This is a genomic window from Amycolatopsis sp. NPDC047767, from assembly GCF_040704195.1.
GTDB lineage: Bacteria > Actinomycetota > Actinomycetes > Mycobacteriales > Pseudonocardiaceae > Amycolatopsis.
In genome coordinates this window covers 1-57447 of the sequence record NZ_JBEYSJ010000017.1, presented here as the reverse complement: position 1 = coordinate 57447, position 57447 = coordinate 1, and the positions used below count along the sequence as shown (strand labels likewise).

The window sequence follows — 57447 nt, the reverse complement described above, 5'->3', positions numbered from 1 at the left end:
GGGTGATCGCCTCGCGCTCGATGAGCGACGCGATGATCAGCGTCTCGTACGGCGTCTGCTTGGGCCCGGTGCTCTGCGTGGTGAGGCCGGCGGCCTGGATCGCCGAGGCGGACTGTTTCACGAGGTTCGTGATCAGCTCCGCCGCGGTCCAGCCCGGTTTGACGTCGTAGAGCCCCGGGGCGATCAGGCCTTCGATGCGCTTGTCCTTGCTCAGGGCCTTCTGCGCGGGGTCGACCGCCCAGTCGGGCACGCCGAGCGTCTTGAGGTCGGCGTCCGCGACGGTCTTGCGCAGCGCGTCGGTGGAGACGCAGGTGCTCTTGCCGTCGAGCTCGGCGCACGAGGCCTTGGAGATCAGCGAGTAGACGCCCGGCGCGACGGTGTTGTTGGGCTGTTTCACGTCGTCGAGCTGCATGTACGGGCGGATCTCCAGCCGGCCGACGTGGGCGGCCGGCGAGGTGATCATCGACACCGCGCTCTCGCCGGACATGTGCTGCTTGAGCAGGTAGTAGCCCTGCTGGATCCGGCTCAGCGCGGTGTTCTGCGCGCCGGCCTTCACGAACGCCGTGGTGCTCGCGACGACGCCCGCGTCCACCAGCTTGCCGCCGATCGCCGACGTGGTGTCGCCGTCCTCGACCTGGATGAGCGCGCTGCCTTCGCCGGTGCCGTCGTAGTCGTTGTAGCCGAAGATCTTCTGGTAGCCGTAGTACGCACCACCGGCAAAGACCACGAGGACCAGCAGCGCCGCGACCCAGCCCAGCGCACGTTTGCTGCGCTTGCGCTTCTTCTTTTTCTTGGCGGGTGTGGCTTCTTCGGTGTATTCCTCGTCTTCGTAGTCGGCGTCTTCGTACTCGCCGTACTCCTCGTCGTCGTACGCCTGGTCGTACTCGCCGTCTTCGCGGTACTCGTCTTCGTAGTCGTCGTCGCCGAACAGGTCGTCGAGCTGCTCACGCTCCTGCGGCGCCGAGTCCGGCACGGTCGGGATCACGTCGGTCGGGTGCTCGACCGGCTGCGGCCGGCGCCGCGGCGCCGGGCCCGGCCGGCCGAGCCGCGGGTCTGGCGGCATCGAACCGTCGGCGGGACCGCTGAAGCGCGGGTCGGGCGGCATGGAGCCGTCGACCGGACCGGCGAACCGGGGGTCCGACGGCATCGAGCCGTCAGCGGGGCCGTTGAAACGCGGATCCGGCGGCATCGAGCCGTCGACCGGACCGTTGAAACGCGGGTCGCGAGGCATGGAGCCGTCGGGCGGACCGGCGAACCGGGGGTCCGGCGGCATGGAACCATCGACGGGACCGTTGAACCGCGGGTCCGGAGGCATCGAACCATCGGCGGGGCCACCGAAACGGGGGTCCGGAGGCATCGAACCATCAACCGGACCGGCAAAGCGCGGGTCGGGCGACATCGAGCCGTCCGGCGGGCCGGCGGGGCGGCGGACCGGACGTGAGGGGCCGGGGTCGCCGGGCAGCGGCAGGTCGCCGGTGTCCGCGCGCGGGCGGCGGCGCGGGGGTGCCGGAGGCACCTCGCCCGGCTCGGCGCGGCGACGACGGCGCGGCGCGGCGGGCGGCGGGCCCGGCGGAGGAGGCGGCATCTCGCCGGCACCGCGCGGGTCCCCGGGAGGCAGCGGGAGATCGGCACCACGCGGACCCGAAGGCGGCTGGAGATCGGCTCCCCGCGGGTCGCCGGGAGGCTGAGGCAGATCCGCGCCCCGCCCACGCGACGGTTGCGGCAGGTCACCATGCCGAGGGTCACCCGACGGCTGCGGGAGGTCGCGAGGAGGCACGTCGGCGGGCTCACGACGGCGGCGACGGCCGGTGGCCGGCGGAGATGCAGGAGGTGCAGGAGGTCCGGGAGGACCCGGTGGAGCCGGTGGAGGCGGCACCTCGTCCGCGGCCTCGCGACGGCGGCGTCGGCCGCCGCTGGGGGGAGGGGGCGGCGGGGCGTCGTCGTACGGGTCAGAGGCCGCGTGGTGGCCGCCGGACGGCGGTGGTGTGCGCCGGGCGCGCCGGGGTCCGCCCGGCGGCGTGGTGCCGGGGTCGCGCAGTCGTCGGCGGCCGCCCTCGTTCTCGGGACCGCGGGGCTCGGTCATGACTCGCCTTTCCGGGCGCGCTGCGCGGCGGCGGCGTCGAGCCAGGCCTGCAGGATCTCGACGGCGGCGGCCTGGTCGACCACCGCCCGCTGCTTGCGTCCCTTGACCCCCCGCTGGGAAAGCATTCGGGACGCCGTGACCGTCGTCAACCGTTCGTCGGCGAGGCGCACCGGCACGTCGCCGACCCGCGTGGCCAGCTTGTCGGCGTACTCCACCGCGATCTGCGCGGCGGGTCCGGCTCGGTTCGCCAGTGTCTTCGGCAAGCCCACGATCACCTCGACCACCTCGTGTTCGGTGACGAGTTCGGCAAGCTTGTCCAGATCGCTGTCGTCCTTCGCATCACGGGAGAGGGTAACGAGCGGGCTCGCGAGGATGGGGGCGGGATCGCTGAGCGCCACCCCCACCCGGACAGACCCGACATCGACCCCGAGCCGCCTGCCGCGGCCCGGATCGGACTCACCGGGCCGATCCGGGTCCCGCCGGGAGCTAGCGGCCAATGCCCGCGACCGCTGCGCGCAGCGCCTCGACGGCCTGCTGCGCGCCGGCCGGGTTGCTGCCGCCACCCTGCGCCATGTCGGGCTTGCCGCCGCCGCGACCACCGATGGCCTCGGCGAACGACGGCACGAGCTTGCCCGCCGCGATGCCCCGGTCGCGCGCCGCCGACGTGGTCGCTACGACGAACGCCACCTTGTCACCGGACGGCGAGAACAGCGCCACCACGCCGGGCCGGTCGCCCAGGCGGCCGCGGACGTCGGACGCGAGCGCCCGCAGCCCGTTGCCGTCGACGTCGGGCACGACCTCCGCGACCACCGACACGCCACCGATGTCCTGCGCCTTGTCGGTGAGCGCGCCCGCCGAGCCGAGCACCTGCTGCGTGCGCAGCTGCTCGATCTCCTTCTCCGCGCTCTTCAGCCGCGAGAGCACGTCCTCGATGCGACCCGGCAGCTCGTCGGTCGGCACCTTGAACGTGTTCGCCAGCTGCGACACGAGCAGCTGCTCCTTGCGCACGTGCTTCAGCGCGTCCGGGCCCACCAGCGCCTCGACGCGGTGCACGCCCGACCCGATCGACGAGTCGCCCACGAGCTTCACCAGGCCCAGCTGGCCGATGCGGTCCACGTGCGTGCCACCGCACAGCTCGCGCGAGTAGTCGCCCATGTCGACCACGCGCACATCGTTGCCGTACTTCTCGCCGAACAGCGCGACCGCGCCCAGCTCGAGCGCCTTGTCCTTCGTGGTGATGTAGCTCTGCACCTCGACGTCGGTCTGCAGGTAGTCGTTCACCTCTTCCTCGACCTCGGTGAGGATGTCGGTCGACACCGAGGCGGGCGTGGTGAAGTCGAACCGCATCCGGCCCGGCGAGTTGAGCGAGCCGGCCTGCGCCGCGCGCTTGCCGTACGCGCCGCGCACGGCCGCGTGAACCAGGTGCGTCGCCGAGTGCGACCGCTCGATCGACAGGCGCCGCGCGGCGTCGACCGAGCCGGTGAGCTCGGTGCCGATGCCGACCTCGCCGTCGGTGACCTCCACGCGGTGCACGAACAGGCCCGGCACGATCTTCTGCACGTCGAGCACGTTCAGCTTCACGCCGTCGCCGAGCAGCACGCCGATGTCGGCGACCTGGCCGCCGCTTTCGGCGTAGAACGGGGTGCGGTCGAGCACCAGTTCCGCCTTGTGGCCCGCCGAGACGCTGCGCACCGGCTGCCCGTCCTCGAGCAGGCCGACGACCTTCGCGGACGCCTGCAGCTCGGTGTAGCCGAGGAACTCGGTCTCGCCGTTCTGCTCCAGCAGCTTGCGGTACTCGGACAGGTCGCCGTGGCCGTGCTTGCGCTGCGCCGCGTCGGCCTTCGCCCGGGTGCGCTGCTGCTCCATGAGCGTGCGGAACCCGTCCTCGTCGACGCTCAGGCCCTGCTCGGCCGCCATCTCCAGCGTGAGGTCGATCGGGAAGCCGTAGGTGTCGTGCAGCTGGAACGCCTTGTCGCCCGCGAGCACGTCGCCGCCGGAGTTCTTCGTCTCGGCCGCCGCCAGGTCGAAGATGCGCGAACCGCTGGTGAGGGTGGCGAGGAACGCCTCCTCCTCCACGCGCACGACCTCGGAGATGCGGTCGAAGTCCGTGACCAGGTTCGCGTACGTCGGGCCCATGGTGTCGCGCACGACCTCGGCGAACGCCTGCAGCACCGGCTCGTGCACGCCCAGCAGGCGCGTGGAGCGGACGATGCGGCGCAGCAGCCGGCGCAGCACGTAGCCGCGGCCGTCGTTGCCCGGCGTGACGCCGTCGCCGATCAGCAGCACACCGGTGCGCGCGTGGTCGGCGATCACGCGGAAGCGGACGTCGTCGACGTGGTTGGCGCCGTAGCGGCGGCCCGAGAACTCCTCGGCGCGGCCGATCACCGGGCGGACGAGGTCGGTCTCGTAGACGTTCTCGACGCCCTGCAGGATCGTCGCCACGCGCTCGACACCCATGCCGGTGTCGATGTTCTTGGCCGGCAGGTCACCGAGGATCGGGAAGTTCTTCTTGCCCGCGCCCTCGCCCCGGATGTTCTGCATGAACACCAGGTTCCAGATCTCGATGTAGCGGTCCTCGTCCGCGACGGGCCCGCCTTCACGGCCGTAGTCGGGGCCGCGGTCGTAGTAGATCTCGGAGCTCGGTCCGCACGGGCCGGGGATGCCCATGGACCAGAAGTTGTCCTCCATGCCGCGCTGCTGGATGCGCTCGGACGGCAGGCCGGTGAGCTTGCGCCACAGCCCCGCCGCTTCGGCGTCGTCCTCGAACACGGTCGCCCAGATCCGGTCGGGGTCGAGCCCGTAGCCGCCCTCGGACTGCGGCCCGGTGATCAGCTCCCAGGCCGACTCGATCGCGCCTTCCTTGAAGTAGTCGCCGAACGAGAAGTTGCCGGCCATCTGGAAGAACGTGTTGTGCCGCGTGGTCTTGCCGACCTCGTCGATGTCGGGCGTGCGCACGCACTTCTGCACGGAGGTCGCGCGCGAGTACGGCGGCGGCACCTCACCGAGGAAGTACGGCTTGAACTGCACCATGCCGGCGTTCACGAACAGCAGGTTCGGGTCGTCGAGGATCAGCGAGGCGCTGGGCACGCGGGTGTGCCCCTTCGCCTCGTAGTGGCGCAGGAATCGTTCGGTGATCTCGTGTGTGTCCACGGGTGTGTCCTCGGGCTGGGGTCCGCGCACCGCTCGGCGCGAAGATCGGACCGGGAAAAAAGGGGGAGGCGGCGACGGCGGAAGGACGCTGCTCGCGGGCGCGAGAAGCTCAGCCTTCCGCCCGGCGAGCTCGCCGGACGGGGCGCGCGGCAGCGTGCCGGCCCGCGCCGTGGGGCGCGGGGTACGCGGTCCGTTCCTCGACCATGTCGTGCAGCTCCTGTTCCCGTTCGCTCATCCCGGCGCGCACCTCGGCGCCGAACGAACCGACGGCGCCGGCCAGCTCGCGCACGGCCTCGCCCAGGTTCGATGCTAACCCCGAGGGAGTGGCCTGACGAGCCGTTTCCCCGGCCTTGCGGGTGAGCGCGACGCCGGCGATGACGCCGACGCCGAGCCAGAACAGACGCTTCACTTCTTCCTCCGGCGAGCGGGCCGCTGGGCCTTCGCTTCCTGCTTCTTGCGGCGCGCGCGGATCGCCTTGCTGATCCCGTAGGACAGCGCGGCGGTCTTCACGAGCGGGCCGCCGAGGGTCGCGGTGAACACCGAGGACAGCGCCGAGACGTTGCCCGTGACGGCCTGCGCGTTGGCGGTGATCCCGTCGACGCGCTCGAGCTGGGTGTTCACGTGGGTGATCGTCTCGTTGGCGCCCAGCAGGATCGGGTCGCTGTTCTCGTGGGCCTTGCGGATCGCGATCGTCGCCTCGTCGAGCGTGCGGCCGAGCTTGAGCAGCGGGATCGCCAGCAGCAAGACCAGCACGACGAATGCTCCTGCGGCGATCAGCGCGGCGATCTGCCCTGCCGACACGGGCCCTCCTCGGGGTTGCACGGGTCTTCGGTGCCAGTGAGGTTACCGCCTGGCCAGCCGTTCGGCGGTGTCGCCCCGCCGCTCGGTCACTCAGCGCATCCGAACCGCTTCCGACCAGCGGTTGTGCCCCGTGCCGAACCCTCCACCGGGCGAGCCGGCGGAGGGTTCGGGTGGTGATCAGTCGTCCTGTTTGGCCACGGCCCGGTACAGCACCGCCATGTCCTCCTCGCCGTGGCCGGCGTCGACGGCGGCCTGCAGGTGGGCCAGCGTCGCCGCGGCCCCGGCGACGTCGACGGTGTCTCCCGCGGCCTCCACCACGAGCCGCGCGTCCTTGGCGGCCAGCGCGGCGGGGAAGCTCGCCGGGTAGTCGCCCGAGAGCATGAGCGGGCCCTTCATGCGCGCGTAGCCGACGTCGAAGCCGGTCCCCTCCATCACGTCGAAGAACAGCTGCGGGTCGATGCCGAGGGCACGGGCGAGCGCGAGGCTCTCGGCCGTGCCGTTGGTCAGCGCCAGCACCCAGGCGTTCATCACCAGCTTGAGCCGCGTGGCGGTGCCGGGCTCGGTGCCCAGCCAGCGCGTGCGCGAGCCGACGGCGTCGAAGACCGGCGCAGCGGCCTCGTGCGCGTCGTCCGGGCCGGCGGCCAGGACCTGCAGCTGCGCCTGCTCGGCGGGGACCTTCGTGCCCATCACCGGGCAGTCGACGAACACGACGCCCGCCTTCTCCGCGGCCTCGGCCAGCGTGGCGATCCACTCCGTGCCGACGGTGCTCATCTGCAAGCCAGACCGTGCCGGCCTTGACGTCCGCAGCGGCGAAGACGTCGGCGACCGTGGGCCCGTCGGACAGCATCGTGACGAGCACGTCGGCGCCCGCCGCGGCTTCGGCGGGGGTGTCGACGACCGTGGCGCCGTCGGCGGCCAGCGGCTCGGCCTTGCTGCGGGTGCGGTTCCACACGCGCAGCGAGACGCCGGCGCGGACGAGGTTGGCGGCCATCGGGTGGCCCATGATTCCGGTGCCCAGGAAAGCGACAGTGGTCATGGCTCCATCGTGCCTGCCGGCGCCCCGGCGCGCAGGCAGGCCCGAAGCGTCGGTGGTGTCAGTGGCGTCGGTGGCGTCAGTGGCTCAGCGCGGGCCAGGTCGACGCGCGGCCGGCCACCAGCTCGTCGAAACCGGGGAAGTCGCCGGCGCGCAATGGTTCGGCCCACGGCGTCGCCGAGCCCGAAGCCGGGTGGCGCACGCGGATGGTCACGTGGCCGGGGTTCGAGCCGCCGTCGTGCCAGTGGCGGGTGTGCGCCGGGATGCCGAGCAGGTCGCCGGGCTCGCACAGCACGGCGTGGACCTGGCGGCCCGCGTGCAGGTACCAGACGGCGGAGCCGGTCACGAAGAACCGGTCCTCGTCGCGCGGCAGGCTGCGTTCGGCCGCGCCGAAGTCGCCCGCGAGCACGTCGACGGCGTGGTAGCCCACGGCCGTGGTGCGCGAGTCGATGCGGTCCCGGAACCGGGCGAGCACCTCGGACTCACTGGCGCCGGGCAGCGGCCCGTCCACCGGCCAGCGGCCGAACTCGACCCCGATGCGGGCCAGCTCGGCCGTGATCGTCCCCGGGTCCTCGGTCCGCAGCAGCACGTGCCCGGGCTGGTCGTCGGGCCACACCGTCAGCAGCGTCATCGCCACCCCCTCCGTCGCCGGGAATCAACCGGCCCGACGGCCGGACATTCCCGCTTCCGCCGTTATACGGAAGAAAGTGGCGACGTTCACGGGAGTTTCAGCGAGCGGGATCGAAGGGGGAACCAACACTGCCCTGGCGGCACAGTTGATCACTCCAGGTGCGTGACGTGCGCAAACTCAGCTATACACCTCGAGTATACCTGCCATGTATAGTCGCAGTCATGTCGATCAGTCACGCTCTGCTCGGGCTGCTGGAGGCCGGCCCGCGACACGGCTACGACCTCAAGCGGACCTACGACGAACGGTTCGGCCAGGACCGCCCGCTGCGCTACGGGCAGGTCTACTCGACGTTGTCGCGGCTGTTGAAAAACGGGCTCGTCGAAGTCGCGGGTGTCGAGGCCGGCGGCGGGCCGGACCGCAAGCGCTACACGATCACCGACGCGGGGATCACCGACGTCGAGACGTGGCTGCGCACGCCGGAAGAACCGGTCGCGCACCTGCAGAACATCCTCTACACCAAGGTCGTGCTCGCGCTGCTGTCCGGCCGCGACGCCGCCGACGTGCTCGACGTCCAGCGAGCCGAGCACCTGCGCGTGATGCGCGAGCTGACCCGGCGCAAACGCGCGGGCGACCTCGTCGACGCGCTGATCGGCGACTACGCCCTGTTCCACCTGGAAGCCGACCTGCGCTGGCTGGAGCTGGCCGCGGCCCGCCTCGACCGGCTCGCCGGGAAGCTCGCCGCCGCGCCCGGATCGTCCGAAGGAGAGCACGCATGAACGCGAGCGCAGACCCGCAGGTGCTGCTGCGCGGGACCGGGCTGACCAAGTCGTTCGGCTCGACGCCCGCGCTGGCGGACGCGAGCCTCGCCGTCCACGCGGGGGAAGTGGTCGCGGTGATGGGCCCGTCGGGTTCGGGCAAGTCGACGCTGCTGCACTGCCTCGCCGGGATCGTCGCGCCGGACGACGGCGCCGTGCACTACGCCGGCACCGACGTGGCGACCATGTCGGACGCGCACCGGAGTGCGTTGCGGCGCAGGGATTTCGGCTTCGTCTTCCAGTTCGGCCAGTTGGTGCCGGAGCTGAGCTGCCTGGAGAACGCCTGCCTGCCGCTGCGGCTCGCGGGCCTGCGCCGGCGCGCGGCCGAGGCCACCGCGCGGGAATGGCTGGACCGGCTGGAAGTCGGTGCCGTCGCGGCCCAGCGGCCGGGTGACGTGTCCGGCGGGCAGGGCCAGCGGGTCGCGGTGGCCCGGGCGCTCGTGACGGGGCCGCGGGTGATCTTCGCGGACGAGCCGACGGGGGCGCTCGACTCGCTCAACGGCGAGCGCGTGATGGGCCTGCTGATGTCCGCCGTCGAGGAGACCGGGGCGGCGGTTGTGCTGGTGACGCACGAAGCGCGCGTTGCCGCGTATTCCGACCGCGAGGTCGTGGTCCGCGACGGCCGCATCCGGGAACTGGAGCCGACCCGGTGACGGCGCTGCTCGACCTGCCGGTGCGCACCAGCTGGCCGCGCGATTTCGCCCTCGGGGTGCGGCTGGCGGTCGGCGGTGGCCGGACGTAGTGGATCCGCGTGACGCTCGGGACGATCGGGATCGGGCTCGCCGTCGCGGTGCTGCTGCTGTTCGCGTCGGTCGGGCACGTGCTGGGCAACCAGGACACGCGGGTGAGCGCGGGGCTGCCCGACATTTCGGTGATCGCCGGCGTGAGCCCGACCGTGGTGGTCCACGACGACAGCGAGTACCGCGGCCGCGTCATCGGCGGCGCGTACCTGCACGGGACCGGGGCGAACTCGCCCGTGCCGCCGGGGATCGCGCGGCTGCCCGAGGAGGGCGAGATCGTGGTCTCCCCCGCGTTGGCCGGGCTGATGGCGTCGGATCCGGGGCTGCGGTCGCGGTTTCCGCAGCAGGTTGCCGGCACGATCAGTGACGCGGGGTTGCGGGGGCCGGCCGATCTGGCGTTCTACGGCGGTACCGGGCCGTTGCCGCCGGTTTCCTCGATCGGGCCGCGCGCGATGGACGTGTATGCGTTCGGCAGCGGCACCCCGCAGGTCTCGACGGATCCGACGCTGGTGATCGTGGCGATCGTCGGCGGGGTGGCGTTGCTCGTGCCGATGCTGATCTTCGTGTCGGTGAGCAGCCGCATCGCCGGCGCGCAACGCGATCGCCGGCTGGCGGCGCTGCGGCTGGCCGGCGTGGGCGGCTGGCAGGTCCGGCGGGTCGCGGCGGCCGAGACGCTGGTCAGCGTCGCCGGCGGGCTCGCGCTGGGGACGCTCGCGTTCCTCGGCCTGCGGCAGCTGGCGCCGCGCGTCGACCTGTTGGGGTGGAGCGTGTTCACCCGTGACGTCGTGCCGTCGTTTTGGCTGACGGTGCTGATCGTGGTGCTGATGCCGGCGCTGGCCGTCGGGACGGTGCTGTTTTCGATGCGCCGCACGATCATCGAGCCGCTGGGCGTGGTCCGCGACAGCAAGCCCGTGCGGCGGCGGGTGTGGTGGCGGGTCGTGCCGATCGTGGTGGGGGTCGGGGTGCTGTTCGCTGTTCCGCCGGGCGGTGAGCCGAGCACGGCGTCGTGGATCGCGCTCGTCGCTTCCGGTTCGGCGGCGTTGCTGGCCGGGGTGCCCGCGATCCTGCCGTGGCTGCTGGAGCGCGCGGTCAGGCGGCTGCGCGGAGGCACGCCGTCGTGGCAGCTGGCGGTCCGTCGGCTGCAGCTCGACAGCGGCACCCCGGCTCGGGTGGTGAGCGGGGTCGCCGTGGTGCTGGCCGGGTCGATCACGCTGCAGCTGGTGCTGCTGTCGACGGCGGGGCCGTACACCACTCCGGCGGCCGACGACTGGGTCACCGTCGACACCACGGTCGCGGGCGCCGACCGGGTCGCGGCCGATCTGGCCGGGGTGCCGGCGGCCGCGCAGGTGGGCCTGACGAAACAGGTGAGCACGATCGGCGCGGACCCGACGCGTCCGCTGGACCGCGCCACGATCACCGTCGCGTCGTGCGCGACGATCCAGCGGGTCCTCGAAGTGCCCCGGTGCGCGGACGGCGACGGCTTCCTGGCGGGTCGAATCCAGCCCGGCACGGTGCTGACGCTGGTCGGCGCCCACGACTACGGCGCGCACCCGCGTTCACAGGGCACCTACACCGTTCCGGCCGGTCTTTTGCCTGCGACACCACGGGTTCCGCTCAGCGCGGGCGACGTCGTGCTCACGCCGGCCGCCGGCCTGAGGGCGCCCGCGGACGTCCGCGCCGCAGCCTGGGTGCGGCTCGCCCCCGGCCATCCCGAGGCGACCGAGCAGATCGCCGACGCCGTCGGCAACCTGACCTGGCAGGCCTTCGTGTCCGACAGCACCGGCGACCTGCTCACGGCCGGCCAGGAGTCGTTCGCGACCGTCCACGGAGGACTCGACGCGGCCTCGCTCTTCACGCTGCTGCCGGCGGGGGTGAGCATGCTGGTGCTCGCGCTGGAACAGGTCCGCGAACGCCGCCGCCCACTGGCCCTGCTCGCCGCGGCGGGCGTGCCGACGTCCGTGCTGGCCAAGTCGTTGCTGTGGCAGACGGCCGTCCCGCTCGTCCTGGCCGTCCTCGCCGCGACCGGCACGGGCATCGGCCTCGCCGCCCTGGTGACCCGCCTGCTGGGCACACCGGTCACCGTCGACTGGACCACCCTCGCCACGCTCGCCGGCACCTGCGTCGCCCTGGTCTTCCTCGTAACCGCTCTCGCACTGCCCGCCCTGCGCACCGCCATGCGTCCCGACTCCATCCGGACGGAGTGAGGGCTACTGCTCCTGCTACTGCCGCTCGTCGCGGATGGTGCGGCGTACGCGTTCGACGAGCGGGCGCTCACCGCCCTGGCGACCCGACGGCTCGACACACCGACAGCACTCGGCCCAACCACCGCGGCTTCGCTCGCCGGAGCCGGCGCGGCCCGTCCTGACCGCACCCGCGCTCACCGTCACCCGGACGGAGTGACCGCTACTGCTACTGCCGCTCGTCGCGGATGGTGCGGCGGAGGCGGGGCACGCGTTCGGCGAGGGGGCGTTCGCCGCCGCGTTGGGTGGGTTCGTAGTAGTCGCGGCCGATGAGTTCGTCGGGTGGGTACTGCTGGGCCAGGACGCCTTCCGGGACGTTGTGGGGGTAGCGGTAGCCCTGGGCGTTGCCGAGTTTCTTGGCGCCCGCGTAGTGGCCGTCGCGCAGGTGTGGGGGGACGGTGCCGGCCAGGCCGGCGCGGACGTCGGCCAGGGCGGCGTCGATGGCGGTGACCACGGCGTTGGACTTGGGCGCCGTGGCGAGGTGGATGGTGGCCTGGGCGAGGGCGAGGCGGCCTTCGGGCATGCCGATGAACTGCACGGCGTGCGCGGCCGCCACCGCCGCCTGCAGTGCGGTCGGGTCGGCCAGGCCGACGTCCTCGCTCGCGTGGACCACGAGCCGGCGCGCGAGAAAGCGCGGGTCCTCCCCCGCCTCGATCATGCGGGCCAGGTAGTGCAGCGCCGCGTCGACGTCGGAGCCGCGGATGGACTTGATGAACGCGCTGATCACGTCGTAGTGCTGGTCGCCGTCGCGGTCGTAGCGGACCGCGGCCTTGTCCACAGTGGACTCGACGGTGGCGAGGTCGATCGTCTTGGCCTCGGTGGCCGACGCGGCGTCGGCGGCCGCTTCCAACGCCGTCAGAGCACGGCGCGCGTCGCCGCCGGCCAGGCGCACGAGGTGGTCGCGCGCTTCGTCGGTCAGCGACAGCTCGCCGCCCAGGCCGCGTTCGTCGGCGAGCGCGCGGTCGAGCAGCTTCACGATGTCCTCGTCGGTCAGCGGCCGCAGCTGCAGCACCAGCGACCGCGACAGCAGCGGGGACACGACGGAGAACGACGGGTTCTCGGTCGTCGCCGCCACCAGCAGCACCGTGCGGTCCTCGACCGCGCCCAGCAACGCGTCCTGCTGCGTTTTGGAGAAGCGGTGCACCTCGTCGATGAACAGCACGGTGTTCTCGGCGTTGTACTGGCGGCGCCGCCGCGCCTCCTCGATGACGCCGCGCACCTCCTTCACGCCCGCTGACAGCGCGGACATCGCGACGAACCGGCGGCCGGTCGCGATCGAGACGAGGTTCGCCAGCGTGGTCTTGCCCGTGCCCGGCGGGCCGTAGAGCAGCACGGACGCCGGCGCGGCCCCCTCCACGAGACGCCGCAGGGGCGCGCCCTCGCGCAGCAGGTGCTGCTGCCCGACCACCTCGTCGAGCGTGCGCGGCCGCATCCGCACGGCCAGCGGCGAGCTCGCCGGGTCGGCCTGCGGTTCGGCCGGCGACGACGAGCCGGCCCGCGTCGGTTCCGGCGGCGGCCCCAGGTCGGGGTTCACCGTGAAGAGTTCGTCCTGTGCCACACCGTTGACGTTAACCGACCACCCCGACAACTCCGCTTGCCCGGCCCGGGTACCCGCGCTACCGTGGATTTGACCAGATGAGCAAATCTGGTCAGGAGGTCAAAACCGAGGAGGCCGGGTGCCCGACGACCCGAACCGCGAACGCGCCGACCGGATCCTCGACGCGGCGTCCGAGCTGCTCGTGCGCTGGGGCTCGCGCAAGGTCACGATCGAGGACATCGCGCGCCGCGCCGGCATTGGCAAAGGCACCGTCTACCTGCACTGGCGCACGAAGGACTCGCTGTTCGAGGCCCTGCTGATGCGAGCGTCGATCACGCTGCTCGAGAGCTCCGCGGCCCAGCTGCGCGACGACCCGCGCACGGTCGTGCCGCACCGCTACTTCCGCTCCACGTTCCTGCTGACCGTCCGCGACCCGCTGCTGTCGGCCATGCTCACGAACGACACCGAGCTGCTCGGCCACTACGCGCTCACCGCGAACCAGACCCGGCAGGCCGCCGCGGAGACCACCGAACGCACCTGGGACCTCTGGACCGGCAACGGCTTCCTGCGCGACGACGTCGAGAACCTGCGCTTCTCCCTCGCCGCCGCGGCCAGCGGCTTCTACCTCTACAGCAACGTCAACCCGGAATACGCGGACGTGGCCCTCGAAGCCAAGGCCGACTCGCTCGCCCACGTGATCCGCGCCGGCTTCGAACCTCCGCACGGCCCCGACGAGGCCGTGGTCGAGCAGACGGCCACCGAACTCCGGGTGGTGCTCGAGACCTACGTCTCGGCGTGCCACGCGGCGATCTACCCAGGGAAATCCACCGCTGAGGCCGGCTGATCCCGGCCCGTCCGTGAAGACAGATTGGGGCTGTCACACCATGAGCACCGCACTTCCCGAAGCCTGGACCATCCACGAAGGACAGTTCTGGCTGCGGGGCGAACGACCCGAGAACCCCGTGGAGTTCAAGCCCGAGCTGGGCACGTGGAACGTCTACGGCCACCCGGAGGCCCACGAGATCCTGTCCGACCCGGCCACGTTCTCCTCCGACACCGCGCGGCTGCTGCCCGAGAAGACCCTCGGCGACACCAAGGAGCTCTCGGCCGGCAACCTGCTGCAGCTCGATCCCCCGCTGCACAACAAGATGCGCAAGCTCGTGAGCCGCGCTTTCACGCCGAAGGTGGTGGCCGACCTCGAGCCGCGCATCGCCGAGCTGACCCACGAGCTGCTCGACGAGGCCGCCGGCCGCGACCACCTGGAGCTGGTCGCCGACCTCGCCTACCCGCTGCCAGTGATCGTGATCGCCGAGCTGCTCGGCGTGCCGGCGAGCGACCGCCACCTGTTCCGCGAGTGGGTGGACCGGCTGTTCGAGAGCCCGGAACAGTTCTCGCTCACCGACGACTCCGAGGAACAGCAGAAGCGGCTGAAGGACCAGCTGGCCGTGAGCCGCAAGTTCACCGACTACCTCGGCGAGCACGCCGACGAGCGCCGGCGCAATCCGCGCGAAGACCTGCTCACGAAACTCGTCGAGGCGGAGGTCGACGGGGAGCGGCTCACCCGCTCGGAGATCGTGAACTTCGCGCAGGTGCTGCTGCTGGCCGGGCACATCACGACCACGATGCTGCTCGGCAACACCGTGCTGTGCCTCGACGCGTTCCCCGAGTGGGACGCGCGCGTGCGGGCCGACCGCTCGCTGCTGGCCCCGGTGATCGAGGAGTCGCTGCGCTACCTGTCGCCGTTCGGGGCCGTGGCGCGCGTGACCAACCGCGAGGTGGCGGTCGGCGGCACCACGATCCCGGCCGACCAGATGCTCATGGTCTGGGTCGCCGCGGCCAACCGCGACCCGCGCGTGTTCGCCGAACCCGACTCGTTCGACCCGACGCGCGAGGACATCGCCCACGCGCACCTGGCGTTCGGGCGCGGCATCCACTTCTGCATCGGCGCGCCGCTCGCGCGGCTCGAAGGCCGCACGGCGCTGAACATCCTGCTCGACCGCTACCCGTCGCTGCGCACGATTCCCGGTGAGCCGCCGGCGTTCCAGCCCAACCCGGCGATGACGGGCGTGACGAAGCTGCCCCTGAACGTCTGAACCGCGTGTGACCCGTATTGCGCCGCCGGCGAACACCGCTCGCCGGCGGCGTCGCGGCGGGCAGAATCGCGGGATGGTGTCCTCCGTCGCGGTCCTGTCCGACATCCACGGGGTGCTGCCCGCGCTCGACGCCGTGCTCGCGGAGCCGGACGTCGCGGCGGCCGACGTGGTCGTGCTGTGCGGCGACCACGCCGCCGGTCCCCTGCCGCGGCAGACGCTCGACCGGCTCGGGGCGCTCGGCGAACGCGCGGTGTGGGTGCGCGGCAACGCCGACCGCGAACTCGTGACGCTCGCCGGCGGCGGCACCACGCAGATCCCCGACCCGATCGCGCCGTGGGCCGCCGCTCAGCTGCGCCCGGACCAGGTCGAGCTGCTCGCCGCGCTGCCGCTGACCGTCACGCTCGACGTCGACGGGCTCGGCGAGGTGCTGTTCTGCCACGCGACCCCGCGCGACGACGAGGAAGTCGCCCTCGTCGACAGCCCGCTGTCGCGCTGGGCGGAGGTGCTCGACGGCGTCACGGCGGAAACCGTGGTGTGCGGGCACACCCACATGCCGTTCGTGCGGCTGGCGGACCGCACCCGGATCGTCAACCCCGGCAGCGTCGGAATGCCTTACGGCACAACGGGTGCGCACTGGGCCCTGCTCGGCCCCGGCGTGCAGCTGCGCCGAACCCCTTACGACACCGAGAAAGCGTGCGAAGTGCTGGCCCGGTCCGAGTACGCCGGCATCGAAGAATGGGCCGAGTACTTCGTGCGCAACCCGGCGTCCGACGCGGAAGCGTTGCGCGTGTTCAGTCCACGCGCTCGCGGAACGAGCGCCACATGATCGCCACCGCGTAGGGCAGGAACTCGCGCCCGCGGCGCCACAGCCACGGCAGGCCGCGCGCAACCAGCCACACGACGTGGCTCGCGGTGCTCGGCTGGACGCCGCCGGAGCAGGTCAGGCTCACCGGTTCCGGCACGGCGAACCCGGCTTCGGCCAGCAGCGCGGTGAAGCCGAGCGCCAGCATCCGGTGCCCCAGCTCCGACGGGTGCAGCCGGTCGACGCTCCACGACGGCAGGTCGTAGGCACCGGGCATCGCGTCGAGGTCCAGGCACGGCACGCCTTCGGCGGCCACGACCGCGTCGATTACCTCGTTCAGCTCCGCGACACGGGCGCCCAGCGCGCGCTTGATCGACGGGGGGAGGCGGAACACCTTGCCGTGGTCGTGGAACCGCACCGGCACCAGCAGCGTGCCGTGGGCGGCGAGCGTGCGGATGAGCTCGGTGAGGTCGGCGGCGATCTGCTCCGCGTTGAAATCGGGCCGCAGCGTGTCGTTCATGCCGACCACGAGCAGCGCGATCTCGGGCCGGAACTCCAGCACCGCCGGCATCTGGCGGGTCAGCACGTCCTTCATCCGCGCGCCTTCGAACGACGGGTTGAGGTATCCGTCCTCGGCCACGCCGAGCGCGGCGGCGACGAGCGGCCCCACTCCGCGCCAGCCACCTCGGTTCGGCAGCGGGTCGCCCAGGCCCACGGCGGTGGAGTCCCCCAGCATGGCCAGCCGGCGCGCACGGCGCGGCTCGTCGGCCGGCGCGGCGTCGGTGGTCTGCCGCTGCGGCGCGGGATCGGCGGGTTCGGGGAAGCGGGTGACTTCGACGCTGATCACGGTCACGCAGAAGACCATCCGGCACCGAAACTCACCTGCGGTGATGACCAGGTAACGCGGCATGGACGGGGGCTGAAACTCTTGGCATGTCCTGTCCGCCCGGCGGGGTCGGGATTGCCGGTTTCCCTCGTTCACCCGCGCGAAACGGGATCTTCCCGACGAATCGGGCTAGCGGAAAGCGGGGTAGAACGCCAGATCCGCGTGCGGTCCGAGCCGCGCGCCGAGCGCCGCGGCCACGCGCTGTGCGTGCTCGGCGATGTCCGTGAGCCGCGCGTAACCCGCGTGCTTGGCCAGCTCGCGCCACCACGTGACGAGCGCCGCCTCCCGGCTCACGGGCGTGGCGTGGCGGCTGAGGTCCAGTTTCGGGAGCGTTTCGCGGGTGATGAGCCAGACCATGAGCAGCTCGCTGATCGTGAGCTGCGCGGCGAGCTCCTCGTCGTCGGCGAACGACGGCCACACGGACACGACCTCGGCGCGCCAGGCGGCGATCATCGCTTCGCTCATGCCCGCGGGCAGGGCCAGCGCGTCTTCGCAGGAAGCGAAGGGCAGGCGCAGGTACGCGGCGTCGACCAGGGCCGTGCGCACGCGGCCTCGTTCGAAGTCGAGGAACCGCACGCCGGAACCGGTCACGAGGTTGTTGTCGGGGCTCAGATCCACCGGGCTGAACGCCCGGAACGACGCCGAGCGCGCCTGCGCCACCGCCTGGGCGACGCGGTCGTGGACCGGTTCGGCGACCACCACGTCGAGCAGGTCCGCCAGCATCGGCGGCACCTCGGCGGTGAGGTCGGCCAGGCCCGCGTCCTGGTTGCGCACCGGGCCGCCGAGGCGGCGCAGCAGCGCGTTGAAGTCGGCTTCGCGGCTGGCGGTGCTCGCGTGCAGGCGCCCGAGCGAACGGGCCCACGACAGCAGCGCGCGCTCGGCTGCGCGGGAGTCGCGCGAGGCGAGCTTGTCCTGCAACGTCGGCGCGCGGCCGAGGTCCTCGATCACGAGCACGCGGTGGCGCCCGTCGTGGGCGAGCAGCTCGGGGCACATGCGCTCGTCGGGCGACAACGCCGTGAAGAGCTGGTAGCTCACGGCCTCCTGCGCGAACGGGTCGGCCTCGCCGGGCTCGGGCGGGTCGGGGTAGTGCTTGATGACCAGCGTGCGCGGCAGCGCGAACGACGACGACACGACCCGGGCCCGCACGACCGTGGCCGGTCCGCTGCCGTCGAGTCCTTCCGGTGACACCAGGGTGATCGCGCTGCCGAAGCGGCGCGAGAGCACCGCCTCGCCCGCCGCGACCGCCGCGGCGACAGCGAGCTGCCCGGCTCCTGCTCCGACGCCCGCGTCGCCGGCGGAGGAGGTGTCGACTGTCATTGGCACCGACCCTACTCGTGACTGAGCAACCATGACCACAGTGATCCGGGCAAGAACACGCGAACCGACGCGTAGTTCATCACCCGCGTGAAAGCGGACGTAACAGGTCCCCGGAACGTTGCTTGCGCCGTCGAAGTATCAGCACAATGGCCGCAGCGAGGACGATCCCGATCAGGTTCACGAACAACTGCAGCACCGAAAACCCCGCGCGGTCCCAGCGCCCGGCAACGGCGGCGACCATCGTGTAACCGGCGGCCGGCACCGTGGTCACGGAGATGAACACTCCGACCAGCACGGCGGACTTCGCCGACGTCATCGCGAGCATCCCGGCGGCGCCGGCGAGCAGCGCGACCACGAACGAGGCCGCGCCGACTTGGTAGACGAAGTCGACGTTGTAGTTGTCGAGGATGCTCTTCGGGTCGAAGAAGCCGAACACGCTCCCCAGCAGCACCGCCACGCCCGTGACCAGCATGGCCACCGGGAACCCCACGGCCAGCGCGATCCCCGCCCGGCGAACGAGGTCCCAGCGCCGCAGGACCAGGCCCACGGCGACGGCGGCCAGCGGGCCGAACTCGGGACCGACGACCATGGCGCCGACGACCGTGATCGGCGAGTCGGTGATCACGCCCGTGGCCGCGAGCAGGCACGCGATCGTGAGGAACGCCTGGAACGTGAGGGTCCAGCGCGACTCCTCGCCCGTGCGGCCGAGCAGCTCCTGCCAGACCATCGCGTTGGCGCCCTCGCCGGGGGTGGCCTCCTCGGCGGCGTCGGCCGCGTCGGACACCGCGGTGTCGAGGTTTTCGAGCGTGATGCCGCCGGTGCGGTCGAGGTGCAGCGCGCACAGCGCGTCGACGATCTCACCCGCGGCTTCGCGGGCCACGTCGGCCTCCACGAGGTCGCCCGCGGGCACGAGGGCGACCCCGTGGTGCACCACGAGGTGCGCGGTCCCGGAGTGTGCTCGCAGGTACGCGAGCACCTCGGGGGTCCGCTCCGGCGGGCACAGGGCCCTGAGGTGGAGCATCAGCCCTGGGGCTGGGCTGGTTTCGCGCTCGGGGCCTCGGGGTTCTTGGCCTCGGGGGTCTTCGGGGCCTGGGGCTTGGCGTCGATGCCGGCTTCCTTGCGCTGCTGCGCCGTGATGGGCGCGGGCGCGGCCGTGAGCGGGTCGTAGCCGCCGCCGGTCTTGGGGAAGGCGATGACGTCGCGCAGCGAGTCGGCCTTGGCCAGCAGCATCACGATGCGGTCCCAGCCGAACGCGATGCCGCCGTGGGGCGGCGGGCCGAAGGCGAACGCGTCGAGCAGGAAGCCGAACTTCTCCTGCGCTTCCTCCTCGCCGAGGCCCATCAGCGCGAACACGCGCTTCTGCACGTCGCCGCGGTGGATACGGATGGAGCCGCCGCCGATCTCGTTGCCGTTGCAGACGATGTCGTAGGCGTAGGCCAGTGCGGCGCCCGGGTCCTGCTCGAACTTGTCGACCCACTCCGGCGTGGGCGAGGTGAACGCGTGGTGCACGGCGGTCCACTTGCCCGAGCCGACGGCCACGTCGTCGCCGATGTCCTCGACCGGCGCGAACAGCGGCGCGTCGACGACCCACACGAACGACCAGGCGTCCTCGTCGATGAGGCCGAGGCGCTTGCCGATCTCGTCGCGCGCGGCGCCGAGCAGGCCCTGGGTCGTGGCGGTCTTGCCGGCGGCGAAGAAGATGCAGTCGCCGGGCTTCGCACCGGCGGCCTTGGCCACGTTCTCGCGCTCGGTCTCCGACAGGTTCTTGGCGACCGGGCCGCCGAGGGTGCCGTCCTCGTTCACGAGGATGTACGCGAGGCCGCGGGCGCCGCGCTGCTTGGCCCACTCCTGCCACGCGTCGAGCTGGCGGCGCGGCTGGTCGGCACCGCCGGCCATCACGACCGCGCCGACGTAGGGCGCCTGGAACACGCGGAACGGAGTGTCGGCGAAGAACTCCGTCATGTCGGTGATCTCGAGGTCGAAGCGCAGGTCCGGCTTGTCGGAGCCGTACTTGGCCATGGCCTCGTGGTAGGTGATGCGCGGGATCGGGCGCGGGATCTCGTGGCCGATCAGCTTCCACAGCGCGGACACGATGTCCTCGCCGAGCTTGATCACGTCGTCCTGGTCGACGAAGCTCATCTCGATGTCGAGCTGCGTGAACTCGGGCTGGCGGTCGGCGCGGAAGTCTTCGTCGCGGTAGCAGCGCGCGATCTGGTAGTAGCGCTCGAGGCCACCGACCATCAGCAGCTGCTTGAACAGCTGCGGCGACTGCGGCAGCGCGTACCAGGACCCGGGCTTGAGGCGCGCGGGCACGAGGAAGTCGCGGGCGCCCTCGGGGGTGGAGCGGGTCATCGTCGGCGTCTCGACCTCGACGAAGTCCTGCGCGTCGAGCACCTCGCGCGCCGCCCGGCTCACCTTGCTGCGCAGCCGCATCGCGGCCGCCGGCCCGCTGCGCCGCAGGTCCAGGTAGCGGTACTTCAGGCGCACCTCTTCGCCGACGTCCACCCGGTCGTCGATCGGGAACGGCAGCGGCGCGGCCTCGGACAGGACTTCGAGCTCGGTCGCGAGGACCTCGATCTCGCCCGTGGGGATCTCGGCGTTCGCGTTGCCCTCGGGCCGCTTCGACACCTCGCCGACGATCTTCACGCAGAACTCCGACCGCAGCGCGTGCGCGCGCTCGGCCATCTCGCCCTCGCGGAACACCACCTGGGCGACCCCGCTGGCATCGCGGAGGTCGATGAAGATGACTCCGCCGTGATCGCGCCGCCGCGCCACCCAGCCGGTGAGGGTGACGGTCTGGCCGGCCTGCCCGGCACGCAGGGTGCCGGCTTGATGAGTGCGGAGCACTGCGACTGCTCTCCTTAGCCCACGGGTTCACGGGTTCGTCGGCGGGTTTTCGCCGAACACAGAGGCTAACGAATGGCAGGGAAGAGGCGGCGACCAGGCTTGAGTCGGTGTTGTCCCTACCGCGTGAGGCACGCGGAGGTGTCGGTCCTCGGCGTCGGCGCGATCAGGGCCGGCCTTTGCTGCCGGAGACGTCTTGCTGCCCCCAAGGGTTCAGAGCGCTCCACGTGCCACCGGCCACTTCGAAGACCAAGCTCGAGCCTTCGAAGACCTCCTCGGCGTTCTCCGGGTGCAGGTTTCCGAAGCGTTCGGCGCACAAGTCGACCTGCAACAGCCCATCGAAGCGGGTGAACTGCGGGGGATCGTAGAGGACCCACGTGGTGGTGACGCTCTCGTCGATGCGGAACCGTCGCACGCCGAGCAGGTCCAGGGATACGGGTTCCCAGCGGAGATCTTCGCTCATCACCATGGCGTCGATCACGAGCCTCGCGGCGCGTGGAGGTGTCGCATACCGCCCGAATTCCTGATCAAGGACCACACGGCGGAGGACGGAGTCGTGAAACGCGTAACGGTCCAGCAACGCCGCGACCCCATCCTCGGTCAACGGGCGCGGTCCAAGCCTTCGCCCCGGCACCGACGCCGGCGGTGTGTAGTCCACTGTGCTCCTTCGTCACCCGACGAACCGCCGTGCCGAGGGCATACGCCGGTATTGCGGCATCGACGGCGCAACCGCTGTGTGCCGTCACGACGAAACCCGACGCAATCACACCATTCGACGGGCAGCGGCGACCGCGCAGGGACACTGTCTCGCCGAGGAGGGGTAGCCCGGCCGTTCGGGGCGTGCCGGCCGGGCCGCCGTTTCGGCCACACCTGGTCGGGGCAGGCCGGCTGGTGAGCCGGACGAGGTGTGTCAGAGCAGGCGGAGCTGTTCGGCGGGTGGTGGGTTTCCACAACTCGGGGCAGGTGTGGACAACTCGGCTGAAGTCGGTCATACGCGGAGCGTTGACGAGGCTGCACGGCGCAGCCACGGGAGCGGGTGCAAGTCCGAACGCGGGCGAGAACGGCGCACGAGGGCGGCGGGCCTGGGCGCGAGGGTGAGTGCGGAGAGCGGGCGCGGAGTTCAAGAGCGTGCCCGACCGCCGGAAGAGAAGGGCCTTACCCCGGCCGCTCCGGGGGGCGTGCCGGCCTGGCCACCGTTTCGGCCGCACCGGGCCGGGGAAGGCCGGCCGGTGAATCGGGCCAGCCAGGTGGGTCAGAGCAGGCGGAGCTGTTCGGCGGGTGGTGGGTTTCCACAACTCGCGGCGGGTGCGGGCACCTCGGCTCGAGTCGGTCGTACGCGGAGCGTTGACGAGGCCGCAGGAGCAGCGACGGGTGCGGGCGCGAGTGAGGGCGGCGGGCAGGAGTTCGACCGCAGGCACGAGTGCGGGTCCGAGCGCAGGCACGAGTGGGGCAGCGAGCCTCGGCACGAGCGCGAGCACTGGGCGGGCACAAGCGCGAGGAGGCGGGCACAAGCGCGAGCCTGGGCACGAACGCGAGCACGGGAGCGGGCACAAGCGCGAGGGGGCGGCCACGAGTTCGACGCGGCGGGCACGAGTGCGGGTGCAGGCCTGGGCTCGGGCGCGATGACGGGACAAGACTGCGAGCGCGAGGGCCGAGGCGCGACTTCAACCGCAAGCCCCACCACCGAACGGAAGGGACGGTGACCCGGCCGTTCGGGGGCCTGGCGGCCGGGTCACCGCTGCTGAGCGCGCCGGTCGGGGAAGGCCGGGTGGCGCGGTCAGAGCAGGCGGAGCTGTTCGGCGGGTGGTGGGGTTTCCGCGCGGGGCTCCGGGACTTCGGGTTCGGCGGCGGTGCGGGGGTTGTAGCCCGTTTTGGGGGCCAGGCCGTGGCGGCGGAGCAGGGGGCCGACGCGTTCGCCGAGTTGTTGGCGGTAGGCGCGGTCGACGTAGCTGCCGCGGGAGTAGAGGCGTTTGTAGCGCGGCACCAGCGTGGGGTGGTGGCGGCCGAGCCACGAGGCGAACCACTCGCGGGCGCCGGGGCGGAGGTGGAGGGGGATGACGGTGACGCTGTCGGCGCCGGCGTCGGCGAGTTCGGTGAAGAGGGCGTCGAGGGCTTCGACGGAGTCCGTGAGGTAGGGCAGCACCGGGGCGACGAGCACGGAACACGGCAGGCCGGCCGTGCGGGCCTTGCGGACGAGGTCGAGGCGGGCCTGCGGGCTGGGGGTGCCGGGTTCGAGGCGGCGTTGCAGCTCGCGGTCGAGCAGGGCGATCGAGACGGCGAGGCTCACCGGCACGTCTTTGGCGACCGATTCCAGCAGCGGGAGGTCGCGGGTGAGGACCGTGCCCTTCGACAGGATCGACAGTGGCGTGCCCGAGTCGGCCAGGGCGCGGATGATGCCGGGCATCAGGCGATAGCGGCCCTCGGCGCGTTGGTACGGGTCGGTGTTGGTGCCCATGGCCACGTGCTCGCGCTGCCAGCTGGGCCGTTTCAGTTGCGCGGCAAGGACTTCCGGGGCGTTGACCTTCACCACGACCTGGGTGTCGAAGTCGTGGCCCGCGTCGAAGTCGAGGTAGGTGTGGGTGTTGCGGGCGAAACAGTTGTGGGACACCATGCCGTCGGCCACGAAGTCGCCGGTGCCGGTGGTGATGTCGAACAGCGGCAGCTCCAGGCCGAGCGACTCGACGGACGTGACGACCCGCCGCACGGACCCGATCGTCGTGCCGTCGAGAGAGCGCTTCCACGCGACCGCCGGATCGGTCACGTGCAGGAACCGCAACACCTCCCCGGCGCCGCCGGTCAGCCGCGCCTGGCGCCGGCCGGCGTACTCGCGGTGGCCGACGGTCTCGTACTCGAACGAAAACCGGTCCAGCGCCGCGAACATCGCCTCGACCACATCGGTCTCGTCGTGCGCGATCGACAGCACCCCGCGCCGATACGCGCCCGCCAGGTCGAACAGTCCGGCGAGGAACCCGCGCGCCCAGTGCGCGTCGGGCTTCGGTGGCAGGCTCATGAACCCCACGGACGCACCGAAATCGGGCAGGTACCGCAACGCCCGCGCCGCCGCGTCCTTCTCCGCCGCGAAGCCGCCGGAACGCAACATGCCGCACAGGTAGCCCGCGCGGTAGCCGAGCGTGTCGTCGGGCGTGCGCACGAACTTGCCGCCGCCGACGAGTTCCGTGCCCTCGACCAGGTGCGGCCGCTGTGCCGCGCCGAGCTTGCTGCCGGTGACGTACTTCCAGCCACGCGCGCTGAGGAACCGGTGGTCGGGCCCGGTGACGAGGGCGGTGCCGTCGTCGAGTGTCACGCGGTACGCCTCGCGCACCGTCGTCCAGTGCGCCAGCACCTCCGTGGGCACCAGCCGCCGCGCGACGCCGTGGCCGCGGGTGCCGAGGATCCGCTCCCCCACCTGCAGGTCGGCGATCGGCTTCACGCGCCCGTCGGCCATCAGCACGGGTGTGCCGCCTTCGAGGCAATACGTGCACGCGTGGGAACACCCGCGGTACGGGTTCACGGTCCACCGGAACGGCACCTGCGACCCGTCGGGCACCCGGTTCAGCACCGACTTGGCGTGCACCTCGTGAAAGGTGACGCCGTCGAACTCCGGTGACCGCACGGACCGCAGCAACCCGTCCAGACCAGGCAGGATCGGCTCGCCCTCCCCCGCTCGTTGTCGTTCCCATCGCACCCGCCCAGTCGAACACATGTTCTATCGAGTGTCAAACAGGTGTTCGAACGGTCACTCCGATGACGCGGCCGACCGATGTGGCCAGGCGAATCGGCCCCGGCAGCACAGCGCCGCCGGAGTGAGCCCCGGCGGCGCGTGTCCAGCGAAGAGCCTCAGATCGGGAACCGGTCCAGAGCCCGGATCTTGTTCGTCGCGTCCAGGGCCGCGACCTTGTACGCCTCCGAGAGGGTCGGGTAGTTGAACACCGCGTCCACCAGGTAGTCGACGGTGCCGCCGCAGCCCATGACGGCCTGGCCGATGTGGACGAGGTCCGTGGCGCCCGTGCCGAAGACGTGGACGCCCAGCAGTTTGCGGTCCACTGCGGACACCAAGAGCTTCAGCATGCCGTAGCTGTCGCCCGTGATCTGGCCGCGCGCGAGCTCGCGGTAGCGGGAGATGCCGACTTCGTACGGCACCGAGGAGGACGTCAGCTGGGCCTCGGTGGCGCCGACGTAGGAGATCTCCGGGATCGTGTAGATGCCGATGGGCTGCAGGGCGCCGAGGCCGTTCGCGGGTTCGCCGAACGCGTGGTACGCGGCGAGCCGGCCCTGGTCCATCGAGGTGGCGGCGAGCGCGGGGAAGCCGATGACGTCGCCGACGGCGTAGATGTGCTCCACCTCGGTGCGGTAGTGCTCGTCGACCGCCAGGCGGCCACGTTCGTCGGCCAGGAGGCCGGCGTTCTCCAGGGCGAGCTCGTGGGTCATGCCCTGGCGGCCGGCGGAGTACATGACGCCGTCGGCCGGGATGCGCTTGCCGCTGACGAGCGTGGTCACGGTGGTCTCGTCGGAGACCGCGACGTTCGCCACCTTCTCCCCGAACCGGAACGTGACCCCGAGGTCGCGCAGCTGGAACTTCAGCGACTCCACGATCTCCGGGTCGCAGAAGTCGAGCATCTGGTCGCGCTGCTCCACCACCGTCACGCGCGAGCCGAGCGCGGCGAACATCGACGCGTACTCGATCCCGATCACCCCGGCCCCCACCACGACGAGCGACGACGGGATCGCCTCCAGCCGCAGGATCTCGTCCGAGTCGAGCACCCGCGCGGCGTCGAAGTCCACGTGCGCCGGGCGCGCCGGCCGCGTGCCGGTGGCGATCACGATGTGGTCGCCCGACACCGTGCGCCGGTCACCGACGTGCCGCCCCTCGACCAGCACCGTGTGCGGATCGGCGAACGACCCCGTGCCCGGCACGAGGTCGATGTGGTTGCGCAGCAACTGGGCCCGGACCACTTGGACCTCGCGCCCCACCACGTGCTGGGTGCGCGCCATGAGGTCGGCGATGGTGATGTCCTGCTTCACGCGGTAGCTGGCGCCGTAGAGCTCGCGCTGGTTCATCCCCGTCAGGTAGAGGACCGCCTCGCGCAGCGTCTTGGACGGGATCGTGCCCGTGTTGACGCACACGCCGCCCACCATGTCGTGGCGATCGACGACCGCCACCTTCTTCCCCAGCTTCGCGGCCGCGATGGCGGCCTTCTGCCCACCCGGGCCCGAGCCGATGACGATCAGGTCGTAGTCACGTTCGCTCACGGTGTGAGCCTGCGCACTCACCCCCCGCGCCGCAAGCCCTGGCCCGCCCCCGCCACGCCACCTTAACGCCGTGTTCGCCTGCGGCGCCGGAGCCGAGCGCCGGAAACAGCGGTGCCCCAGCATCGTCGGGAAGCTGGGGCACCACTGCCGGTGACATCTAGCGGACGGACTTCAGGAACCCGCGCCAACCGGCGGGCGAGAGCGCGAAGTGGCCCCCTTCGGGATCCTTGGAGTCCCGGACAGCCACCTCATCCAGCGGACCCGCCGCAGGGAACCCGACCTCCACGCATTCCTGCTGCGCGTTCCCTGAGAACGACGACTTCCGCCAGTGGAAGTCACTTGTCATCTCTTTTCTCCACCTCCTCGATCAACTCACCGATCAGCCTGACTGAATCGTCAGGGCTCATCGCATCGCGGCGGAGCTGTTCCGCCGCTTCCTTGTACCCGCGGATGTACTGCTTCGCAGTCAATGTGGAACTACTCGCGTACTGCTCCAGGTAAACCACATCGGCGCCCGGTTCGGCACCCTCGATCAACACGAACCCGCCGTCGCGAAGCGGCGTGTACAGCGCCGCCATGGGAACGATCTGGATCGTGATCTGGGGCAGTTGCGCGACTTCGATCAGAAACCGCAGCTGCTCGGTCCACGCCGTGTCGTCGCACTCGGGGTAGCGCAGCGCATACTCGCCGATGACGAAGGTGGCTTCGACCTTCGACGCGAGCACCTTCTCCCGCCGGCCCACTCGAAAGTCAGCGCCGGCCTTGATCTCATCCTCAGTGTCACCCGTTGCGCGCATCAAGGTCTCAGCGTACGTCCGGGCTTGAAGCAACCCGGGAATCCGCTGCGCCTGGGCGGTGAAGATCTGAGATGCCGCCGCTTCGTACTCGCTCAGGACGGCGAGCTGCCGGTTGACCCCGGTGACCCAGTTGGGGTCGGCGGCTTCCAGCCGAATCTGCAGCAGCGCCTCGAGAGCCTCGCCTTCGATGCCGAGGTGCACGCAGATCGCGCCGGTCTCGGCTTCCGACGGGATGAGCAAACCCTGGAAGTACCGCGACACGTGAGAGCCGTTGCGCCGGATCAGAGTTCCGAGCTGCCGGGTTGAATACCCCTTCGCCTGGGCGGCATTGCGCAGGATCGAACCGAACTCCCGCGATCGCGGCGTGGGCATGTTGCTGGCCATGCAGCAGATCTTAGCGGCTGAGAGTAGTCGGTTATTCACCCGATTGCGGCCCGCGCGGGGGTTGCGCAACCGCTGCATGCATCGCATCCTAGCTTTGCTGCATGCAGCGGGTGCGGGCAGCTGATCAGCCGGGGAGGGCTTCATGTACGTGTGGCAACAAGCATCGGGACGGCGGCACGCCAGGCAGGCCGTGCATCGCGGGGTACTGGATCTCGGCGCGACGTTCACGACGCTGTGCGGCTACCGGCTGGAGGTCGGCGAGGCGGACGTGCACACGCCGGACAAGCCGTGGCTCGATCCGACGTGCGGCGGGTGCGACTACAAGATCCGCAAGGCGCTCGGCATCCCGCCGGCCCCGCGCGGCGACGCGGACCCGCTGGTGCTGGAGGACTACGAGGACCGTCAGCGGCCGAAGGTGAAGTGCTGAGCCATGACCGTTCGCGCCCAGACCCCTGCCGCCACGTCGGGTGGCGGCAGGGCCTCCACGTCCCGGGACACTGGCACGCGTCCGGGGCTGCCGGCCGGTGACCGTCGCGCGCTGCAGGAGCTGGTCGACGCGGCCGACGCGGTGACGTGGGGGCTGTCGCTGAAGATGTCCGGGATCGTGTGGCGGCTCAGGGAAACCACGGTGCCGACGGTCCTGGAGCTCGAACTCGTGCTGGAGCGAGCGGCGCGGCTGCACGACGCGCTCGAGAGGTGCCGGGCGTTCGTCGTCGAGCGGGCCGGCGAACGCCCCTGAACGCTGCGGCTCAATACCGGTCGAGGTCGCGTTCGCAGCGCAGCCGCAGCGTCGTACTCCCCTGCGCGGCCGCCAGCTCCACCGCCGACTTCAGGCGGATCCGGCCTTGTTCGCGCCCGTCGTAGGCGGAGCGCAGGCGCAACACCTCGGGGAGCCACCAGAGGTCGTCGCGGGCCTGGCCGACGACGAGGGCGGCGTCGAGGGCGGCCCGGGCCGGGCCGGGGCGGTCGTGGCGGGCCAGCAGGTCGGCCTGCAGCGCGAGCCAGTAGGGCATGCGGGCGAGCGAGCCCTCGGCCTTGAGGTTGGCGACGCCGCGGCGGATGTCGGCGAGGCCGTCGGCGTCGCCGCGGACCCAGCCGCCCAGGACGAGGCCCCACTCGCGGTAGTAGGCGAAGCCGTAACGGCCGCAGAGCTCGCGCAGCTCGGCCGAGACCTGCTTCACGTCGCCGAGGTCGCCGCGCATCTGGTGGGTGATGCCGGCGTAGGCGAGGGCCACTGCGAGGCTGTACGGGTGCGTCTTCGTGCGCGCCAGGCTGACGGCTTCACGGCAGCTGCGGAGCGCTTCGTCCTCGTGCCCCAGCAGCCAGTGCGCGTGCGCGGCCCAGGCCGGGCTGTGCACCTCGGGGCGCGTGCCGATGGGCAGCGACGGCGCGCCGCGCGTGAGGCGGGCGGCGAGGTCGAAGTGGCGCAGCGCCTCCCCGGGCCGGCCGAGGCTCACCGACGAGCCGGCGAACGCGAAGTGCGCGGAGCCGTTGAGCTCGTCTTTGGTGCGGTCGTCGTCGACGAGTTCGAGGGCGCGTTTCGCCGCTTCGTGCGCGCGGGCGGTGCGGCCTTGCACGAACCTCGACGTCCACAGCCCCACCAAGGCGACGAGCGTGGAATCCTGCTGCCCCAGGCGTTCCGCGAGCACGATCGAGCGTTCGAGGGCGCGTTGGAGATCGGGGGACGCGTAGCCGAGCCGGGCGTTGAGGGGTCCGGAAAGGGCTTCGAGCACCTCCAGCTCACGGCGGTCGGTCTCCGGCCCGGCGGGGGCGCCGGCGAGCAACGACAGGGCTTCGCGCAGTAGCCGGATCGCCTCGCCGTGGGCGAAGGTGCCGGACGCGAGCTCGGCGGCCCGGCGGTAGAACTCCACGGCCCGGTCCGGCCGGCCGCCGCGGGCGTACTGCTCGGCCAGCTGCGCGGAGACGGAACCGGTGTCGCCGGGGTGCAGCAGTTCGAGGCTCTGGGCCAGCCGGCGGTGCAGCAGCCACCGCCGCGCGCGGGTCACCTGGCGGTAGGCGGCGTCGCGGAGCAGGTCGTGGGAGAAGTCGTAGCCGTCGCGGAACTCGCGCAGGATCCGCAGCCGCCACAGCTCGTCGACGGCGCGCACCACGGCTTCGGCGTCGAGGTCGCTGGCCTCGGTGAGCAGGTCGAGCGAGAAATCCCGGCCGACGGCGGCCGCCAGGCCCGCGATCTCGCGGGCGTCGGGAGTCGGTTGCCGCAGGCGTTCGGTGAGCACGGCGTCGAGATCTCCGGGCGGGCCGCCGGAGCGCAGCGCCTCCACCACCGACAGCGGGAAGCCGCCGGTCGCGGCGTGCAGGAGGGTGAGCTCGTCGCCCGAAGGCAGGAGACCGGAGACGGACTCGGCCAGCCGCGCGGTGTCGTCGAGGTCCAGTGGGCTGAGATCCACTTCGGACAGCCGACCGGTGGCGCGCAGGCGTTCCGTCCAGCCGGCGAGGGTGCCGTCGCCGGGATCCGACCGCTGAGTGGCGGCGAGCAGCAGCGGTGCGCGGGGTTCGAGGCCGAGGCAGAAGAGCAGGAACGCCAGGGTTTCCTGATCGCACCACTGCGCGTTGTCGAGCACGAGCAACGTCGGCCGGCCGGCGCCGGTGAGGGCGCGGGCGAGCCCTTCGAAGAAGCGGTGCCGCTGCCACGCGTCGGCCACCGCGCGCACCACGGGCGCCGGTCCGCCTTCCTTGCCGCTGTCCTTGCCGGCCGGCACGAGCCGGTCCACTTCGGCGCGCCAGACGGGCGCGAGTGTCGCCAACGACGGCTGGAGCACGGGGTTGCGCAGCCAGTCCGCCACCGGCGCCAGCGCGAGCCTTCCCGACGTCCCGAAGCACTGCGTCCCCGCCACCACCGCACCCTGGCTGCGCGCGAGCCGGGCCAGCTCGACCACCAGCCGGGTCTTTCCGACGCCGGCGTCGCCCCGCACGAGCGCCACCGACGGCTGGCCGCGCGCGGCTTGCTGCCACCGTTCCCGCAGCCGCGTGAACTCGCGGGTGCGGCCGACGAGCCGGGATTCGCGGCTGGGCACGGCATCGGCCAGCAGCCGCCGCAACGCCGCTTGCGTGGCGCGGTCGGGCGCCACGCCCAGCTCGCGTTCGAGCACCGCCGCGCACTGGTGGTAGGTGCTCACGGCCCCGGCGCGGTCGCCGAGGTCGGCCTGCAGCTCCATGAGCGTGCGGTAGCCCAGCTCTTCCAGCGGCCGCAGGCGGATCCGGCGGCGGGCGGTTTCCGCGGCGCCCGCGAGGTCGCCCAGGCGGCACTGGGCGTCGCCGAGCAGGTCGCACAGGGCCACACATTGCTGTTCGAGCTCGTTGCGGGGTTCGAAGAGCCATTCGTCGGCCAGGCCGGGCATCAGCTCGCCGCGGTACTCGGCCAGCGCGGCGCCGGCGTGGGCGCGGACTTCCTCGTCTTCGCCGGCGGCCAGGGCGGCGCGGCGTTCGGCGTCGAACACGCGCACGTCGACGCGGCAACGGGGAGTGTCCTGCCAGGACAGATCGGTCGCGGTCGCGAGCAGCGCCGAGTCCTCGCCCAGGACCTGGCGCAGGTGGTGCAGCTCGCGGCGCAGGTTCGTGCGGGCCTGCGCGTCGGAGGAATCGGGCCAGAACAGCGACGCGATCCGCTGCCTCGGCTGCGGCAGCCCCGCATGCGTCACGAGGTAGCCGACGAGCGCGATCGCCCGCGGCGACCGGGTCACCGCCGGCCCGGTCGCACCGTGGGTGACCGACTGCTCGCCCAGCAGCGACACGTAGAGCATCCCGGGGTGCCTCCTGTCCAGGCACGGTAGTCGGGCCGTGGGCGCACAGGACGGCTCCGCCGCCGGGCCGGCTCGCGGGCGCGCGATGAGCGCCGTGGAGAAGTTCTTGCACAACGCCAAAAAGATCGCCGGCCGCGCCTGCGTTCCCGGCAAAAAACTCATCACCGAACGGACCCCTCGGCGCACCCGAACGCTGCGCGAACGCCCCGTCCCTAGCTTCGGTGGGGCAGGCAGCCCGACCGGGAGGCCGTTCCACATCAGGGAGAAATCGCATGACCACCATCACCGCACCGTTCCCCGAGCTGGCACTGGCGCTGAGGGGCGAGCTCGTGACGCGCGGCGACGACGGCTACGACCAGGCGCGCGCCGTCTACAACGGGATGATCGACAAGCACCCGGCCGCCATCGCCCGGTGTGCGGACACCGCGGATGTCGTCACGTGTGTGAATTTCGCGCGGGAGAACCGGATCGACCTCGCCGTGCGCGGCGGCGGGCACAACGCCGGCGGGCTGGGCATCGCCGACGACGCGCTGGTGGTCGACCTTTCCGCGATGCGCAGCACGACCGTGGACCCCGAGACGCACACCGTGCGCGTCGACGCCGGGTGCACCTGGGGCGACGTCGACCACGCAACCGTGGGCTTCGGCATGGCCACGCCGTCGGGGATCATCTCCTCCACCGGCGTCGGCGGGCTGACCCTCGGCGGCGGGATCGGCTACCTGGCCCGGCGCTTCGGGCTGACGGTCGACAACCTGCTCTCCGCGGACGTCGTCCTCGCCGACGGCAGTTTCGTGCACGCCAGTGAGAAGTCGAACCCGGACCTGTTCTGGGCCCTGCGCGGGGGCGGCGGGAACTTCGGCGTGGTCACGTCGTTCACCTTCCGCTGCCACGACATCGGCGACCACGGCACGATCATCGGCGGCCCGGTGCTCTACGCACTGGAGGACACCGAAGACGTGCTGCGCTGGTACCGCGAGCTGCTGCCTTCGCTGCCCGAAGAGCTCAGCGGCTGGTTCGGGCTGATCACCATCCCGCCGGCACCGCCGTTCCCGGAGGAGCTGTGGAACCGCAAGGCGTGCGCCATCGTCTGGTGCTACACCGGTGACCACGCGAGGGCCGACGAGGTCTTCGAGCCGGTGCGCTCGTTCGGGTCACCACTGGTGGTGGGTCTGCAGCCGATGCCGTTCACGGCGCTGCAGAGCGCGTTCGACGGGCTCTACCCGCCGGGTCTGCAGTGGTACTGGCGCGCCGACGTCACCACGGAGATCTCCGACGACGCGATCGCCATCCACCGCCGCTTCGGCGAGATGCTGCCGACGATGCACTCCAGCATGCACATGTACCCGATCGACGGTGCCGCCGCCCGGGTCGCCGCCGACGCCACGGCGTTCCCCTACCGCGACGGTGGCTGGTCCGGTGTGATCGTGGGCGTGGACCCCTCGCCCGACAACCGGGAGAAGATCACCCGCTGGACGAAGGACTACTGGACCGAGCTGCACCCGACCTCGGCCGGCGGCGCCTACGTCAACTTCATGATGGAGGAGGGTGACGACCGCGTGCGGGCCGCCTACCGCGACAACTACGCGCGGCTGGCGCAGGTCAAGAACCGGTACGACCCGCAGAACCTGTTCCACATCAACCAGAACATCCGGCCGTCCGGTTCGTGAGCGGCCCGGCCGGGTGGCTGCGGCGCAGCGGTCGGGGCCGCACCGCAGCACACCGCGGTCAGGAACGGAGGGAGCCACGACGGCGCTGGAAGTCGGTGACGGCGTCCAGCCCGGCGTGGAGTTCCTGACGCAGCAAGGCGAGCTGCTGGGTGGAGACGTCCTCCCCCAGCAGCTCGCTCGTGCGGCCCTTTTCCAGCTCCGCCAGCGCTTCCCACGGCGTCGGGGCGAGCTCGCCGACGACCGTGCCCGGGTCCGGGGGTGTCAGACCGTCGGCCACGCCCGCGCAGCCGGCCGCCACCAGGGCGGCCACGACGAGGTGCGGCTGGGCGTCGGCGCCGGCGAAGCGGAACTCCAGCCGGGGCGACGCGGAGGTGCCGCAGAGCCGGACGGCGGCGGTGCGGTCGTCCGGGCCCCAGCGCAGCACGCGCGGGGAGAACGACGCCGTGCGCAGGCGGACGTAGCTGTTCCACGTCGGCGCCCACACGGCGGTGAGCGCCCGCGCGTCGCGCAGCACGCCCGCGAGGAAGGCGCTGAGGCCGAAGGGAAAACCCGCGGGACCGTCCGGAGTGGACAGTGACAGGTGGACGTGGCACGAGTTGCCCTGGCCGGTCTCCGGCGCGGCGAGGTAGTCGGCGCTCGCGCCGTGCCGGCTCGCGACGCGGCGGGTGAGCAGCTGGAGCAGCAGGGCGTCGTCGCACGCGGTGAGCGCGTCGCGGTGGCGCAGCACCACTTCGTACTGGCCGGGATGGCATTCGGCCCGGGCGGACTCCACGCCCAGGGCCGAGGCGGCCGAGCGCAGGTCGGCCAGTAGCGGGGCCAGGCGTTCGGTGCCGCCCACCGCGTAGTCGACGCCGTGGCCGGTCAGCGGGGCGCCGGAGCCGTCGCGGAACACGACCTCGTGCTCGATCCCGATGGACGGCACCAGACCGAACTCCTCGAGCGCGGCCAGCTGCGTCCGCAGCACCGTGCGCGGCGCGAGGCCCGCCGGCTCACCCGAGGGCAGCTCGGCGTCGCACACCACGGCCCAGGTGCGCTCCCCCAGTGGCACGGCCGTCGCGGCGTCCGCGCGCATGCGCAGGTCGCCGAAGCCGCCGAGGTAGGCGCTCAGGGAACCGGTGTCCGGCAACGGTTCCCGCTCCGGCGTCCAGGCGAAGACGTAGCTGCACACGCCGTAGCCGTCGTCGAGCACCGACGCGGCGAACGGCGCCTCCACCTCCACCGCGGCGAACCGCGCGTGCGGGTCGGGCACGAGCAGCACCAGGCGCGTGCCCTCCTCGGCGAGCACGTGCCGCAGCACAGCCGCCGCGGCGGAGCCCGCCTCCGCGCGCACGGTGAGCGAGCGCGCGCCGACGGGCCGGTCGAACGGCGTCACCACGCGCCGTCCGGGTCGGGCGCGTGCAAGGGGTTCGGCACGCGGCCCCAGCGGACGTCGAACTCGTCGTCGCGCTCCACCTTGTCGAAGCCCTGCCCGGCGAAGTGCTCGCGGTTGAGCGTGACGCGCTCCACGTCGGGCGCGAACAGCCGGCACGCGTCGAAGCGCTCGGCGACGTCGGGGTTCTCGTCGCGGTAGCGGCCGACGACCTCGCGCACCAGGGCCCAGAAGTCGCCGCGGGCCAGGCCGAGGTCGTCGAGCAGCACCTCGGCCCAGAACCGCAGCTGGCCGGAGAACACTGAACTGAACAGCGACTGCGCGAGCAGGTGGGCGGGCCAGCGCAGCATGTCGGCGTCGGCCTCGGGCGGGAGGTCGGCGTAACAAGGCAGTTCCTCGTCCATCAGGTCCACGCCCTGCGCGAAGTCCTTGATGGCCACGCGCACGGGCCGGCTGTCGGCGTCGACGACGAGGATGAGGTTCTGGCCGTGGGGGCAGAACCCGACGCCGTAACGCAGCAGCCACTGCAGCAGCGGCGTGAGCAGCAGGTCGAACAGCCACGACAGCCACACCTCGGCGCCGTCGCCGGCCTGCGTGATGAGCCGCGTGAGCACGGCTTCGCCCGAAGCGTCGCGGTAAGGCAAGGCGGCGAAGGAGATCGCGCGTTCGCCCTCGGCCAGCGTCGCGACGAGCGGCTCGCGCCACAGCGCGCCGAGGGTTTCGTGGAAGCGGTAGGGCAGCTCTTCGAGCGCGCCGAACAACGGGTGACGCACGGACACGCTCGCCACCTCGCCCAGCAGCGCGAAGCGGTACTTCTCCGACAGCAGCGGGTCGGCCGCGTCGACGCGGCGCAGCCACTCGGTGACCGACGGCCCGGCCAGCGTCGCCGCGGAGTTCAGACCGCGGTAGACCAGCGTGTTGCGCACGGAGACGGCGGTTTTCACGTCGTGGCGATCGGGGCGGCTGCGGTTGGCGAGCGTGCGCACCGTCTGGTGGGGCCGGTAGGCGTCGGCGCTCTCCCCCAGCTCGATCATCCGGCCGGTCGCGAGTTCGGCGGAGTACAGCGTGCCGAGGATCTCGTCGGCCTGCCACGGGTGCACGGGCACCCACACGTAGTCGGCCGGGTCGCCGACGACGGCGACGCGCGCGGTGAACTCCTCGCGCTGGGCGTCGTCCAGCTCCTGATGGAGCAGGGTTTCGGCGTCGAGCTCCGCGACGGAACGGAACTGCGCCAGGTCGCGGTGCACGGCATACCAGCGCAGGCGGACGTCCTCGCCCGCCTCCGGCGCGTAGCGGGCGCGGTCCGGAGCCGAGAAGCCGACGCGGCCCTTGTTCAGCACGAGCCGCGGGTGGCCGGTGAGGTGGCCGTCGGCGAGGTTGTAGTCCATCGTGGACAGTTCGGCGGCGGTCGGGGCGCGGCGCAGGCGGGCGGCCTCGTTGGTGACGGTGGCGGTGAGCTCCGCCAGCACGTCGGCCAGGCGCAATCCGGTGAGGCCCAGCGTTTCCCGGGCGTCGACGACCAGGGTGCGCGGGTCGTCGGCCTGAGTCTCGGCTCCGTCGGCGAGCCGGACGGCGCTGCCCGGCAGGACGGTCCACGACTCGAACGCGCCGCGGCGGGCCTCGAAGCGGTACGAGACGCCGCCGGGGAGGTCGAGCAACCAGGTGCGGTGGCCGTCGCGGGTCGGTTCGCCGGGGTTCGGGCGCAGCATCGCCTCGTAGGACAGCTCGCCGAGCATCTTGTGCGTGACGAGCGAGCCCGCGGCCCGCCAGGCGGCGGCGTCGGTCAGGGTCACTGCTCCTCCGTGGGTTCTGATCCGGTGTTCAGGCCGAACGTGGTGAAGGCGGTGCGCTCGGGCAGGTCGTAGACCGGCTTGCCGCACACCGCGTTGAGGATCGCCGCGGCACGCCAGGCGCCGAGGCCGAGGTCGGGTGCGCCGGGGCCGTGGGTGTGGCGCTCGGCGTTCTGCACGAACACCGAACCGGTGACGCCGTCGCCCAGCTCCAGCCGGTGGTCCGCGCCCACGACGAGCCGGCCGTGGCCGTCGCGGCGCACGGCCAGCTCCCGCAGCAAGGGCGCGGTCGGCGTTTCGGCGTAACCGGTCGCGGAGACCACGGCGTGCGTGCGGTGCGTGGCGGTGCTCCCCTGCTCGGCGTGCCGCAGGCCCAGCTCGATCCCGCCGTCGCCGGCCGTGGCCGAGACGACCTCGACGCCGGGCGTGAGCGCCGCGCCGGGCCAGCCGCCGCCGATGCTGCGACGGTAGAGCTCGTCGTGGATCGCGGCGATGGTCTCCGTGTCGATCCCCTTGTACAGCTGCCACTGCGACGGCAGCAGCCGGTCGCGTACCGCCTCGGGCAGGCCGTGGAAGTAGGTCGTGTAGTCCGGGGTGAACTGCTCCAGGCCCAGCTTCGAGTACTCCATCGGCGCGAACGCGGGTGTGCGGGCGAGCCAGCGCAGACCGTCCACAGTGGAGCGTGAGCACAGGAGGTCGAGGAACACCTCGGCCCCCGACTGCCCGGAACCGACCACGGTCACCGTCTCCGCGGCCAGCAGCTCGGCGCGGTGGGTGAGGTAGTCGGCCGAGTGCAGGGCGAGCACGCCCGGGGCCGCGACGAGGTCGCGTAGCGGTTCGGGCACGCTCGGCCGCGTGCCGACGCCGAGCACCACCGACGACGCCAGGACCGGTTCGGTGCCCGGCACGGTCAGCTCGAACGCCTCCTCCGCGGCCGCCCAGCGCAGGCCCGTGACCTCGTGGCCGAAGCGGCACGCCGGCAGACGGGCGGCGGCCCAGCGGCCGTAGTCGTCGTACTCCGCGCGCGGCAGGTGGAAGCGCTCGGCGAAGTAGAACGGCAGCAGGCGGCCGCGTTCGCGCAGGTAGTTGAGGAACGAGTGCCGGCTCGTCGGATCGACTAGCGACACCAGGTCGGCGAGGAACGGGACCTGCAGCGTCGCGCCGTCGACCAGGAGCCCGGGGTGCCAGCGGAACTCCGGGCGCGCGTCGAAGAGCACCACGTCGAGCTGGTCGAGCGGGTCGGCCAGCGCGGCGAGCGACAGGTTGAACGGCCCGATCCCCACGCCCGCGAGGTCGAAGCGCCTCACGAGGCGACCGGGCTCTGCGGTGCGGTCACGCTGCGCTCGGCTTCTGTTGTGGCGACGACCCGGTCGAGCAGCTCCACGTAGTCCGCGGCCGTGGCGTGCGGGTGCAGCAGGGTGAGCTTGAGCCACAGCTGCGGGGCGCCGTCGGGGCCGGTCGGCAGGGCGCCGCGGCCGATCACGGCGGTGCCGGCTTCCAGCAGCGTGCGGCGGACGCGGGCGACGAGGTCGTCGTCGGCGCCGCGCGGGCGGAAGACGACGGTGGACAGCTCCGGTTTGCCCCAGGACTGCAGGGCGGGGTGGCGTTCCACCAGCTCGTTGACCTCGGTCGCGGTGGAGCAGCAGCGTTCGACGAGGGCGCCGAGGCCTTCGGTGCCGAGCGCGCGGACGGTGACGGCCATGCGGAAGGCGTCGGGACGGCGGGAGGTCCGGATGGAGCGGCCGAGGAGGTCGGGGAGGCCGGCTTCGGTGTCGTCGTCGGCGTTGAGGTACTCGGCGCGGACGGTCAGCGCGGAGAGGTCGGCGGCGTTTCGCGCGGCGAAGAGGCCGGCGGCGACGGGTTGCCAGCCGAACTTGTGCATGTCGAGGGCGACGGAGTCGGCGAGTTCGAGGCCGGCGACGCGGGGGGCCAGGGTTTCGCTGCAGAGGAGCAGGCCGCCGTAGGCCGCGTCGACGTGGAGGCGGGCGCCGGAGAGGTGGCAGATGCGGGCGATCTCCTCGAGGGGATCGATTCGGCCGGTGTTGGTGGTGCCGGCGGTGGCGATGACCACTGCCTCTGCGCCCAGTGGCTTGAGGGCTTCGGCCAGGGCTTCGGGGATCATGCGGTCGTCTTGGCAGGGGACGACGACCGGGGCCGGGAGGCCGAGGAGCCAGGCCGCGCGGGAGACGCTGTGGTGGGAGTTGGAGCCGCAGACCGGGTGGACGGTTCCTGGCGTGGTTTCCCGGGCCAGGAGGAGGCCGAGGAGGTTGGATTCGGTGCCGCCGGAGGTGACCACGGCGTCGGCGGTGGGGGTGGCCGGGAAGCAGAGGTGGGCGATGCCGCTGAGGAACTCTGCTTCGAGTTCGCTGGCCATGGGGGCTTGGTCCCAGGAGTCCATGGAGGGGTTCATCGCCGCGGCCACCACGTCGGCGGCGACGGAGACGGCCAGCGGGGGGCAGTGGAGGTGGGCGGCGCAAGCCGGGTCTGCTGGGTCGGCTGTGCCTTCTGCGAGGAGGGTCGAGTAGTGGTGGAGGGCTTGTTCGGCGCCGATCCCGGTTTTGGGGAGGTGCTGGGTGCCGCCGGCTGCGGCGAGGGAGGCGGCTACGGAGGCGGGGCCGCCGGACGGGATGGGGCCGTTGCGTTCGGTGATGCCTGCGGCCATGCCCTGGAGGGCGACGGGGATGAGGTCGGTGAGGTGTGTTGCACCGTCGCGGCCGCCGGCCAGCCAGGTCGCTGAATCTCCACCCATGGAGCCGCCTTTCTTAGGGTAACCTTGCCTACCCTATGCAACTGTACGGATACCCACCGCTAGAGGACGGAGGGGGTCCTCTGTGTTCAGGATGGTGGGGTGGGTGGGGTTGTTGCGTCGGCCGTTCGGGGGGCTCGGCGCGCGGAGCGCACCATTGCGGCCGGGATGGTGGGGGTGGGCACCCCGATTTTTGATTGTCACGACGGTGGAGATCGGTTTGTCAAGGCGGGAAAGCGTGCCTTGACAAACCGATCTCCACCGTGTTGGGGAAAAGAATCGGGGGCCGGGAGGGGGAAGGGTGCGGGGAGGGGTCGGTGGATCGTGGGTTGTGTTGCCGGGTGGGTGATGGGTGGAGGCAAGGGCACGCGACGGTGGGTGGATGGCGAGGTGCGTTGGCGGGTGGGGGTTGGGTGGGGACAAAAGCGCCCCAATGTGGCGTTCGGTGCGTTGAGCGCAACGAATGCCGCATTGGGGCGCGCGGGGTGGTGCGGGGGGGGTCAGCGTTGGGGGGCTAGACCCTTGGCCAGGTCGAAGGGGTCGGTGCCGGTGGGGAGGAGGGCGATGATGGGGGTGGTGAGGCCGTTGTCCACATAGGACTGGACCTGGTCGCGGCAGGATTCGACGGAGCCGTGGATGACGAGGTCGTCGACGACGGAGTCGGGGATGAGTTCGTTGGCCTTCTTGCGGTCGCCGGCGGACCAGGCGGTGTGCATGGGGGCGAGTTGGTCGCCGCGGCCTAGCCAGTCGTGGAAGGCGGCGTAGACGGGGACGGTCAGGTAGCTGGAGATCATCATGCGGCCCAGGGCCCGTGCGGCGTCTTTGTCTTCGGTGGGGCAGACGAAGATGCGGGCGGCGAGTTCGACGTCGGGGCCGATGACTTTGCGGATCTGGGGGACGTCGGTGGCGGAGAGCCAGTTGGTGATGGCGCCGTCCGCTTCGGCCGCGGCGAGGCGGAGCATGCCGGGGCGCAGGGCCGCGAGCATGATCGACGGCGCGGGGTCGGGGGCGCGTTCCAGGCGGAACTTGTTGACGGAGAAGGTGTCGTAGGACTGGGTGACCTTTTCGCCCGCCAGGGCGCTGCGGAGGAAGTGGAGGGTGTCGCGGGTGCGGGCGAACGGTTCCTCGAAGGCCGCGCCGTTCCAGCCTTCGACGATGACCGGGGAGGAGGCGCCGATGCCGAGGACGAAGCGGCCCGGGGCGAGTTCGGCGAGGGTGGAGGCGCTCATGGCCAGGAGGCCGGGGCCGCGCGTGTACACGGGCACGATGGCGGTGCCGAGGCGTAGCTGGGGCGCCCATTGGGACGCCAGCACCAAGGGGGTGAAGGCGTCGGTGCCGGCGGTTTCGGCCGTCCACGCGTCGGTGTAGCCCAGGTCGGGCAGTTGTTCCACGAGGGCGCGATGCTCCATGAGCGGCACCCCCGTGAGCGGGATGGTCAGGCCCCACCGGTTCATGCGTTCTCCTTGTCGACGGTGACGGAGGCGAGCTCACGCAGGATCCAGTCGACCTGCGTGCGCATCAGGTTTTCCGCGACCTCCTCGGCCTGCGGGGTCATGTGGGTGGCCCCGGCCAGCGGGAGGAAGACGTGGGGGCGGCCCTTCGCCAGCAGGGCGCCCGACAACCTCAACGAGTGCGCCGGGAAGACGTTGTCGTCGGCGAGGCCGTGGACGATGAGCAGCGCCCGGGAGAGTTCGCCGGCGTCGGCGATCAGCGAGTTGTGCTCGTAAACCTCGGGGGCGTCCTGCGGTTTGCCCAGGTAGCGCTCGGTGTAGTGGGTGTCGTAAAGGGCCCAGTCGGTGACGGGGGCGCCGGCGACGGCGGCGTGGAAGACGTCCGGCCGACGGAGGACGGCGAGCGCGGAGAGGTAACCGCCGTAGGACCAGCCGCGGATGGCGACGCGTTCGAGGTCCAGCTCGGGGTGGTCGGCCGCGGCGGCGTGGAGGGCGTCGACCTGGTCGGCGAGGGTGACGTCGGCGAGCTTGCCCGCGATCTCGCGCTCCCAAGCCGGGCCGCGGCCGGGCGAGCCGCGGCCGTCGGTGACGAGCACGGCGAAGCCCTGGTCGGCGAGCCACTGCGGGGTGAGGAAAGCGTTGCGGCTCTGGAGCACGCGCTGGGCGTGGGGGCCACCGTACGGGTCGAGCAGAACCGGGAGCTTGCCCTCGCTGGGCTCGTAGCCGCGCGGCAGCACCAGGGCGGCGCGCAGGCCGCGCTCGCCCAGCGTGAGCCACGTCAGGTTGGGTTCGATCTCGGGGTCCACTGTGGACGACGTGATGCGGCCGATCTCCGCGCCGTCGCGCAGGACCGTGACGACCGGGCCGCTGTGGGCGAGGCTCCATTCCGTGAGCACGGTCAAAGAGGCGCTGCCGGAGCCGACGTGCACGCCGTCCTGAGTGGACAGTCGCCGGACGCCGCCGGACTCGGTGCGGTAGACGTGGATCTGGGTGGAGTCGGCCTCCGACGCGGTGAAGAGCACCTGCTCGCCCGCGTGCAGGACCGCGCGAAGCTGCATGCCCGGCGGCGTGACGGGCTCCCCCGCCACCACGAGGCGGTGGTCGCCGTCGGCGGCGCTGGTGGTGACGAGCCGGCCGTCGGAGGTCCACGCGGGCACGCCCTGCACGATGTCGACCCAGTGCTCGTCGGTCTCGGTGTGCAGCTCGGTCACGGAGCCGTCGGCCGGGTCGAGCGCCAGCACGGTGAGGCGCTTCTGGTCGCGCGGCTGCACCGCGAGCAGCGGCGCGCCGCCGGCCGACCAGTGCACCGTGACCAGGTACTCCCAGTCGCCGCGCTCGACGTCGACGCGGCTGCCGTCCAGGCCGAGCACCGCGAGCGACACCACGGCGTTGGGCGAGCCCGCGGACGGGTAGGCCACGACGTTGGCCGGGTGGTCCGGGTTGGCGGGGTCGCCGATGGTCCAGCGCGGCACCGGGCCGCGGTCGGAACGCTCGACGATGAGGCTCTGCCCGTCCGGCGCCCACCAGTAGCCGCGCGTGCGGTCCATCTCCTCGGCGGCGATGAACTCCGCGAGACCCCAGGCGATGTCGTCGCCGTCTTCCTCGACGAGGGCGCGGTCGGTGCCCGTGGCCAGCTCGATCACGCGCAGCCGGCGATCGCGGACGTAGGCGACGTGCGTGCCCGTCGGGTTGGGGCGCGGGTCGACGACCGAGCCGTCGACGAGCACCGCGGTGGCGCCGGCGGCCAGGTCGAGCGTGTAGAGCTTGCCGGACAGCGTGAAGGTGACGACGGTGAACGCGTCGTCCACGCCGTAGGCCACCACGCCGCCGCCGGTCTCCCGCGCGCGCTCGCGCCGGGCCCGCTCCTCCGGCGGCAGGTCCTCCTCGCCGGGCAGCAGCTCCGCGGCGTCGACGAGCTTGGCCTCCGTGCCGCTCCCGAGGTCGAGCGACCACAGGCTGTGCCGCGGGTCCGTGCCCGTCTCGCTGCGGAGGAACAGCACGCGCGAGCCGTCCGGGGCCACGCGGAACTGCTTGGGGGCGCCGAGGGTGAAGCGCTGTGTGCGGGCCTGGCGGCGGAGGAACGGAACGTCGTCGAGAGCAGAGTCGGTCACGCCCGCACTCTTCCAGACGATCAGGCCGCCACGCCATCACCCTTCAGCATCGCCAGCTGCTCGGCGACGTCGAAGTCCGGCTCCGGGAACTGCGGCGCCATCTCCGTCAGCGTCTCGATCAGCAGCTCGGCGACGGCCCAGTTGCGGTACCACTTGCGGTCGGCCGGCACGACGTACCACGGCGCGTGCTCGGTCGAGGTCCGCGCGAGCAGGTCGGCGTAGGCCTGTGCGTAGGCGTCCCAGTGGCCGCGCGCCTCGACGTCGGACGGCGCGAACTTCCAGATCTTCTCCGGCCGCTCCAGCCGCGAGACGAGCCGGCGCAGCTGTTCCTCGGGCGAGATGTGCAGGAACACCTTGACGATCGTGGTCCCGGCCGCCGCGACCTCCTCCTCGAACGCGTTGATCTGCGAGATCCGGCTGCGCCGCTCGGCCGCGGTGAGCAGGCCGGCGACGCGGGGCACCAGCACGTCCTCGTAGTGCGACCGGTCGAACACCCCGATCTGGCCCGACGCCGGCAGCTCCTTGCGGATGCGCCACAGGAAGTCGTGGCGGCGCTCGGCCGGCGTGGGAACCTTGAAGCCCTTGTAGCGCACGCCCATCGGGTTCACCAGGCCCAGCACGTGCCGGACGGTGCCGCCCTTGCCGGACGTGTCCATGCCCTGCAGCACGAGCAACACGCTGCGGCCACCTCCGCTCGTGCCCTCGGCGTACAGCGCCTCCTGCAGGGCGTCGAGCCGTTCACCGGCGGTGGCGAGCTTCTTCTCGCCCTTGCCCTTCTTGTCCGGCCCGACCGGTGAGGAACCCGGATCCGGCAGCTCCGCCGTGGCACGGAGCGCGTCGCGGATCCGGGTCCCGTTGTCCTTCTTCGCCATCCGGCGACGATAACGTCAGGAAGCGGCCTTCGCGGCGAAGAGTTTCAGCAGTCCGTTCCAGCCGCCCTCGGTGTTCACGCCGTCTCGCACCTTCTGCGCGGTGGCGCCGTGCCGCTCGAACGCGCGGTGCTCAAGGTCGACTCGCGTGGTCCCGGGCCCTTCCTCGGTGAAAACCAGCTCGATCTCACTTGCGTGTGCCGGGTCCGGATCGATCTTCCAGTCCCCATTGATCTGCCACGACAGAACCACTCGGCCGGGTGGCTCCCACACGAGCACGCGGCCCCAGTCGCACTCCGACCCGTCCGTGAGCCGCTCGTAGCAGCGCCCGCCTTCTTTCGTCTCCATCACGGCCTCGGCGAGCTCTCCCTTGCCGATGTGGTGCTCGCGCGGCCACCAGCTGTCGAAACCCTCGGTGTAGACCTTGAACGCGTGCTCGCGCGAGCAGGCGACGGTGATCGTCTTGCGAATCGGTTCGAGTGTCATGACGCTTCGCTTCCTGGATCGGTTTCCTCGGCTTTCCTGGCGAACGAACTCAGCGCGTCGGACCACATCCCGTCGAGGTAGGCGCGCAACGCGGCGATCCCTTCGGGGCGCAGCCGGTACAGCCGTCTCGTCCCGGCCGCCTGGTCGACGACCAGACCCGCTTCCTTGAGCACCTTCAGGTGCTGCGAGACCGCCGGACGGCTGATCGGCAACGCCGCGGCCAGCTCCCCCACCGCCCGCGGCCCGTCGCGCAACGCTTCGAAGATCGCGCGCCGCGACGGGTCGGCGAGGGCGGAGAGCTGATCGCTTCCGTAAGTCGCCACGAACGGTAAGTTACAGCTTACCAATGACAGCGGTCAACGCCACGCATCGATTCGCCGGTCAGACCGCCCGACTGCGCAACGAACGACGGGTGAAAGCAACGTTTCCCGGCTGAAGTCCCCGCCCGTTGGATCTAGCCTGAACGCATGACGACGCTCGCCGGTCGGGAGACCGCCAGCCCTGCCTCCGCCGACGGCTTCATCGAGCTCGACGAGCGGTGGAGCACGCACAACTACCACCCGCTGCCCGTCGTGATCGCCGAGGCCGAGGGCGCGACGGTGAACGACGTCGAGGGCAAGAGCTACCTCGACTTCCTGTCCGGGTACTCCGCCCTGAACTTCGGCCACCGCCACCCCGCGCTGATCGCCGCGGCCGTGGAGCAGCTGGGCCGGGTCACGCTGACCTCGCGCGCGTTCCACCACGACCAGCTCGGGCTGTTCTGCCGCGAGCTGGCCGAGCTGACCGGCACCGAGATGGTGCTGCCGATGAACTCCGGTGCCGAGGCCGTGGAGTCGGCGGTGAAGGTGGCGCGCAAGTGGGCGCACCAGGTCAAGGGCGTGCCCGACGGCACGGCCGAGATCGTGGTCGCGGGCGCCAACTTCCACGGCCGCACCACCACGATCGTCTCGTTCTCCACCGACGACACCGCGCGCGCCGGCTTCGGCCCGTTCACGCCGGGCTTCGTCACGGTCCCCTACGGCGACGCGGCCGCCCTGCGCGCCGCCATCACCCCGCGCACGGCTGCGGTCCTGCTCGAACCGGTGCAGGGCGAGGCCGGCGTGATCGTGCCGCCGGCCGGGTACTTCGCCGACGTGCGCCGCGCGTGCGACGAGAACGGCGTGCTGCTCATCGCCGACGAGATCCAGTCCGGCCTCGCCCGCACGGGCACCGTGCTGGCGCTGGACCACGAGGGCGTGCGCGCCGACGTCTACACGCTCGGCAAGGCCCTCGGCGGCGGCATCCTGCCGGTATCCGCGGTGGTCGGCAGCCGCGACGTGCTGGGCGTGCTCAAGCCGGGCGAGCACGGTTCGACGTTCGGCGGCAACCCGGTGGCCTGCGCCGTCGGCCGCGCGGTGGTGCGGCTGTTGCAGACCGGCGAGTACCAGCAGCGCTCGGCCGAGCTGGGCGCGCACCTGCACGAACGTCTGTCCGCTTTGGTCGGCCACGGCCTGTCGGAAGTCCGCGGCCGCGGGCTGTGGGCCGGTGTGGACATCGCGCCGGGCGGGCCCACGGGGCGCGCCGCGTCGGAGGCGCTCGCCGGGCTGGGTGTGCTGTGCAAGGAGACGCACGACCACACGCTGCGCATCGCGCCGCCGCTGGTGATCAGCCGCAACGAGCTGGACCGCGGCATCGACGCGATCGCCCAGGTGGTGCGCCGCTAGGCCGTTCGCGGGAGCGTTTCGCCCGGTTCGCTCGTTGGGTCCGGTATGGGACGAGGGGACTGGGTCGAACGGCCGCTGGTCGGCACGGACGACGTCGACCCCGCGCAGCTGTACGCGCGGGGCAAGCAGCTGCGGGAGCGCGCGCCGGTCGAGGCGCACGACCACGCGGCGGCTGGCGCGGGGCGTCCGCGCGTGCGGGAGTACTTCGAGGCGAGCAACGCGGGGCGGCTGCCCGAACTGGTGGAGCTGCGGCGGGAGCGGATGGCGGCGTCGCCGTTCACCTTCTTCCGCGGCGCGGCCGGACTGATGGCGGCGGACCTCGCGGGCTCACCGTCGTCGGGGCTCACCGCGCAGCTGTGCGGCGACGCGCACGCGGCCAACTTCGGCCTGTACGGCACGCCCGAGGGCCGGATCGTCATGGACGTCAACGACTTCGACGAAACCGCGCCCGGGCCGTGGGAGTGGGACCTCAAGCGGCTGTCGGCGAGCCTCGTGCTCGCCGGACGCGAGGGCGGGATCGGGTCCGCCGCGTGCCGTGAAGCCGCGGAGGACGCGGTGAAGTCCTACCGGCGCACGATCCGCGCGCTGGCGGAGCTGCCGTACCTGCAGTCGTGGAACGCACTGCCCGACGCGTCCGCCGTGTCGCGGGCGCGCGCCGACGAGCTGATCGACGACTTCGCCGAAGCCGAGGAGAAGGCGCGCCGCAACACCAGCGCCAAGGTCGTGGCCAAGTGGACCCGCCACGTCGACGACCACGAAACCGGCCTGGCGCGCCACCGGTTCGTCGAGGACCCGCCCGTGCTCACGCACATCGACGACGCCACGGCCGCCTCGGTCGTGGCCGGGCTGACGTCCTATGTGGACACCCTGCGCGAATCGCGGCGCACGCTCGTGGCGCGCTACCGCGTGGCCGACGTCGCGTTCCGCGTGGTCGGCACGGGCAGCGTCGGGCTGCGCAGCTACGTCGTGCTGCTGCACGGCAACGAGGACGAAGACCTGGTGCTGCAAGTGAAACAGGCGCAGCCCTCGGCGCTCGCGCCCTACCTCGGCGTCTCCCCCGCCGACCACGAAGGCCGCCGGTGCCCGCCTCGTCCAGGCCGGGACCGACATCCTCCTCGGCTGGACCACGATCGACGGCATCCCCTTCGTCGTCCGCCAGTTCCGCAACCTCAAAGGCGCCATCGACCCGGCCGCGCTGGGCAAGAACCACCTCGACGACTACGGCCGCCTCGCCGGCGCCCTGCTCGCCCGTGCCCACACGCGCTCACTGCACCCGCAACTGCTCGCCGGCTACTTCGCCGACGACGAAGACCTCGACGAGGCGATCGGCGCGTATGCGCTGCGGTACGCCGACCAGACGGAGGCCGATCACGCCGAGTTCACCGGCTGAGGCGGTGGCTTCCCGGCCCTAACCCACCAGGGAAACCACGTCCTCCGCGCAGCCCCACGCCAGGGTGATTCCCGCGCCGCCGTGGCCGTAGCAGTGGACGACGTCGCCGGTGCGTTCCAGGCGCACGCTCGGCCGGCCCGGCCGCAGGCCCACGCGGGTGCCGAGGACGGCGGCATCGGCCAGCCGCGGTTCCAGGTCGCGGCAGCGGCGCACGATCGCGGCCGCCACGGCGGGGTCGGGTTCGAGGTCGTTGCGGCCGATCTCCTCGGTGCCGCCGCACACGACGTGGCGGCCGTGGGGGATCACGTAGGTCAGGTCGCCGTCGGCTTCCTCCACTGACCACGACGTGAGCCCCGGGTCGGCGAGGTGGACGACCTGGCCGCGGACCGGCACGAGGGTGTCGTCGCCCGCGAGGGTGCCGCCGGCGAGGCCGGTGGCGTTGACGACGACGTCCGCGTCGAGGTCGGCCAGGGAGGTGACCGTGCGGTACTCGGTGCGCACGCCCAGCGCGGCGACCTGCTCGGCCAGCCACGTGAGGTACACCGGAGTGTCCACGAGCGCCGTGGTGAACGCGAGCACCGAGCCCTCGCGCGACACGTCGGTCATCGCGGTGAGCCAGCGGGGATCGGGCACGTCCGCGGCGACCCGGATCCAGCCCGGCAGGAACCGGATCCCGGGCGCCGCGAGCAGCGAGCGGTACACGCCGACGGTCGTCTCGGTCCAGCGCACCACGCGCTCGTCCGGCCGCGCCACCGGCGGGTAGATCAGCCCGCCCGCCACGGCCGACGTCGTCTCCGCCGGTTTGCCCGCCGTCACGACCGTGACGCTGTGGCCCGCCTCGGCCAGCCGGTACGCGCAGCTCAGCCCGACGACCCCGCCGCCGGCCACGGTGATCCGCATGCCGCTCCCTCCGCTCGTGCTCCCGCCCGTGATCGTGGCCGAAGCCCGGCCATCGGCGCCACCCGCCATCCGCGTAGGCTCGCTGCCGGGAGGGGAGAAACCGTGAGCCGCGTTCTGGGACTCGTCGCCGTGCTCTGTGCGCTCGCGACCGTCGCACTGGGACTCGGCTACGCGGGCGGGCACTCCCCCGGCGCGCTCGACACGTGGGCCGCGCAGGCGATCGCCGGCCTGGGCCCCACCACGCTGAACGTGCTCGTGCTGCCGACCGAGCCGTACGTGCTGATCCCGGCGATCGCGGTCATCGCCGGCGTCTGCCTGTACCTGCGCCGCCGCACGGACGCGCTGCTGGCCGTCGCGGGCCCGGCGCTCGCCGTGGCGCTCAACACCTGGGTGCTCAAACCGCTGTTCGACCGCTGGAAGAACGACATCCTCGTCTACCCGAGCGGCCACACGGTGAGCCTGGTGACGGTGCTCGTGGTGCTGGTCCTGCTGGCGCGCCCGAAGGTCCTCACCGTCGTGCTCGGCGTGGTTCTCCTGTGCTGCGCGGCGATCGGCATGATCGGCCTCGGCTACCACTACCTCACGGACATCGTCGGCGGCACGTTCTTCGCCACCGCCGTGGTGACCGGCCTGCGGGCCGTCACACCGCGTCGCGTGCCAGCGCCGTCAGCCGGCTGACCGCGCGCAGGTACTTCTTGCGGTAGCCGCCGTTCACCATCTCCTCGGTGAACAGCTCCGGCAGCGGCACGCCCGACACGACCACGGGAATGGCGCGGTCGTAGAGGCGGTCGGCGAACGCCACGAGCCGCAGCCCCACGTTCTGGTCCGGCGCCGGCGTCACGTGCTTGAGGTGCACGCGCCGCACGCCGTCGAGCAGCTTGCCGTACCGCGACGGGTGCAGCTTGGCCAGATGCGCCACGAGCGCGTCGAACTCGTCCACAGTGGACCCCTCGTGCGCGGCGGCCGACGCGTCGAGCTCCTCGTCGGTCACCGGCGGCGGCGCGTCGGGCAGGCCGCGGTGGCGGTAGTCCGGCCCGTCCACCCGCACCACTTCGAAGCGGCGCGAGAGCGCCTGGATCTCGCGCAGGAAGTCCTCGGCGGCGAAGCGGCCCTCGCCGAGCTTGTCGGGCAGTGTGTTGGACGTCGCGGCGATGTACACGCCCGCGTCGGTGAGCTCCTGCAGCAGCCGGCACACGAGCGTGGTGTCGCCGGGGTCGTCGAGTTCGAACTCGTCGATCGCGAGCAGCCGGTGCTCCGACAGCCGCCGCACGGCCTCGGCGAACCCGAGCGCGCCGACGAGGTGCGTGAGCTCCACGAAGGTGCCGTACGCCTTGGGCGAAGGCGCGTCGTGCCAGGTCGAGGCGAGCAGGTGGGTCTTGCCCACGCCGAACCCGCCGTCGAGGTAGAGGCCCATCGGCCCCACGGGGGCGGTCTCGCCGCCGAAGAGCGAACGCAGCCGCGACTTCTTCGCCGGCCGGTCGCCGATGCGCCCGGCGAACGCCGAACACGACTCCACGGCGGCGGCCTGGCTCGGCTCGTCGGGGTTCGGGAGGTAGGTGGAGAACCGCGCCTCGCCGAACCGCGGCGGCGGCACCATGGAGGAGATCAGCTCGTCGGCCCCGAGCTCGGGAAACCGGTCCGTCAGGGCAGCTGGGGGCATGGCTGCAGAGCCTAGCCAGGCCCCGCGCGCGGGCGGTCGTGGTGTCCGCGCGCGCGTATCCCCCGGTCGGGGCCGGATCGGTGCCCGTGCTGGGATAGCGGGCGTGCGGAGCGTGTGGCCACCATCACCGGGCGGGACCGGGCCCTTGTCCGACGAGGACCTGGAGCGCGTCTACGGCTACCCCGAGGACCTGACCGACCTGGCCGCCCCGTTCGTGCAGGTCAACTTCGTGGCGTCGGCCGACGGCGCGGTGGCCGTGGACGAGCTGTCGAAGGGCCTTTCGCACCCGGCCGACCGCCGTGTGTTCCTGCTCGCGCGCGACCTCGCCGACGTGATCCTCGTCGGCGGCGGCACCGCGCGCGCCGAGAACTACCGCGGCGCCCGGACCAACGCGGTGCGCTCGGCCCGGCGGGCGCGGCTGGGTCTGGCGCCTGCGCCGCCCATCGCCGTCGTCACGCGTACGGGTTCACTCGACCCGGCGGGCCCGCTGTTCACCGACACGCGCGTGCCGCCGTTGGTCGTCACCACTTCGCGCGCCGACACCGCGGCGGCGCGGGAGGCCGGTGCCGACGTGCTCGTCGCGGGAGACGAAGACGTGGATCTGCCGCGCGCGCTGGCGATGCTGGCCGAACGCGGCCTGCGGCGTGTGGACTGCGAAGGCGGGCCCGGGCTGTTCGCGGCGTTGATCGCGGCCGACCTCGTCGACACGCTCAACCTCACCGTCGCCCCGCTGCTCGTCGGCGGCGACGCGAGCCGGATCGCGGCGGGACCGGCCGCGCTGCCGCCGCGCCGGATGGAGCTCACGTCGATCCTCGTGGACGACGGCTTCACGCTGCTGCGCTACCGGCGGGGCAGCGGCTGATGGCCGACAGCGAGGCGCTCGTCGCGGCCGCGGCGGCGGGTGACCACGCCGCGTTCGACACGTTGGTGCGCCGGCACACGCCGATGATGTACCGCGTCGCGCTGCGCATCACCGGCAGCCCGGCGGAGGCCGAGGACGTGGTGCAGGAGGCGTGGCTGGCCGCGTGGCGGTCGCTGGCTACGTTCCGCCAGGAGTCGGCGGTGTCCACGTGGCTGTACCGCGTGGTCACCAACGGCGCCCTGGACCTGCTGCGCCGCCACCGCCCCACCGTGTCGATCGAGAGCGTGTCGATCGCCGAGGCCCCCGACCTCGTCGCCGACGGCACGCCCGAACGCCAGGTCGTGCACGCCGAGCAGGTGGACGCCGTGCTGCGGGCGATCGCGCGGCTCGACGTCGCGCAGCGCGTGCCGCTGGTGCTGCGCGAACTCGAGGGGCTCAGCTACGAAGAAGTGGCCGAAGTGCTCGAAGTCGGCGTCCCGGCCTTGCGCTCGCGCCTGCACCGGGCCAGGGTGGCGCTGCTCGGCCAGCTGAGGGAGCGGTGATGACGGACGAGGGCGCCGGCGGCCCGCAGGACCCCGAACGGGATCCTCGCTGGGACCTCGTGCGCGCCGCCGCCCGCCGCCACGTCGCGACGCCGCCCGGCCTGGTCGACCGCGTGCTCCGATCGCTGACCAAGGTCCGCCAAGGCCCGCCGCTGCGGCTGCCCTGCGACGAAGGCGTGCTGACCGTTTCGGAAGCCGCGTTGCTCCGCCTGGCCCGCACCGTCGCCACCGATCAGGCCGAAGACGTCGACGGGGTCACGGTTTCCGCCGTCGCGCTGGCCGACGGCGAGCTGCAGATCCTGGCCACGATCCGCTTCGGCGTGGTCGCCGACGAAGCCGCGCGCGTGCTGCAGCACTGCCTGACCGCGGAGCTCACCCGGCTGCTGCGGGCGCGGCCGCCGCGGGTCAACGTCCACGTCGTCGACGTGCGTCCCGGCTGAGGAATCAGCGTTCACCGGCCAAGCGGAGCAACCCCGCGCGGTCGGCTTTCGGGCCTGGACCTGGTGGCGCTACCCTCGGTGCCGCGTCAGACACACTGTCTTGCTCTCCGGGAGGATCGCGTGGTGCTCGAATCGGAAAACACCCCCGTGGGAGTGGACCCGACCCGAGCGTTCGTCGCGCGTGTGTACGACTACCTGCTGGGCGGCAAGGACAACTTCGACGTCGACCGCCACGAGGCCGAGCGGATCATCGCCGCGATGCCCGAGGTGCCCGACGTCGCGTGGGAGAACCGCAACTTCCTGACCCGCGTGTGCCGCTTCCTCGCGAACAACACCGAGGTCCGCCAGTTCCTCGACTGCGGCTCGGGCCTGCCGACCGCCGAGAACGTGCACCAGGTGGTGCAGCGCATCCACCCCGAGGCGAAGGTCGTCTACGTCGACTACGACCCGGTCGTGGCCGCCCACGGGCGCGTGCTGCTGGAGGAGAACGACAACACGAAGTTCGTGCAGGCCGACATCTTCGAGCCCGAAAGCATCCTCGACAACCCCGAGGTGCTCGGCGCGCTCGACTGGTCGCAGCCCATCGCGCTGCTTTTCGTGGCCGCGCTGCACCACTACAAGGGCGACCGGGGCCGCCCGGCCGAGGTGACCAAGCAGTTCATCGATCGCCTGCCGCCCGGTTCGTTCGTGGTGATCAGCCACGTCCTCGACCCGGACGACGGCTCCGAGTACGACTCGACGCTGCAGGCGACCCTCGAGGTCATCCGCCGCGGCTCCATGCGCGACATCACCGCGCGCACCAAGACCGAGATCCGCGAGCTGTTCCACGAGCTGGAGATCATCCCGTCCAGCACCGCCGGCGACGCCGACGTCGTGCCCGTGGCGAGCTGGTGGCCCGACGGCCCGCGCTACACGAAGCCGACCATCGCCCAGCAGATCATCGCGGGTGGCGTGGCGCGCAAGCTCTGAATCGCTGAACCCTCGCTTCCGAGGCCGTTTCCCCTGGCGGCCCCGGCCGTTTCCTCGTACCGAACCGACTGCTCACCGGGTCGAACTCACCCGTTCGAGTGACCCGCCGTGAGCTTTTCCCCGGTTCGGACATCGTAGGAGTGGGCAAGCTTCCGGCGCCGACGCCAGCGGCGCCGTCCCCACCGACAGCGAGGAGCGAACTCCATGGTGCAGCCGAGCCCCCGCCGGACCGATGTTCCGGGTACCGCGATCACGACGCCCCTCAACGAGGAGGGGTCCGCGGGCCGGACCACGATCTCGTCGCTGGTGGTGCAGAAGGTCGCCGGGCTCGCGGCGCGCGAGATCGCCGGCGTCCACGCGCTGGGCGGCGGGGTGTCCCGCGCGTTCGGCGCGCTGAAGGAGCGCATCCCCGGCTCCGGCACGACGTCCACCGCGGGCGTCGCCGTCGAGGTGGGCGAGAAGCAGACGGCGATCGACCTCGACCTGGTCGTGGAGTACGGCGCGCGGATCGTCGAGGTGTCGCGAGCGGTGCGGCGCAACGTGATCGAGGCCGTGGAGCAGATCACCGCGCTCGAGGTGATCGAGGTGAACATCGCGGTCAACGACGTCCACCTGCCCGACGAGGACGACGAGCCCGAGTCCTCCCGCGTGGAGTGACCACCACCCGACCACCCAGCACCAGGAGGAAACGTTGAACGCAACGCAGACCGGGATCCTCGCCGGACTGATTCTCGGCCTCGCCGCGACCCAGGGGTTCACCGCCTTCCTGGTCACGTTCGCCGTGGGGGTCGTGGGGCTGGTCATCGGCCGGGTCGTCGACGGTGAGCTCGACCTCGGCGACCTGTTCGGCCGGGGCCGCGACAAGTGACCGGCCGGCCGCTCCAGGTCGACCTGCCGCGCGGTGACCTGGCCGAACCCGAGGAGCGCGGCAGCCTGACCATCGCCCACGCCGTGGTGCGCAAGGTCGCGCAGCACGCCGCGGATCTCGTGCCCGGCACCGTGCAGACCGAGCGCCGCGTCGCCGGTCTCACGCGCGGACGCTCCGGCGCGAGCGCGAAGGTCGGCGGCGAGGACAACGACGTGGACCTGGCCCTGGAGCTGGCGTTGCGGTATCCGGCGCCGGTCCGGGCCGTGACGGGTGACGTGCGCGCGAAGGTGACCGAGGAGGTCGAGCGGATCACGGCGTACCACGTGCGGTCGATCGCCGTGACGGTTTCCGCGCTGCTGCCCGACGTCCGGCCGAGGGTGCGCTGATGCGGATCCTCGTGCGGTTCCTGTCCACTGTGCTCGGTCTGGCCGTCGCGGCCGGCGGGGCGCTGCTGGCGATCGAGGTCGGGTGGCGCTGGTGGCAGCCGGGCCGCGCGCCGCTGATCGTGCCGTGGGAACGCTGGCGTGAAGACCTCGCCGGGCTGCCGTGGACCAGCACGTCTGTGCGGGTCACGGCGGCGATCGTGCTCGTGGCCGGGCTGCTGTTCGTGTTGTTCGCCCTCACCGCGGGCAGCCGCGCCGTGCGGATGGCCGACCCGGCCGACGGGATCTGCGTGAGCACGTCGCCGCGGGCACTCGCGCGGCTGGTCGGGCTCGCCGTGCGCGCGCAGGCCAACGTGACCGGCGCGAGCGTGACGGCGAGCGCCCGCAAGGTGCGCGTGCGCGCGACCAGCCGGCTGGAGAACGAGGAACAGCTGCGGCCGCGGCTGCTGGAGACCGTCGCGACGGTGCTGGACGACGTCCCGCTCGAACGCCGGCCCAAGGTGTCCGTGGTCGTCGACTCACCGAAGGACCGCCGATGAGCCGCTCCACCGCCTCCCGTGCCCTGGGCCGTTCCCATGGGGCCGAGCGCACGCTGACGTTCCTGACCGGGCTGGTCGCGGTCCTCGCGGGCGCGGCCGCGCTGGTGGTCGGGCAGGGCTGGCTCGGCGAGTTCCGCGCGCGGCGGCCGCTGCTCGACCCGATGGCCGTGAGCTGGCTGGCCGACCATCAGCTGTACGCGCGGATCGGCGCCGTCGTGCTCGGCGTGCTGCTGTTCGTGCTGGGGCTGTGGTGGTTCTTCCGTTCGCTGCGCCCCGAACGCCGTCCCGACCTGGCCCTCGACGAGACGCCGGGCGCCGAGCTCACGGTGACCGCCGGCGCGCTCGCCGGCGCGGTGCAGACCGACGCCGAGGCCATCGCCGGCGTCACCCGGGCGCGGGCGCGCGCGGTCGGCACGGCGGCCGAGCCGGCGCTGCGCGTGACGCTGTGGCTGAGTGAAGGAACCGACGTCCGGCGCATCTGGACCGACCTCGACACGTACGTGCTCACACGCGCCCGCGAGGCACTCGGGCTCGACTCGCTGCCCACGGCCGTGCGGCTCGAACTCGACACGACGGGCCCGGCACGCGTGCGCTGACCGCGTGTTTCGCACAGAATGCCCGCATGGCCCTCCCCGTGCAGGCTCCGATCAAGCCCATGCTCGCCAAGCCGGCGAAGGCGATCCCCGACTCCGGCGGGCTGCTGTTCGAGCCCAAGTGGGATGGGTTCCGCTGCCTGGTCTTCCGCGACGGCGACGAGCTCACCCTGCAGTCGCGCGCCGAAAAGCCGCTCAACCGCTACTTCCCCGAGGTGGTGGAGCGGCTGCTGGCGACGCTGCCCGAGCAGGTCGTGCTCGACGGCGAGCTGGTCGTGGGCCGCGGCGGCAAGCTCGACTTCGACGCGCTGACCGAGCGCATCCACCCGGCCGACTCCCGCGTGCAGCTGCTGGCGAAGGAGACGCCCGCGGAGTTCGTGGCGTTCGACGTGCTGGCGCTGGGCTCGGAGTCCTTCGTGGACGAACCGACGTCGGCGCGGCGCGCGCGGCTGGAGGGCATCGCGGGCGACGGCGTGCACCTCACGCCGGCGACGACCGACCCGGACACCGCGCGGCACTGGTTTGAGCTGTTCGAGGGCGCCGGGCTCGACGGCGTGATCGGCAAGCCGCTCGACGAGCCGTACTCGCCGGGCAAGCGCGTGCTGTTCAAGTACAAGCACTCCCGCACGGCCGACTGCGTGCTGGCCGGGCTGCGCTGGCACGTCGACGGCGAGCCGGGTGAGGCCGTCGGGTCGTTCCTGCTCGGGCTGTACGACGCCGACGGGCTGCTGCACCACGTCGGTGTGGTCGGGTCGTTCCCGGTGAAGCGGCGCCGTGAGCTGGCCGAGGAGCTGGCCCCGCTGATCACCGACGGCGAAGGCCACCCGTGGGTGGGCGACGCCGTGCGCGAGGGCCAGCGCATCCCGGGCGGCATCACGCGCTGGCGTTCGACCGAGCACGCGTGGGTGCCGCTGAAGCTGGAGCGCGTCGTCGAGGTCGGCTACGAGCACACCGAGGGCGGCGAGCCCGCGCGGTTCCGGCACACCGCGCAGTTCAAGCGGTGGCGCCCGGACCGGGAACCGGCGTCGTGCGGCTACGCGCAGCTGGACGAACCGGCGCGCTACGACCTGTCGGCCGTGTTCCGCGGCGAGGTCGTGCGGACCCGCTAACTTCCGCGTCACACCCGGCGTGCCAAGCTCGTCGGACAGCTCCACCGACACCACGTGAGGACCAGCCCGTGCGCCGCCGTTCCACCAGCCGCCCCCGCCTGCGTGCACTGGTGGCGGTGCTGGCGGGTGCGTTGACCGTCGCGGGCTGCACCACGGGCCCGTCGGTGCGCCCGGCGGTGGTGGACAACGACGGCGGGGTCACGCAGGCGCCGGCGTCGAGCGCCGCGCCCGTGCCGCTGCCGCCGCTCACGCAGCCGCAGTCACCCAGCCTGCGTTGGACCGACTGCGACGAGGACACCCGCCAGCGCATGGGCTCCCCCGCCGCGCCGGACTCCCTGCACTTCACGTGCGCGCGCCTGACCAGCCCGCTGGACGCGCCCGACGACACGCAGCACCTGCTCGCGCGCATCCTCGTGCTCAAGGCCGGCGACGGCCCCATCCCGCTGGTGGTCGTGAACGACGTCGGCGGCGAACCCGGCTCTGTTTTCGCGGCGCGCCTGGCCTCGCAGCTGCCGCCCGCGTTCCTGCAGAAGTTCTCGTTGATCGGCGTGGACCGCCGCGGCACCGGTTTGTCGGGCGGCGTGCAGTGCGTGCCCCCGGAGGCCCGCGAAGCGCTGCTCGGCGCCGACCCGGCCCAGGGCGACCTGTCCGACGTCCTCGACGCCTCGCGGCGCGCCGGCCAGCAGTGCGCCATCGACCTCGACACGGCCCAGACCGCGCTGGACAGCTGGCGCACCGCCGGGGACCTGGAGGAGCTGCGCACCCAGCTCGGCGTGCCGCACCTCAACGCGCTCGGGCGGGGCGACGGCTCGAAGGTGCTGTCGGAGTACGCCGTGCGCTATCCGGCGCAGGTGGGGCGGATGGTTCTGGACGGCTTGCCGGACCCGGGTGAGGATCGCGCCGCGGTGCTGGACGCGGTCGCGGCCGGCGCGCAGGCGACGTTGGACGCGTTCGGGGCGGATTGTGCGGCTCGCGGGTGTGCGATGGGCGACCCGAAAGCGGCGTTGAAGGCGGTAACCGACCGGTTGCGCGCGGCGCCGGAGACGACTCCGGACGGGGTCACGGTGACGCCCGGTATCGCTACGTACGCGGTGTACGTGGGGTTGGCCGACCGGACGCGGTGGCCGGCGCTGGCCGATGCGTTGACCGCGGCGAAGTCCGGTGACGTGACGGCGCTGGAGTCTTTCGCGGATCCGGTGATCGTGGACGCGCAGGGCCGGACGTCGCGGATCGGCGGTGTGATGGCGACTCGGTGCAATGACGCGTCTACGCGGTTGCCTGCCGATCAGATCAACAAGGTCGATCAGGGGATGCGGGCGAAGTATCCGCAGTTCGGGTCGGCGGTGGCGCAGGAGCTGGCGTGGTGTGGGGCTTGGCCAGTGCGTCGGGAGCCGTTGCCTGCCGCTGGTGCGCCTGGTGCACCGCCGATTCTGGTGGTGGCGACAGCTGCCGACCCGGTGACGCCGGAGATCGGGACCACGCGGGCGGCGGACCAGATGCCGAGCGCCGTGGCGCTTTCGTGGCAGGGTGCTGGGCATGGCGCCGTGGGGCAGTCGCCGTGCGTGACGTCGGCGGTTCAGGCGTTCTTGATCGACGGCAAGGTTCCTACTGACGGGACTCTGTGCCCGGCTTGACGGGGGGTTCGGTGTGACCGGTAGTGCCGAGGTGCTGGCTGAGTTGGCCGCGCTGGAGGACCCCAGGTCTCGTGCGGTGAACGAGAAGCATGGTGATGACCACGGGGTGAGACGCCCCGAAATTTCCGGACAGCTTTCGTATGGCTAATTCATGCTGCGAGCTGTCGGTTCAGGTACTCGTTGTGGACCTCTAATGGGGTCT

General features: G+C 72.1%; 50 protein-coding genes and 3 pseudogenes (1 of these 53 only partly in view). 24 read left to right on the top strand and 29 right to left on the bottom strand.

From position 1 onward, the window contains the following. The 7 genes and pseudogenes from mltG to AB0878_RS28005 all read right to left on the bottom strand — a co-directional run. Positions 1-1273 carry the 5' portion of an endolytic transglycosylase MltG gene (gene mltG, locus AB0878_RS28035; protein ID WP_366583224.1) on the bottom strand. 344 nt of this gene lie to the left of the window's left edge, so only the first 1273 of its 1617 coding nucleotides appear in the window; the start codon lies at positions 1271-1273; the stop codon falls past the left edge of the window. Positions 1274-2079: 806 nt separating this feature from the next. Beyond that, positions 2080-2580 carry a Holliday junction resolvase RuvX gene (gene ruvX / locus AB0878_RS28030; protein ID WP_364047562.1) on the bottom strand — a complete coding sequence of 167 codons (501 nt, stop codon included), beginning with the start codon at positions 2578-2580 and terminating at the stop codon, positions 2080-2082. Continuing rightward, complete coding sequence (alaS, locus tag AB0878_RS28025; RefSeq protein ID WP_366583223.1) at positions 2570-5233, bottom strand: alanine--tRNA ligase; 2664 nt, start codon at positions 5231-5233, stop codon at positions 2570-2572. The genes ruvX and alaS overlap by 11 nt, the downstream gene beginning before the upstream one ends. Positions 5234-5342: 109 nt before the next feature. Beyond that, a complete protein-coding gene (locus AB0878_RS28020; RefSeq protein WP_366583222.1) occupies positions 5343-5642 on the bottom strand; it encodes a hypothetical protein in 300 nt (99 codons plus the stop codon). Then, on the bottom strand, positions 5639-6034 hold the full coding sequence (locus AB0878_RS28015; protein ID WP_364047556.1) for a DUF948 domain-containing protein: 396 nt from the start codon (positions 6032-6034) through the stop codon (positions 5639-5641). Before AB0878_RS28015 ends, AB0878_RS28020 begins: the two co-directional genes overlap by 4 nt. A 177-nt stretch (positions 6035-6211) precedes the next feature. Further along, a pseudogene (locus AB0878_RS28010) lies at positions 6212-7070 on the bottom strand (NAD(P)-dependent oxidoreductase). A gap of 76 nt (positions 7071-7146) precedes the next feature. Beyond that, on the bottom strand, positions 7147-7698 hold the full coding sequence (locus tag AB0878_RS28005; RefSeq protein ID WP_366583221.1) for a cupin: 552 nt from the start codon (positions 7696-7698) through the stop codon (positions 7147-7149). 221 nt (positions 7699-7919) lie between these two features. Between AB0878_RS28005 and AB0878_RS28000 the strand changes: the two genes are divergently transcribed. From AB0878_RS28000 to AB0878_RS27990, 3 genes are all read left to right on the top strand, one after another. Next, a complete protein-coding gene (locus tag AB0878_RS28000; RefSeq protein WP_366583220.1) occupies positions 7920-8474 on the top strand; it encodes a PadR family transcriptional regulator in 555 nt (184 codons plus the stop codon). After that, on the top strand, positions 8471-9166 hold the full coding sequence (locus AB0878_RS27995; protein ID WP_366583219.1) for an ABC transporter ATP-binding protein: 696 nt from the start codon (positions 8471-8473) through the stop codon (positions 9164-9166). Before AB0878_RS28000 ends, AB0878_RS27995 begins: the two co-directional genes overlap by 4 nt. A 98-nt stretch (positions 9167-9264) precedes the next feature. Continuing rightward, positions 9265-11457, top strand: coding sequence for an FtsX-like permease family protein (locus AB0878_RS27990; protein WP_366583218.1), 2193 nt, complete (start codon positions 9265-9267; stop codon positions 11455-11457). 205 nt (positions 11458-11662) lie between these two features. Here the strand turns inward: AB0878_RS27990 and AB0878_RS27985 are convergent, their stop codons facing one another. Then, positions 11663-13051, bottom strand: coding sequence for a replication-associated recombination protein A (locus AB0878_RS27985; protein WP_366583217.1), 1389 nt, complete (start codon positions 13049-13051; stop codon positions 11663-11665). A gap of 118 nt (positions 13052-13169) precedes the next feature. On the opposite strand from AB0878_RS27985, the gene AB0878_RS27980 reads away from it, so the two are divergent. The 3 genes from AB0878_RS27980 to AB0878_RS27970 all read left to right on the top strand — a co-directional run bounded on the left by AB0878_RS27980 (position 13170) and on the right by AB0878_RS27970 (position 15949). After that, positions 13170-13874, top strand: coding sequence for a TetR/AcrR family transcriptional regulator (locus tag AB0878_RS27980; RefSeq protein WP_366583216.1), 705 nt, complete (start codon positions 13170-13172; stop codon positions 13872-13874). 40 nt (positions 13875-13914) lie between these two features. After that, positions 13915-15123 carry a cytochrome P450 gene (locus AB0878_RS27975; RefSeq protein WP_366583215.1) on the top strand — a complete coding sequence of 403 codons (1209 nt, stop codon included), beginning with the start codon at positions 13915-13917 and terminating at the stop codon, positions 15121-15123. A 73-nt stretch (positions 15124-15196) separates the two neighbouring features. Continuing rightward, complete coding sequence (locus AB0878_RS27970; RefSeq protein ID WP_366583214.1) at positions 15197-15949, top strand: metallophosphoesterase family protein; 753 nt, start codon at positions 15197-15199, stop codon at positions 15947-15949. Here AB0878_RS27970 and AB0878_RS27965 read toward each other — a convergent pair. The 9 genes from AB0878_RS27965 to AB0878_RS27925 form a co-directional block, all read right to left on the bottom strand. Then, on the bottom strand, positions 15915-16790 hold the full coding sequence (locus AB0878_RS27965) for an SGNH/GDSL hydrolase family protein (protein ID WP_366583336.1): 876 nt from the start codon (positions 16788-16790) through the stop codon (positions 15915-15917). The two genes, AB0878_RS27970 and AB0878_RS27965, sit on opposite strands and share 35 nt — an antisense overlap. Before the next feature lie 150 nt (positions 16791-16940). After that, positions 16941-18128 (bottom strand): phosphotransferase, encoded by a 1188-nt coding sequence (locus AB0878_RS27960; RefSeq protein WP_366583213.1) that lies wholly within the window; start codon positions 18126-18128, stop codon positions 16941-16943. 79 nt (positions 18129-18207) lie between these two features. Continuing rightward, positions 18208-19149: a DUF389 domain-containing protein gene (locus tag AB0878_RS27955; protein WP_366583212.1), complete on the bottom strand. Its 942-nt coding sequence runs from the start codon at positions 19147-19149 to the stop codon at positions 18208-18210. Next, positions 19149-20975, bottom strand: a complete 1827-nt coding sequence (gene aspS, locus AB0878_RS27950; RefSeq protein ID WP_366583211.1) for an aspartate--tRNA ligase — start codon at positions 20973-20975, stop codon at positions 19149-19151. Before aspS ends, AB0878_RS27955 begins: the two co-directional genes overlap by 1 nt. Before the next feature lie 163 nt (positions 20976-21138). Further along, positions 21139-21630, bottom strand: a complete 492-nt coding sequence (locus tag AB0878_RS27945; protein ID WP_366583210.1) for a hypothetical protein — start codon at positions 21628-21630, stop codon at positions 21139-21141. Positions 21631-22749: 1119 nt separating this feature from the next. After that, positions 22750-24657, bottom strand: a complete 1908-nt coding sequence (locus AB0878_RS27940; RefSeq protein WP_366583209.1) for an intein-containing Rv2578c family radical SAM protein — start codon at positions 24655-24657, stop codon at positions 22750-22752. Positions 24658-24809: 152 nt separating this feature from the next. Then, a complete protein-coding gene (sthA, locus tag AB0878_RS27935; RefSeq protein ID WP_366583208.1) occupies positions 24810-26222 on the bottom strand; it encodes a Si-specific NAD(P)(+) transhydrogenase in 1413 nt (470 codons plus the stop codon). A 157-nt stretch (positions 26223-26379) separates the two neighbouring features. Continuing rightward, positions 26380-26568 (bottom strand): DUF397 domain-containing protein, encoded by a 189-nt coding sequence (locus AB0878_RS27930; RefSeq protein ID WP_366583207.1) that lies wholly within the window; start codon positions 26566-26568, stop codon positions 26380-26382. Then, positions 26558-27403, bottom strand: coding sequence for a helix-turn-helix transcriptional regulator (locus tag AB0878_RS27925; protein WP_366583206.1), 846 nt, complete (start codon positions 27401-27403; stop codon positions 26558-26560). Before AB0878_RS27925 ends, AB0878_RS27930 begins: the two co-directional genes overlap by 11 nt. 142 nt (positions 27404-27545) lie before the next feature. Here AB0878_RS27925 and AB0878_RS27920 point away from each other — a divergent pair, with 142 nt between their 5' ends. Both AB0878_RS27920 and AB0878_RS27915 read left to right on the top strand, forming a co-directional pair. Then, entirely contained in the window at positions 27546-27830 is a 285-nt protein-coding gene (locus tag AB0878_RS27920; RefSeq protein WP_366583205.1) for a zinc finger protein, read from the top strand. A gap of 3 nt (positions 27831-27833) precedes the next feature. Further along, positions 27834-28142, top strand: coding sequence for a hypothetical protein (locus AB0878_RS27915; RefSeq protein WP_366583204.1), 309 nt, complete (start codon positions 27834-27836; stop codon positions 28140-28142). Between the two features lie 10 nt (positions 28143-28152). Here the strand turns inward: AB0878_RS27915 and AB0878_RS27910 are convergent, their stop codons facing one another. Next, positions 28153-31164 (bottom strand): AAA family ATPase, encoded by a 3012-nt coding sequence (locus AB0878_RS27910; protein ID WP_366583203.1) that lies wholly within the window; start codon positions 31162-31164, stop codon positions 28153-28155. A gap of 272 nt (positions 31165-31436) precedes the next feature. Here AB0878_RS27910 and AB0878_RS27905 point away from each other — a divergent pair, with 272 nt between their 5' ends. Further along, the gene (locus tag AB0878_RS27905; protein ID WP_366583202.1) at positions 31437-32831 is read left to right on the top strand and encodes an FAD-binding oxidoreductase; all 1395 of its coding nucleotides are present in this window, start codon (positions 31437-31439) and stop codon (positions 32829-32831) included. Positions 32832-32889: 58 nt separating this feature from the next. Here the strand turns inward: AB0878_RS27905 and AB0878_RS27900 are convergent, their stop codons facing one another. The 9 genes from AB0878_RS27900 to AB0878_RS27860 form a co-directional block, all read right to left on the bottom strand. Next, a complete protein-coding gene (locus tag AB0878_RS27900; RefSeq protein WP_366583335.1) occupies positions 32890-34203 on the bottom strand; it encodes a glutamine synthetase in 1314 nt (437 codons plus the stop codon). Then, positions 34200-35993 (bottom strand): IucA/IucC family protein, encoded by a 1794-nt coding sequence (locus AB0878_RS27895; protein WP_366583201.1) that lies wholly within the window; start codon positions 35991-35993, stop codon positions 34200-34202. Before AB0878_RS27895 ends, AB0878_RS27900 begins: the two co-directional genes overlap by 4 nt. Next, positions 35990-37297: a SidA/IucD/PvdA family monooxygenase gene (locus tag AB0878_RS27890; RefSeq protein WP_366583200.1), complete on the bottom strand. Its 1308-nt coding sequence runs from the start codon at positions 37295-37297 to the stop codon at positions 35990-35992. Before AB0878_RS27890 ends, AB0878_RS27895 begins: the two co-directional genes overlap by 4 nt. Continuing rightward, entirely contained in the window at positions 37294-38739 is a 1446-nt protein-coding gene (locus tag AB0878_RS27885) for an aminotransferase class V-fold PLP-dependent enzyme (protein ID WP_366583199.1), read from the bottom strand. Before AB0878_RS27885 ends, AB0878_RS27890 begins: the two co-directional genes overlap by 4 nt. A gap of 497 nt (positions 38740-39236) precedes the next feature. Beyond that, positions 39237-40190: an LLM class F420-dependent oxidoreductase gene (locus AB0878_RS27880; RefSeq protein WP_366583198.1), complete on the bottom strand. Its 954-nt coding sequence runs from the start codon at positions 40188-40190 to the stop codon at positions 39237-39239. Next, complete coding sequence (locus tag AB0878_RS27875; protein ID WP_366583197.1) at positions 40187-42298, bottom strand: prolyl oligopeptidase family serine peptidase; 2112 nt, start codon at positions 42296-42298, stop codon at positions 40187-40189. The genes AB0878_RS27880 and AB0878_RS27875 overlap by 4 nt, the downstream gene beginning before the upstream one ends. 20 nt (positions 42299-42318) lie before the next feature. After that, on the bottom strand, positions 42319-43170 hold the full coding sequence (locus AB0878_RS27870; protein WP_366583196.1) for a PPK2 family polyphosphate kinase: 852 nt from the start codon (positions 43168-43170) through the stop codon (positions 42319-42321). A gap of 15 nt (positions 43171-43185) precedes the next feature. After that, positions 43186-43653, bottom strand: a complete 468-nt coding sequence (locus AB0878_RS27865) for an SRPBCC family protein (protein ID WP_366583195.1) — start codon at positions 43651-43653, stop codon at positions 43186-43188. Further along, positions 43650-43976 carry a metalloregulator ArsR/SmtB family transcription factor gene (locus AB0878_RS27860; protein WP_366583194.1) on the bottom strand — a complete coding sequence of 109 codons (327 nt, stop codon included), beginning with the start codon at positions 43974-43976 and terminating at the stop codon, positions 43650-43652. Before AB0878_RS27860 ends, AB0878_RS27865 begins: the two co-directional genes overlap by 4 nt. 144 nt (positions 43977-44120) lie before the next feature. Here AB0878_RS27860 and rocD point away from each other — a divergent pair, with 144 nt between their 5' ends. Together rocD and AB0878_RS27850 are read left to right on the top strand one after the other, a co-directional pair. Beyond that, complete coding sequence (rocD, locus tag AB0878_RS27855; protein WP_366583193.1) at positions 44121-45356, top strand: ornithine--oxo-acid transaminase; 1236 nt, start codon at positions 44121-44123, stop codon at positions 45354-45356. 45 nt (positions 45357-45401) lie between these two features. Continuing rightward, positions 45402-46746 (top strand): annotated as a pseudogene (locus AB0878_RS27850) (DUF2252 domain-containing protein). An 18-nt stretch (positions 46747-46764) separates the two neighbouring features. Here the strand turns inward: AB0878_RS27850 and AB0878_RS27845 are convergent. Further along, positions 46765-47646, bottom strand: a complete 882-nt coding sequence (locus tag AB0878_RS27845; protein ID WP_366583192.1) for an FAD-dependent oxidoreductase — start codon at positions 47644-47646, stop codon at positions 46765-46767. Positions 47647-47748: 102 nt separating this feature from the next. Between AB0878_RS27845 and AB0878_RS27840 the strand changes: the two genes are divergently transcribed. Beyond that, positions 47749-48324 (top strand): phosphatase PAP2 family protein, encoded by a 576-nt coding sequence (locus AB0878_RS27840; RefSeq protein WP_366583191.1) that lies wholly within the window; start codon positions 47749-47751, stop codon positions 48322-48324. On the opposite strand, the gene zapE is transcribed toward AB0878_RS27840, so the two are convergent. Beyond that, positions 48287-49306, bottom strand: coding sequence for a cell division protein ZapE (zapE, locus tag AB0878_RS27835; protein WP_366583190.1), 1020 nt, complete (start codon positions 49304-49306; stop codon positions 48287-48289). The two genes, AB0878_RS27840 and zapE, sit on opposite strands and share 38 nt — an antisense overlap. A gap of 103 nt (positions 49307-49409) precedes the next feature. Between zapE and AB0878_RS27830 the strand changes: the two genes are divergently transcribed. From AB0878_RS27830 to AB0878_RS27775, 12 genes and pseudogenes are all read left to right on the top strand, one after another. Continuing rightward, complete coding sequence (locus AB0878_RS27830; RefSeq protein WP_366583189.1) at positions 49410-50168, top strand: pyrimidine reductase family protein; 759 nt, start codon at positions 49410-49412, stop codon at positions 50166-50168. Then, complete coding sequence (locus AB0878_RS27825; RefSeq protein ID WP_366583188.1) at positions 50168-50710, top strand: sigma-70 family RNA polymerase sigma factor; 543 nt, start codon at positions 50168-50170, stop codon at positions 50708-50710. The genes AB0878_RS27830 and AB0878_RS27825 overlap by 1 nt, the downstream gene beginning before the upstream one ends. Then, positions 50710-51150 (top strand): hypothetical protein, encoded by a 441-nt coding sequence (locus AB0878_RS27820; RefSeq protein ID WP_366583187.1) that lies wholly within the window; start codon positions 50710-50712, stop codon positions 51148-51150. The genes AB0878_RS27825 and AB0878_RS27820 overlap by 1 nt, the downstream gene beginning before the upstream one ends. Before the next feature lie 123 nt (positions 51151-51273). Further along, complete coding sequence (locus AB0878_RS27815; protein WP_366583186.1) at positions 51274-52119, top strand: SAM-dependent methyltransferase; 846 nt, start codon at positions 51274-51276, stop codon at positions 52117-52119. Positions 52120-52323: 204 nt separating this feature from the next. Then, positions 52324-52776, top strand: coding sequence for an Asp23/Gls24 family envelope stress response protein (locus AB0878_RS27810; RefSeq protein ID WP_220238398.1), 453 nt, complete (start codon positions 52324-52326; stop codon positions 52774-52776). A gap of 34 nt (positions 52777-52810) precedes the next feature. Next, positions 52811-52987, top strand: a complete 177-nt coding sequence (locus AB0878_RS27805) for a hypothetical protein (protein ID WP_220238397.1) — start codon at positions 52811-52813, stop codon at positions 52985-52987. After that, on the top strand, positions 52984-53373 hold the full coding sequence (locus AB0878_RS27800) for an Asp23/Gls24 family envelope stress response protein (RefSeq protein ID WP_366583185.1): 390 nt from the start codon (positions 52984-52986) through the stop codon (positions 53371-53373). The genes AB0878_RS27805 and AB0878_RS27800 overlap by 4 nt, the downstream gene beginning before the upstream one ends. Continuing rightward, the gene (locus AB0878_RS27795; RefSeq protein WP_366583184.1) at positions 53373-53909 is read left to right on the top strand and encodes a DUF6286 domain-containing protein; all 537 of its coding nucleotides are present in this window, start codon (positions 53373-53375) and stop codon (positions 53907-53909) included. Before AB0878_RS27800 ends, AB0878_RS27795 begins: the two co-directional genes overlap by 1 nt. After that, positions 53906-54505, top strand: coding sequence for an alkaline shock response membrane anchor protein AmaP (locus AB0878_RS27790; RefSeq protein ID WP_366583183.1), 600 nt, complete (start codon positions 53906-53908; stop codon positions 54503-54505). The genes AB0878_RS27795 and AB0878_RS27790 overlap by 4 nt, the downstream gene beginning before the upstream one ends. Before the next feature lie 26 nt (positions 54506-54531). Then, entirely contained in the window at positions 54532-55611 is a 1080-nt protein-coding gene (locus tag AB0878_RS27785; protein ID WP_366583182.1) for an ATP-dependent DNA ligase, read from the top strand. 68 nt (positions 55612-55679) lie between these two features. After that, positions 55680-57245: an alpha/beta hydrolase gene (locus AB0878_RS27780; RefSeq protein ID WP_366583181.1), complete on the top strand. Its 1566-nt coding sequence runs from the start codon at positions 55680-55682 to the stop codon at positions 57243-57245. 13 nt (positions 57246-57258) lie between these two features. Further along, positions 57259-57354: pseudogene (locus tag AB0878_RS27775) on the top strand (DNA alkylation repair protein); the annotation flags it as partial. Positions 57355-57447: the final 93 nt, after the last annotated feature.

Bases quoted from the DNA above. Each gene is read 5' to 3' on its own strand.
- AB0878_RS27885 (WP_366583199.1), bottom strand. From the start codon at position 38,739: ATGGGTGGAGATTCAGCGACCTGGCTGGCCGGCGGCCGCGACGGTGCA.
- AB0878_RS27865 (WP_366583195.1), bottom strand. From the start codon at position 43,653: ATGACACTCGAACCGATTCGCAAGACGATCACCGTCGCCTGCTCGCGC.
- AB0878_RS27955 (WP_366583212.1), bottom strand. From the start codon at position 19,149: ATGCTCCACCTCAGGGCCCTGTGCCCGCCGGAGCGGACCCCCGAGGTG.
- AB0878_RS27995 (WP_366583219.1), top strand. From the start codon at position 8,471: ATGAACGCGAGCGCAGACCCGCAGGTGCTGCTGCGCGGGACCGGGCTG.
- AB0878_RS27930 (WP_366583207.1), bottom strand. From the start codon at position 26,568: ATGACAAGTGACTTCCACTGGCGGAAGTCGTCGTTCTCAGGGAACGCG.
- AB0878_RS27845 (WP_366583192.1), bottom strand. From the start codon at position 47,646: ATGCGGATCACCGTGGCCGGCGGCGGGGTCGTCGGGCTGAGCTGCGCG.
- AB0878_RS27785 (WP_366583182.1), top strand. From the start codon at position 54,532: ATGGCCCTCCCCGTGCAGGCTCCGATCAAGCCCATGCTCGCCAAGCCG.
- AB0878_RS28000 (WP_366583220.1), top strand. From the start codon at position 7,920: ATGTCGATCAGTCACGCTCTGCTCGGGCTGCTGGAGGCCGGCCCGCGA.
- AB0878_RS27870 (WP_366583196.1), bottom strand. From the start codon at position 43,170: ATGGCGAAGAAGGACAACGGGACCCGGATCCGCGACGCGCTCCGTGCC.
- AB0878_RS27965 (WP_366583336.1), bottom strand. From the start codon at position 16,790: ATGGTCTTCTGCGTGACCGTGATCAGCGTCGAAGTCACCCGCTTCCCC.
- AB0878_RS27915 (WP_366583204.1), top strand. From the start codon at position 27,834: ATGACCGTTCGCGCCCAGACCCCTGCCGCCACGTCGGGTGGCGGCAGG.
- AB0878_RS27795 (WP_366583184.1), top strand. From the start codon at position 53,373: ATGCGGATCCTCGTGCGGTTCCTGTCCACTGTGCTCGGTCTGGCCGTC.
- AB0878_RS27960 (WP_366583213.1), bottom strand. From the start codon at position 18,128: ATGACAGTCGACACCTCCTCCGCCGGCGACGCGGGCGTCGGAGCAGGA.
- AB0878_RS27910 (WP_366583203.1), bottom strand. From the start codon at position 31,164: ATGCTCTACGTGTCGCTGCTGGGCGAGCAGTCGGTCACCCACGGTGCG.
- AB0878_RS27975 (WP_366583215.1), top strand. From the start codon at position 13,915: ATGAGCACCGCACTTCCCGAAGCCTGGACCATCCACGAAGGACAGTTC.
- AB0878_RS27970 (WP_366583214.1), top strand. From the start codon at position 15,197: ATGGTGTCCTCCGTCGCGGTCCTGTCCGACATCCACGGGGTGCTGCCC.
- AB0878_RS27825 (WP_366583188.1), top strand. From the start codon at position 50,168: ATGGCCGACAGCGAGGCGCTCGTCGCGGCCGCGGCGGCGGGTGACCAC.
- AB0878_RS27820 (WP_366583187.1), top strand. From the start codon at position 50,710: ATGACGGACGAGGGCGCCGGCGGCCCGCAGGACCCCGAACGGGATCCT.
- AB0878_RS28005 (WP_366583221.1), bottom strand. From the start codon at position 7,698: ATGACGCTGCTGACGGTGTGGCCCGACGACCAGCCCGGGCACGTGCTG.
- AB0878_RS27810 (WP_220238398.1), top strand. From the start codon at position 52,324: ATGGTGCAGCCGAGCCCCCGCCGGACCGATGTTCCGGGTACCGCGATC.
- AB0878_RS27905 (WP_366583202.1), top strand. From the start codon at position 31,437: ATGACCACCATCACCGCACCGTTCCCCGAGCTGGCACTGGCGCTGAGG.
- rocD (WP_366583193.1), top strand. From the start codon at position 44,121: ATGACGACGCTCGCCGGTCGGGAGACCGCCAGCCCTGCCTCCGCCGAC.
- AB0878_RS27920 (WP_366583205.1), top strand. From the start codon at position 27,546: ATGTACGTGTGGCAACAAGCATCGGGACGGCGGCACGCCAGGCAGGCC.
- AB0878_RS27925 (WP_366583206.1), bottom strand. From the start codon at position 27,403: ATGGCCAGCAACATGCCCACGCCGCGATCGCGGGAGTTCGGTTCGATC.
- zapE (WP_366583190.1), bottom strand. From the start codon at position 49,306: ATGCCCCCAGCTGCCCTGACGGACCGGTTTCCCGAGCTCGGGGCCGAC.
- AB0878_RS27790 (WP_366583183.1), top strand. From the start codon at position 53,906: ATGAGCCGCTCCACCGCCTCCCGTGCCCTGGGCCGTTCCCATGGGGCC.
- AB0878_RS27880 (WP_366583198.1), bottom strand. From the start codon at position 40,190: ATGAACCGGTGGGGCCTGACCATCCCGCTCACGGGGGTGCCGCTCATG.